The sequence below is a fragment of the Sphingomonas sp. Leaf28 genome (assembly GCF_001421685.1).
Classification (GTDB): domain Bacteria; phylum Pseudomonadota; class Alphaproteobacteria; order Sphingomonadales; family Sphingomonadaceae; genus Sphingomonas; species Sphingomonas aurantiaca.
Map to the genome: position 1 here is coordinate 676,249 of NZ_LMKX01000001.1, position 57,671 is coordinate 733,919.

Consider the following 57,671-nt stretch of genomic DNA (forward strand, 5'->3'; position numbering starts at 1 on the left):
GAGCGCAATCGCATCGCCGAGCGCGCGCGTGCCGAGGCGGAAGCCAAGGCAGCCCCCGCGCCGAAGCCGGTCGAGGCTCCGAAGCCCGCACCCGCGCCCGTCGTCGACGCTGCTCCGGCACCTGTCGCGGCACCGACGCCTGCGCCCGCACCGGTCGAGGCGCCCGTTGCGGCAGCCCCTGCCCCGGCGCCGGTCGCTGCACCCAAGCCTGCACCGGCCCCCGCGCCGGTCGCGGCTGCGGCGCCCAAGCCAGCGCCGGCCCCGGTCGCACCGCCGGCACCGCCACCCATCCTCGAACTGACTCGCGATCCGGCATTCCCGGCGCCGCGCCGGTTCTCGCCGGTGGCACGTCCAGAGCGTCCTCCGCCGCCGCCAAAGCCTGTTGCAGCACCCGCTGCCGCCGCAGCGCCGACCACGGCTGCAAACGCCGGCACGACCGCAGCGCGCCCCGGCGCGGGCGGTGTGAACGCACCCGCCGGCGGTATCCGTCGCGATGCACCACCGGCGCGTCCGCAGCAGCGTGACCGCAAGGGCGACGATCGTCGCACTTCGGGCAAGCTCACCGTCAACCGCGCACTCGGCGACGGTGATGGCGCCCGCGCCCGCAGCCTCGCCGCGCTGAAGCGTGCGCGCGAGAAGGAGCGTCGCGGCACCGGTGGTCCGCGCGAGGCGCAGGCCAAGCAGATCCGCGACGTGGTCGTCCCAGAGGCGATCACCGTCCAGGAACTCGCCATCCGTATGGCCGAGAAGGGTGCAGACCTCGTCAAGGCGCTGTTCAAGATGGGCATGCCCGTCACGATGACGCAGACGATCGACCAGGATACGGCCGAGCTGCTCGTCACCGAATTCGGTCACAACCTGACTCGCGTCAGCGACGTCGACCAGGATCTGGCCAACGACACGATCGACGATGCCGAGGAGACGCTCAAGCCGCGTGCCCCCGTCGTCACGATCATGGGTCACGTCGATCACGGCAAGACGTCGCTGCTCGATGCCCTGCGCGGCACCGACGTGGTGCGCGGCGAAGCGGGTGGCATCACCCAGCATATCGGCGCGTATCAGGTCACGCTGAAGGACAAGTCGAAGATCACCTTCCTCGACACGCCGGGCCATGAGGCGTTCACGCAGATGCGTGCGCGCGGTGCGGACGTCACCGACATCGTCATCCTGGTGGTGGCGGCGGACGACGGCCTGATGCCGCAGACGGTGGAGGCGATCGCCCACACCAAGGCGGCAGGCGTCCCGATGATCGTCGCGATCAACAAGATCGACAAGGAAGGCGCTAATGCCCAGAAGGTGCGCGAGCGTCTGCTGAGCGAGGAGATCGTGGTCGAGGACATGGGCGGCGACGTCCAGGACGTCGAAGTCTCCGCGACCAAGAAGATCGGTCTCGATGCGCTGATCGAGAAGATCCAGCTCCAGGCCGAACTGCTCGAACTGCGCGCCAATCCGGATCGCGCGGCCGAGGGTACGGTGATCGAGGCCAAGCTCGACAAGGGTCGTGGCCCGGTCGCGACGATCCTCGTCAACCGCGGCACGCTCAAGGTCGGCGACATCTTCGTCGTCGGCGGCGAGAGCGGCAAGGTCCGCGCGCTGGTCGACGACAAGGGCAAGCAGATCAAGGAAGCGGGTCCGGCGATGCCGGTCGAGGTCCTGGGGCTCTCGGGTGTCCCGTCGGCGGGCGATCCGTTCCAGGTCGTCGAGAACGAGGCACGCGCCCGCGAAGTCGCGGAATATCGTCGCAGCGTGAAGACCGACAAGCGGACCGCATCGGTTCCTGCCAGCCTCGAGAGCATGTTCTCGGCGCTGAAGGAAAAGCAGGCGATCGAATATCCGCTGGTCGTGAAGGCCGATACGCAGGGTACCGTCGAGGCGATTGTCGGGGCGATCAACAAGATCTCCACCGACCTGATCAAGGCACGCGTGCTCAACTCGGGCGTCGGTGGCATCACCGAGTCGGACGTCACGTTGGCAGCGGCATCGGGTGCACCGATCATCGGCTTCAACGTTCGCCCGAACGCCAAGGCGCGCGAGATCGCTGAGCGCCAGAAGGTCGCGTTCAAATATTATGACGTGATCTACGACCTGATCGACGAGATCCGGGCGGGAATGGCAGGTGAGCTTGGGCCGGAAGCGTTCGAGACGGTCGTCGGTCGTGCCGATATCCGCGAGGTCTTCTCGGCGGGCAAGCATGGCAAGGCGGCGGGTCTGCTCGTCACCGAAGGCAATATCCGCAAGGCGCTCAAGGCGCGCATCACGCGCAACGACGTCATCATCTACCAGGGCGAAATCGCATCGCTGCGTCGCTTCAAGGATGATGTCGCCGAAGTCCGCGCCGGGCTGGAATGTGGTGTGACGTTCACGTCGAACTTCGTCGACATCAAGGCCGGCGACGTCCTCGAGACGTTCGAAGTCGAGATGCGCGAACGCACGCTTTGAGGCCGAGAGCCCTCTCCCCATCGGGGAGAGGGTTGGGTGAGGGGCAGTTCCAGGCGCAAGCGCGCGTGGCCTCCCCTCACCCCCACCCTCTCCCCGGAGGGGCGAGGGAGTTAGAAGAATGAAGACCGATACCCCCGAAATCAAAACCGTCCGCGCACTCCGCGTGGGCGAGCAAGCGCGTCATGCGCTCAGCGACATTCTCGCGCGCGGCGACGTCCACGATCCGGTGCTCGAAAAGCATCTCGTGACGATCACCGAGGTGCGCATGTCCCCCGACCTGCGCCACGCCACCGTCTTCGTGAAGCCGCTGCTCGGCAAGGACGAGGAGAAGGTGCTGAAGGCGCTGCGGACCAACACCGCCTATCTTCAGCGCGAAGTCGCGACTCGCGTGCAGACGCGCTACGCCGCCAAGCTGAAGTTCCTCGCCGACGAGAGCTTCGACGAGGGCACGCATATCGACACGCTGCTGCGCGATCCGCATATCGCGCGCGATCTGGCCGAGGATTGACGCCGCCGCGCGACGCGTCTTTGGGTTGAGCCGATGGCCAAGCTGTATTTCTATTATGCGTCGATGAACGCAGGCAAGTCGACGAACCTGCTCCAGGCGGACTTCAACTATCGCGAGCGGGGGATGCGGACGATGCTGTTCACCGCCGCGATCGACGACCGGTTCGCCGCCGGCACGATCACCTCGCGGATCGGGCTGGAGGCGCCGGCGATCGCGTTCGACGCGACGACGGATATCGGCGCGTGCGTCGCGCGGCAGCACGGCAAGGACGCGATCTCGTGCGTGCTGGTCGACGAGGCGCAGTTCCTGACGCCCGCCCAGGTCGACCAGCTTGCGCGTGTCTGCGACGTGGTCGGGATCCCTGTGCTGGCTTACGGATTACGGACCGATTTCCAGGGCGCGCTTTTCCCCGGGTCGGCGCGATTGCTGGCGCTGGCGGACTCGCTGGTCGAGATCAAGTCGGTGTGCATGTGCGGGCGCAAGGCGACGATGAACCTGCGGGTCGATGCGGCCGGGCGGGCGATCGCCGAGGGGCAGCAGACCGAGATCGGCGGTAACGACCGCTATGTCGCTTTGTGTCGACGGCATTTTACCGAGGCTCTGGGCTAGCTCCCTGCCCTTCGGCTTGCCATGTCCCCGTCATCCTGACGAACGTCGGGCCCCGGGGGCAACGAACACCGGCATACGTGGATCTGGGTCCTGATTTTTGTCAGGATGACCGGATGGATGGACTCGCTCGTGTCTCACGTGGAAATTTAGGACCTCGAACATGCATGGCTGGATCATTCTCGACAAGCCACTGGGGCTGGGCTCGACGCAGGGCGTGTCCGCGGTAAAGCGCGTGCTGCGTCAGGGCGGCTATGGCAAGTTCAAGGTCGGCCATGGCGGTACGCTCGATCCGCTGGCGACGGGCGTGTTGCCGATTGCGGTCGGCGAGGCGACCAAGCTCGCCGGGCGGATGCTCGACAGCGACAAGATCTATGACTTCACGATCCTGTTCGGGGTCGAGACCGACACGCTCGACGCCGAGGGGGTGAGCATCGCCACCTCCGACGTGCGACCGACGATGGCCGCGGTCGAGGCCGTCCTCGCGCAGTTCACCGGTCCGATCGCGCAGGTGCCGCCGTCCTATTCCGCGCTCAAGGTCGACGGCGAGCGCGCCTACGACCTCGCGCGCGCCGGGCATGAGGTGCTGTTGGCCAGCCGGAACGTGACAATTTATTCGCTCGCCGCCCACCCGACCCGTCATTCCAGCGGAAGCTGGAATCTCACCGCGGAACAGCAGCCCGCGCCCCATGGAGATCCCAGCGTTCGCTGGGATGACGAGGGTGGGGAGGAGTCGACGACGTCGTCGGAGGCGCCGTTAGAGGAGGTCACGCTCACCGCGCACGTCTCGAAGGGCACCTATATCCGCAGCCTCGCGCGCGACATCGCGCTGGCGCTCGGGACGGTCGGCCACGTCACCATGCTACGCCGTACCAAGGCGGGTCCGTTCGGGCTGCAAAGCGCGATATCGCTGGACAAACTCGACGAACTCGGGCAGGCGCGCGCCCTTGAAGATGTACTTCTGCCCTTGAGGGTGGCGCTGGACGACATCCCGGCTCTCTCCCTCACCCCCGACCAGGCAGGGGCGCTCCGACAGGGGCGTATCTTGGCCGGGATTGCCGCAGACGATGGCCAATACTTTGCCGAGCTGGACGCCGTCCCGGTCGCGCTGGTCGAGGTCGAGGACGGAGACGTCCGGGTCGTTCGCGGTTTCAATATGTGATGTCGTAGGACGAAATTCATGACGATTACCGCTGAACGCAAGACCGAGCTCGTCAAGGAGCATTCGCGCGCCGAGGGCGATACCGGTTCGCCGGAAGTCCAGGTCGCGATCCTGACCGAGCGCATCAAGAACCTGACCGAGCACTTCAAGGGCCACAAGAAGGACAACCACTCGCGTCGTGGTCTTCTCATGATGGTCAACAAGCGCCGGACGCTGCTGGATTATCTCCGTCACAAGGACGGCCAGCGCTACCTGGATCTGATCGCGAAGCTCGGCCTTCGCAAGTAACACGAACGGCTCCCTTCGGGGGGCCGTTTTCGTATATAGGGTTTTGATTCCGCGCATTTCGCGCGGAGGCAAACGCCAGGGCACAATTCGGTGCACTGGCAAGGAGCGACAACTCGCTCCACACCGCCGCGGGCCGGCTAAGCCCGCACATAGGCCCCAAACGCATCTGGCGTTTGGAGTGAAGGAAACGAAATGTTCGATACCAAGACCGTAAGCGCCCAGTGGGGCGGCAAGACGCTGACGCTCGAGACCGGCCGCGTGGCCCGTCAGGCAAACGGCGCCGTGCTCGCCACGCTCGGCGAGACCGTCGTTCTGTGCGCCGTGACGGCTGCACGGACCGTCAAGGAAGGGCAGGATTTCTTCCCGCTCACCGTCCATTACCAGGAGAAGTTCTCCGCGAGCGGCCGCATCCCCGGCGGCTTCTTCAAGCGTGAGCGCGGCGCGACCGAAAAGGAGACGCTGACCAGCCGTCTCATCGATCGCCCGATCCGCCCCCTCTTCCCAGAGGGTTTCTACAACGAGATCAACGTGATCTGCCAGGTTCTGTCGTATGACGGCGAGAACGAGCCGGACATCCTCGCGATGGTCGCGGCGTCGGCAGCGCTGACGATCTCGGGCGTGCCGTTCATGGGCCCGATCGGCGCAGCACGCGTCGGCTATGTCGATGGCGCCTACATCCTCAACCCGACGCTCGACGAAGCCAAGGCTGGCGATCTCGACCTCGTCGTCGCCGCCACCGGCCAGGCCGTGATGATGGTCGAATCGGAAGCCAAGGAGCTTTCGGAAGAGATCATGCTCGGTGCCGTCCAGTTCGCGCACAAGGCCTGCCGCGAAGCCGCCAACCTGATCATCGATCTGGCCGAGCAGGCTGCCAAGGATCCGTGGGAAATGGCCGAGCAGGCCGACCTGTCGACCGCCAAGGACAAGCTGAAGAAGCTGATCGGCAAGGACATTGCGGCTGCCTACAAGGTGACCGACAAGTCCAAGCGTTCGGACCTGCTGAACGCCGCACGCGCCAAGGGCAAGACCGCCTTTGCCGATGCGACCCCGCAGGACCAGATGGCCGCCGGCAAGCTGATGAAGAAGCTGGAGGCGGAGATCGTCCGCGGCGCCATCCTCAAGGACGGCACCCGCATCGACGGCCGCACCACCACGCAGATCCGTCCGATCGAGGCTATGGTGCACTTCCTCCCGCGCACGCACGGCTCGGCCCTGTTCACGCGCGGCGAGACGCAGTCGATCTGCACCACCACGCTCGGCACGCGCGACGCAGAGCAGATGATCGACGGGCTGAACGGTCTGTCGTACGAAAACTTCATGCTGCACTACAACTTCCCGCCCTACTCGGTCGGTGAAGTCGGTCGCTTCGGTGCGCCGGGTCGTCGCGAAGTCGGCCACGGCAAGCTCGCCTGGCGCGCGCTGCACCCGGTGCTGCCGTCGAAGGAAGAGTTCCCGTACACGATCCGCGTTCTGTCGGACATCACCGAGTCGAACGGCTCGTCGTCGATGGCAACGGTCTGCGGCGGGTCGCTGTCGATGATGGATGCGGGCGTTCCGCTGAAGCGTCCGGTGTCGGGCATCGCGATGGGCCTGATCCTCGAGGGCAAGAACTTCGCGGTTCTGTCGGACATCCTCGGCGACGAGGATCACCTCGGCGACATGGACTTCAAGGTGGCTGGCACGTCCGAGGGCATCACCACGATGCAGATGGACATCAAGATCGCCGGCATCACCGAAGAGATCATGGGCAAGGCGCTGGCACAGGCCAAGGAAGGCCGCGCGCACATCCTGGGCGAGATGGCCAAGGCGCTCGACCACACGCGTGAGGAACTGTCGGCGCACGCACCGCGTATCGAGACCTTCACGATCGAGAAGTCCAAGATCCGTGAAGTCATCGGCACCGGCGGCAAGGTGATCCGCGAGATCGTCGCGCAGACCGGCGCCAAGGTCGACATCGACGACGAGGGCGTGATCAAGGTGTCGTCGTCCGATCCCGCGCAGATCGACGCTGCAATCAAGTGGATCAAGGGCCTCGTCGAGGAAGCCGAAGTCGGCAAGGTCTATGACGGCAAGGTCGTCAACCTGGTGGACTTCGGTGCGTTCGTGAACTTCATGGGTGGCAAGGACGGTCTCGTCCACGTGTCCGAAATCAAGAACGAGCGCGTCGAGAAGGTTTCGGATGCCCTGAGCGAAGGCCAGGAAGTCAAGGTCAAGGTCCTCGAGATCGATCCGCGCGGCAAGGTTCGCCTGTCGATGCGCGTCGTCGACCAGACGACCGGCGAAGAGCTGGAAGATACCCGCCCGGCGCGTGAGCCCCGTGAGGGTGGCGATCGTGGTTCGCGCGGTCCGCGTCGTGATGGCGATGGTGGCCGTGATGCCGGTAACGGCGGCGGCGGTCGTGGTCCGCGCGGCGAAGGCGGCGGCGGTGATCGTGGCTCGCGCGGCCCGCGTCGTGATGGCGATGGCGGTCGCGATGCAGGCGGCAACGGCGGTGGCCGTGGCCCGCGTCGTGACGGCGGTGGCCAGGGTGGGGAGCGCGCTCCCCGCGCCGAGCGTTCGGACGGCGACAAGGCCCCCGAATTCGCACCGGCGTTCCTGACGGGCGATCGCGACTAAGCCCTTACGGCCTAACGCGAATTGATGGAGGGGCTCGGGAAACCGGGCCCCTTTCTCATGGGTGACTCGCTTTGCCGGATTTTAGGTCACGGGGATGATTAATAGCGGAACGCGAGCGCCATGCCGGATGTTCGAACCGATATGAACGTTATCTCGAAGTCCGTTATTCTCGTCGTCGATGACGACGCCCTTGTCCGGGTCCATTCCAACCTCGCACTCGAAGATGCGGGGTATGAAGTCGTCGAAGCCAGCAACGCCGCCGACGCACTGGCAAAGCTCGAGGAGCGGCCCGATATCGGCGCGCTGTTCACCGACGTTCGCATGCCGGGTGACCTCAACGGCATCGATCTCGCCAACGCGGTCCATGCGCAGCGTCCCGACATCGCGATCCTGGTCACGTCGGGGACCGACAACGGCAAGATGGCCCTCCCTGCGGCTGCGCGGTTCATCCGGAAGCCCTATACCGGCGCGCAACTCAGCAAGCTGCTACAGCGCTGATCCGGTCGACCATCGGCACCGTCATCGTTCGCAATGACGGATGTTGGTCGACACGAAGTGCAACGATTATGGCTGCTGCGATACGAGATGCCCGTCACTGCTCCCAGCGCCGACGTTACAAGTAACCCGTTCGGAGCGCAGCCAGCCGGACCGTGCGACGAAAAGTCAATCGTGTAGCGATATGATGGAGAAGAGTGGGGAGCTTCTGTTGCTCGGTGCCCCCCGTACCGCCGGTTTCCACTTCTGTTGCCCGGTGTGGCCCGAACCGCGCTTTCGTCCGTATAACTTAGGTCGTTAGACCGTCAGTTATGCGGCAATTGCGAGTGCTTCGTTATCGTTGGCACTTGTGTATGGGCCGTTGCGGTGGTCCCATTCCGAGCGAAACATAGCGTCGTTGAACACACGTCGATCCTAGTTCGACCCCGTCATCGTCCCCCTCTTGCGAAGAGGGCGGTGGTGGAGTCGCCGGGTACTGCCCCCGGGTCCGCTGTGTCTATGACACGCCACGGTTTATCGCCATAGCCGCCAAGAGAGAATTCCCCCGACGGCAAGCCCGATATAGGGAAGCCGCAGCGCGTTGAAAAGCCCGGCCGGCGCTGCTTTTTTGTCGCGATCCGCGATGTCGTAGCACGCAACGTGCCAAACCGCCTTCCGCTCGCCACAAACCGCGTGCATAGCAATTTGCATTATGTTGACGCAGCGCTCCCGCTACGCGCTTCGCGCGATGATCTTTCTTGGCGGGGCCCCCGTCGGCGGCCCTCCGATCCCGATGACGCGGATCGCCGCCGAGGCGAACGTCCCGCGCAAGTTCCTCGAGCTGATCCTCGCCGATCTGCGCGAGTCCGGCCTGCTCCACAGCCATCGCGGCAAGATGGGCGGGTATCGCCTGTCGCGCCCCAGCCACCTGATCTCGCTCGGCGAAATCATCCGGATCATCGAGGGGCCGCTCGCGCTGGTGCCGTGCGTTAGCCGGACGGCCTACCGGCCCTGCCTCGACTGCAAGAGCGAGGCGGACTGCGCGATCCGCTATGCGATGATGCGAGTCCGCGACGAAACCGCGCGGATCCTCGACGGCACGAGCCTGGCGGACGCAAACGCCGAGGATCTCGCCGCAGCGTGAAGTTTTCCTTCTCCCCATCGGGGAGAAGGTGGCGCGGTAGCGTCGGATGAGGGGGCGTTGGGATCCCGCCCGGAAGCCTCAGGCCCCTCACCCTGCCGTCGCCTCACGGCTCCTCCCTCCCTCCCCGCAGGGGAGAGGGAAAAGGCGGTCACCCCCTGGCTTTCAACTCGTCGCGGATCTCGCGCAGCAACGCGATCTCGACCGGCTCGGGTGCGGGCGCGACCGGAGTCGCCTCCTCCTCGCGCTTCAGCCGCGCGGTCTCGCGCTCGATCAGCGCTGCGGTGCGGTTCACCACGCGCAGGATCATGAAGATGATGCCGGCGACGATCACGAAATTGACGAGCTGCGTCGCAAACGCGCCATAGCCGAGCAGCGGCACGCCCGCCTTCTTCAGCGCCGCATAGTCGCTGAGCGAGCCCGCGTAATTCGCCGGCACCGGCCCCATCCGCCAGAAATAGCTCGAGAAATCGAGCCCGCCGAAGATCTTGCCGATCACCGGCATCAGCACGTCGTCGGTCAGCGACGTGACGATCTTGCCGAACGCGGCGCCGATAATCACCGCGATGGCGAGATCGAGCACGTTGCCGCGCATGATGAACGCCTTGAATTCCTTGAGCATCCCCGCCCCCTTCTTAAGTCTCGCATAAAGTTAACCGCCGATTTCGGTTTCGCCAACCCTGCGGACTGTCCTATGAGGGCGACACAGCTATTCTGGAGACCCCCGATGTCACGTGCCCCAATCGCCCGCGGCGCCGCCGCGATCCTCCTCGCATCCGCGCTCGCAGGCTGCGGGATCAACAGCATCCCGACCGCCGAGGAAAATGTGAAGGCGCGCTGGGCCGACGTTCAGAACGACTATCAGCGCCGCGCCGACCTGATCCCCAACCTCGTCGCCACGGTGAAGGCGGCGGGCGCGCAGGAGAAGGATATCCTCGTCCAGGTGACGCAGGCGCGTGCCGCGGCGAACTCGGTCCAGGTGTCGGCGGACGATCTCTCCGATCCGGCCAAGATGGCGCAGTATCAGCGCGTCCAGGGCGCGGTCGGCGTCTCGTTGCAGCGCCTGCAGGAGGCGTATCCCGAGCTGAAGAGCCAGGGCAACTACACCACGCTGATGAGCCAGCTCGAGGGTACCGAGAACCGCATCACGATCGCGCGCCGCGACTATAATGGCGCGGTGCAGGCGTATAACACCAAGATCCGCACCTTCCCCGACGCGGTCGGCGCGAAGATCTTCTACGGCGCCAAGCCGATGGTGCCGTTCGCGGCGACCACGCCCGGCGCGGAGACCGCGCCGACGGTGAACTTCGGCAACGCGAGCTGATGACGGGGTCTGCGCGATGATCCGCTACCTTGCCACGCTGGCCTGCGCGCTGCTGCTGGGAAGCGGCACCGTCACCGGGGCCGCCACCGCGCAGACCTTGCCCAAGTTCACCGGCTTCGTCGTCGATGCGGCCAATGTCATCCCTCCCGACCAGGAAGCGGCGCTGACCAAGCGGCTCGACGACCTGCAGAAATCGTCAGGCAACCAGCTCGTCGTCGCGACCGTGCCGAGCCTCGACGGCTATCCGATCGAGGATTACGGCAATCGCCTGATCCGAAGCTGGGGCGTCGGGTTGAAGGATGCGAACAACGGCGCGATCCTGTTGGTGGCGCCGAACGACCGCAAGGTGCGGATCGAGGTCGGCTACGGGCTCGAACCCGTACTGACCGACGCGTTCTCGAGCGTCGTCATCAACCAGCAGATCCTGCCGCGCTTCAAGGCAGGCGATATTCCCGGCGGCATCGTCGCGGGGGCCAATGCGGTCGCGGACCAGCTCGCGCTCCCCGATGCCGAGGCGCGCGCGAAGGTGACGGCGGCGGCGGCCGAATATGACAAGACGCATCGCCGGTCGGGTTCGGGCGGCGGCGGCGTGCCGATCGGGCTGATCTTCTTCGGGATCGTGCTCGCTGCGATCGTCATCCCGATGCTGTCGCGGCGTGCCGGCGGCAGGCGCTATACCGATGGCGGTAGCGGCGGTGGCAGCGGCGCCCTGCCGATTGTGCTGTGGAGCATCGCCGACGCGATGACGCGCGGCGGCGGTGGCGGCGGCGGCGGCGGCGATAGTGGGGGCGGCTGGGGCGGCGGCGGTTTCGGCGGTGGCGGCGGTGGATCCGGCGGCGGCGGCGGCGCATCGGGGAGTTGGTGACATGCGGTTGAGCGAAACCGATCACGACCGCGTAACCGCGGCGGTGACGCAGGCGGAGACCGCGACGACCGGCGAGATCGTCACGATCGTCGCGCGGCAGTCCGACTCCTACCATGACGTATCGATGCACTGGGCCGTGCTCGGCATGCTGCTGACGCTGGCGCTGCTCGCGTTCCGGCCGGTTGCGGCGGACCATATCTATGCGCGTCTCGTCGATCCCTGGGCGCAATCCGCCCCGCAGGGCGCGCTCTATGCGATCGCGCTCGTGCTGGTGACGCTGGTGTTCCTCGGCGTGCGGCTCGTTCTGGCAGCGACCGCGGTGCGCGTCGCACTGACCCCCGGTGCGACCAAGGCGCGTCGCGTGCGGCGGCGCGCGCTGCTGCTGTTCCGCGCGGGCGCCGAGAAGCGCACCAAGGGCGCCACCGGCGTGCTGCTGTATCTGTCGCTTGCCGAGCACCGTGCCGAGATCATCGCCGACGATGCGATCCACTCGCGCGTGCAGAACGAGACCTGGGGCGCGGCGATGGCGGCGGTGCTGGCCGGCGTCCGCGACGATCGCCCCGCCGACGGCATGGCCGATGCGGTCGCGCAGATCGGCCGCGTGCTCGCCGAGCATTTCCCGCGTACCGGTGCGCCGGTCAACGAACTTCCCGACAGGCTGATCGAACTATGAGCAAGACCGTATGGGCGGGCAAATTCCTGACCGTCCAGACCGAGGGCACGTGGGAATTCGCCGCGCGTCAGGGCCAGATCGCCGCCGCGGTGATCGTCGCGATCGACGATGGCGACGTGATCCTGGTCGAACAGTTCCGCGTGCCGCTGGGCCGTGCCTGCCTCGAACTGCCCGCGGGGCTGGTCGGCGACGAGACCGCGGGCGAGAGCGTCGCGGTGGCGGCGGGGCGCGAGCTTGAGGAAGAGACGGGGTATCGCGCCGACTCGATCGAGGATCTGGGCGTGTTCTACTCGTCGCCCGGGATGACGTCGGAATGCTTCACGCTGGTGCGTGCGACCGGGCTGAACAAGGTGGGCGACGGCGGCGGCGACAGCGACGAGAACATCACCGTGCACCGGGTTCCGCTGGCCGAGGTGCCCGCATTCGTCGCGGCGAAGCGCAAGGCCGGCGTCGCGATCGACACCAAGATGCTGCTCATCCTGGCGGGGTCCATACTCTAGCCCGATGAACTTTCGTCATCCTGGGCTCGACCCAGGATCCAGAGCCACGAGCACGGACGCTCGCGGCTCTGGATCCCAGCCTCCGCTGGGATGACGGTAAGAAAGCCGCCGCGCAGCGAGCGCGCCTCGCTTACTTGAAGTTGTCGGCGTAGCTCTGGAGCTTCAGCGTCTTCTGCGGCGCGGGCACGACGGTGTACCCGAAGCCCTCGCGCTCGCAGTGCGCGATCGCCGCCTCCGCAGTGGGAAACAGCAGCCGCAGCTGATCGCGCGTGTCGCCGCTGCCGGCCCAGCCGGTCAGCGGGTCGGGGCGCTTGGCCTCCGAGGGTTCGAATTCGAGCTGCCAGGCGTCGGTCCGGTGCTTGCCGGACTGCATGGCGTTCTTGGGGCGCTGGAAGATACGGGCGGTAGGCATGGATGCTCCCTTATCGCGAACCGGCGGTCCTTGCATCCGCCTTTTTCGTGCGCAGCGTGGCGGACGCCGCAGCGGGGTCGTCGGGCCAGGGATGCTTGGGGTAGCGCCCGCGCATTTCCTTCGCCACCGCGGTCCAGCTCCCTGCCCAGAATCCCGGCAGGTCGCGCGTGGTCTGGATCGGTCGGCCGGCGGGGGATGTCAGGCTCAGCACCAAGGGCACGCGCGCCTCGCCGATCACCGGATGCAGGCCGAGCCCAAACAGCGCCTGGACGCGGAGTTCGACGCGCGGGCCGCCCTCCGCCGCGTAATCGATCGCATGCGTGCTGCCCGCGGGGCTGGTGAAATCGGGTGGGGCGAGCCGGTTGATCGTCTGCATCACGTCCCAGCCGAGCAGGTTACGCAGCGCCTCGGCCAGCGCACCGGGCGCGATCGCATCGAGCCGGCGCTTGCCCGTCAGCAACGGGGCGAGCCATTCGTCCACCCGGTCGAGCAGCGTCGCGTCGTCGAGCGGCACGCCCGCATAGGCGGCACGGTCGCGCAACGCCTGCGCGCCGTCGCTCCACGCCAGCAGGCCGAGGCCGTGTTCGCGGACACCGGCGAGCAGGGCGGCGAGGATCGCGTCGGGGTCGGCGCCGCTGTCGGGGCCGCTCGACAGGCGGATCGCGCCGAGCCGGCGTTCGCGGAGCGCCTGGATGCCGCCGGTCGTGGAATCGAACACTACCGTGCGGCGCGATTCGATCCGGTCCGCGAACAGCGTTTCGACCGTGGTCTGGTCGATCGCCACCGCCGACAGGATCCGCGCACCCGCCGCCGAGCCCTGCGTATCGGCCACCGCGAGCCATTCCGACCGCGCCAGCGGTGAGGTCGGGTCGAGCCGGAACCCCCGCCCGCCGACCGAAGCCCAGGTCTCCCCGGACGCATCGCGCCGCCGCGCGACACGGTCGGGAAACCCAAGCGCGACGCACAGCTCTGCTCCCCCGCCCGCTTGCGGGAGGGGGTTGGGGGGTGGGCGCCCGGTTTCGACGTTGCGCCCCGCGGGTGGCGCGAGCCCACCCCCCAGCCCCCTCCCGCTTGCGGGAGGGGGGGCAAGTTTCGCCCAGCGATCGGCCATCCCCCGCGCAGCCTGCGCCTTCGGCCCGCGTTCGGTCTTCCACCGGCGAAGACGCGTTTCGAGATCGACGTCCTGCCCGCCAATCCCGCGCTCGCCGAGCAGCACCGCAACCTGCGCCGCGACCTGTGCCAGCCCGCGCTCCCCCGCCCGCAGCAGCATGTGCGCAAGCCTCGGCGGCATTGGCAGCTTCGCGATCGCGCGTCCGTGCGCCGTCGGGCGACCGTCCTCGATCGCCTCCAGCGTCGTCAGTCGCGCCATCGCCTCGTCGATCGCAGCAGCCGGGGGCGGATCGATCCAGCGCAACTCACGCGGATCGCCGACGCCCCACAGCGCGCAGGCGAGCACCAGCGCCGACAGGTCCGCTTCCAGGATTTCAGGCGGGTCGTAGCGCGGCAGGCCTGCGGTCGCCGCCTCCTCCCACAAGCGATACGCGACGCCCGGCCCAAGGCGGGCAGCGCGGCCGGCGCGTTGCGTCACGGCGGCCTGACTTGCGCGCTCGGTCACCAACCGCGTCATCCCCGCGGCGCGATCATAGCGTGGGCGCCGGGCGAGCCCTGAATCGACGACGATGCGGATGCCGTCGAGCGTCAGGCTGGTCTCGGCAATGCTGGTGGCGAGCACGACCTTGCGGCGGCCATCGGGTTCGGGAAGGATCGCGGCACGCTGCGCGGCGGGGTCGAGGCTGCCGTGAAGCTCGTGCAGGACGATAGCGTCGGGGAGATTGGCGAGCCGGTCGGCGGTGCGTTCGATCTCCGCGACGCCGGGAAGGAAGGCGAGCACGCCGCCCTCCGCTTCGCCGAGCGCGCGACGGATCGCCGACGCGACCGAATCCTCGATCCGCAATTCCGCCTGCCGGCCGACGTGGCGCAGCGTCAGCGGATAGCTACGCCCTTCGCTCTCGATCACCGGAGCGCCGTCCATGAGCGCGGCAAATCGCGCGCCATCGAGCGTTGCCGACATCGCGACGATACGCAGGTCGGGCCGGAACGCCGCCTGCACGTCGAGCGCGAGCGCCAGCCCGAAATCGCCGTCGAGACTGCGCTCATGCACCTCGTCGAACAGCACCGCGGAGACGCCCGCAAGTTCGGGATCGCCCTGGATCCGCGCGACGAAGATGCCCTCCGTGATCACCGTGACCCGGGTCGCGGCGGACCGCTTGCTGTCCATGCGGGTCGCGTAGCCGAAGGTCTGGCCGACGGGTTCGCCCGCGGTCGACGCCATCCGTTCGGCGGCAGCGCGGGCGGCAAGACGGCGTGGCGAGAGCAGCAGGATCTCGCCGGCGCACCATGGCTCGGCGAGCAAGGCCGGCGCAACCGCGGTGGTCTTGCCCGCACCCGGCGGCGCGACGAGCACCGCCGATGATCGCGCGCGCAAAGCGGCGAGCAGGTCGGGCAGCACGGCAAGGATCGGCAGAGCAGGCGGAGTCATCGGCGCCTGCTGCCACAAGCAAAGCCGCGGCGACAGCGTTCGGGCTGCAAAACGTCGCATGCCGCGGTTCAATCCTCCCCCGCCAGGGGGAGGTGGCGCCGAAGGCGACGGAGGGGGAGGACACGGAACAGGCGTTTCTCCTTCCTCCCCCTCCGTCAGGCTGATGCCTGCCACCTCCCCCTGGCGGGGGAGGATCGCTTGCGATCGGCTTCGGCGACGGCAACTGCCCCACCCCTGCACCACCGAAGGCTGGCAAGCGCCCGGGAACCTGCTAGATGCGACGCCAATATTTATGGCGTCCGACCCCTCCCCCAATCCGACGACGGCGACCCGCCGCACCACCGACAGGTTGCGGGGCGGGTTCTCGCGCGCCTGGGCGAGCCGCTGGACCAAGGCCGCGCTGGCGCTGGTCGTGCTCGGTTTCGTCGCGATCTTCGCCTTCTGGTTCGCGGTCATCCGCGACCTGCCCTCGGTCGATACGCTGCGCACCTACGAGCCGCCGCTGCCGACCAACGTCCGCGGCATCGATGGCGCGCCGATCCACAGCTACGCGCGCGAACGCCGCGTCGAGCTGAGCTATGCCGAATATCCGCCGCTGCTGGTCAAGGCGTTCCTCGCCGCGGAGGACAAGTCGTTCTTCGAGCATCACGGCGTCGATTATCCCGGCCTCGCCGGCGCGGTGTATGATTATGCGACCAAGCTCGGCAGCGGGAAGCGCGCCAAGGGCGGATCGACGATCACGCAGCAGGTCGCGAAGAACCTGCTGATCGGCAACGCCTATTCGCCATCGCGCAAACTGCGCGAGGCGGTGCTGGCGTACAAGATCGAGGATACGCTGACCAAGCAGCAGATCCTCGAGCTGTACCTCAACCAGATCGCGCTGGGGCGCAACGCGTTCGGCGTCGAGGCGGCGAGCCATGCCTATTTCGACAAGGAGCTCGACCAGCTCGATCTCGCGCAGATGGCGTATCTCGCGATCCTGCCCAAGGGTCCGTCTAACTATGATCCGGTGCGCAATGCCGAGCGCGCGATGATCCGCCGCAACTACGTGCTGAACCGGATGCTCGACAACGGCTTCATCACGCGCGCGCAGCATGACCAGGCGAATGCCGAGCCGCTGGGCGCGGTGATGCGGCGGACGCCCAAGTTCGAGAGCGTCGGCGGCTATTTCGTCGAGGAAGTCCGCCGCCAGCTGATGGCCAAGTTCGGCGAGAGCGCGAAGGACGGCCCGTACAGCGTCTATTCGGGCGGTCTGTGGGTGCGCACCTCGTTCGATACGCGGTTGCAGGACCTGGCGCAGCAGGCGCTGCGCGATGGCCTGGTGCGCTTCGACAGCGGCCGCGGCTGGAACGGGCCGATCCGCCATGTCGAGATCGAGGACGACAACTGGCTGCAGCCGTTGCTCAACAGCAATATCGCGCTCGATTACCGCGACTGGGTCGCGGCGATCGTCACGGGCAAGGACGGCAACGCCTGGAGCCTCGGCTTCCGCACGGGCAAGACCGGCACGCTCCCGCGCTATGCCGCGCAGATGGCGGTCCGCGGCAAGGGCGGCAACGCGTTCGGCGCGATCAAGACGGGCGACATTATCGCGGTCGCGCCCGACGGTGGCGAATTCTCGCTGCGGGCGATCCCCAAGGTCTCGGGCGCGTTCGTCGTCGAGGAGCCGTCGTCGGGTCGCGTGCTGGCGATGCAGGGCGGGTTCGACGACCGGCTGCAGGCGTTCAACCGCGCGACGCAGGCGATGCGGCAGCCGGGGTCGACGATCAAGCCGATCGTCTATTCCGCCGCGCTCGACAACGGCATGACGCCCGCGTCGATCATCGTCGACGGCCCGTTCTGCGTCTATCAGGGCGCGCGGCTCGGGCAGAAATGCTTCCGCAACTTCGGCAATTCGCGCGGCGCGGGGCCGCACACGATGCGCTGGGGCATCGAACAGTCGCGCAACCTGATGACCGTGCGCACCGCCGCGCAGACCGGCATGCCCAAGGTCGTCGCCACCATCAAGAAGATGGGCGTCGGCGATTACGCGCCGTATCTCTCCTATGCGCTCGGCGCCGGCGAGACGACGGTCGGGCGGATGGTCAACGCGTATTCGATCCTCGCGAACAACGGCAAGGGCGGGCCGCCGTCGCTGATCGACTTCGTCCAGGATCGTCACGGCAAGGTGATCTGGCCCGAGAACTGGCGCGCCTGCGATCGCTGCAACGCGCCCGACTGGGACGGCAAGCCGATGCCGCGGCCGATCACGCGCCAGCGCCAGGTGCTCGACGCGATGACCGCGTACCAGATGGTCCACATCACCGAGGGCGTCGTCCAGCGCGGCACCGCGGTGACGCTGCGCGATCTCGATCGGCCGATGTTCGGCAAGACGGGCACGAACAACGGCCCGACCGACGTGTGGTTCGTGGGCGGCACGCCGCAGTTCGTCGGCGGGCTGTATATCGGGTTCGACACGCCGAAGAACCTCGGCGGGGCGGCGCAGGGCGGCACGCTCGCCGCGCCGATCTTCAAGCAGTTCGCGGTCAAGGCGTATGAGGATCTGCCCAAGCTGCCGTTCCGTGCGCCGGCCGGCATCCGCATGGTCCGGATCGATCGCGCGAGCGGGCGTCCGGTCTACGGCACGTGGCCCAACACCGACGACCCGAAGCCCGCGGTGATCTGGGAAGCGTTCAAGCCCGAAAGCGAACCACGCCGTGCCGCACGCCGCGCAGGCCCCGCCCCGGCGGCCGCCGCCACGGTCGCGGTGAAGAAGGCCGAAGCCCCGCGCGACAGCGATTTCTTGCAAAGACAAGGCGGAATCTACTAGCGCAGTTCCTACATCGTCATCCCGGCGCACGCCGGGATCCCCGTCCGCACCCGCGCGCTCGCGGACGGAGGTTCCGGCGTCCGCCGGGATGACGGACATTTTGGAGAATACCCATGCGCGCCGAAGCGCAGGCTCACGTAGACACCATCAAAGACGCGCTGGCCTTGCTGCGCCGCTTCCTCGACTGGGACCGCGCGCTGCGTCGTCTCGACGAGCTGAACGCGCGCGTCGAGGATCAGGCGCTCTGGTCCGATCCCAAGGCCGCGCAGGAAGTGATGCGCGAGCGTCGCCGTCTCGACGAGGCGATCGGCGCGACCCGCGCGATCGAGAGCGAGCTGGCGGACACGTCCGAGCTGATCGAGATGGCCGAGGCCGAGGGCGACACCGCGATGGAAGCCGACGGCGTCGCCGCGCTCGCCGAACTCGCCGCGCGTGCCGACAAGGACAAGATCAAGGCGCTGCTCGCGGGCGAGGCCGATGGCAACGACACCTATATCGAGGTCAATGCCGGCGCCGGCGGCACCGAGAGCCAGGACTGGGCGGGCATGCTCAGCCGGATGTATTCGCGCTGGGGCGAGCGCCACGGCCTGAAGGTCGAGCTGATCGACCAGCATTCGGGCGAGCAGGCGGGGATCAAGTCCGCCACGCTGCTGCTGAAAGGCGAGAACGCATACGGCTATGCCAAGACCGAGAGCGGCGTCCACCGCCTCGTCCGGATCAGCCCCTACGACTCGGCCGCGCGTCGCCACACCTCGTTCGCCAGCGTCTGGGTCTATCCGGTCGTCGACGACAATATCGAGGTCGAATATAACGAAAGCGACCTGCGCATCGACACGTACCGCGCGAGCGGCGCCGGCGGTCAGCACATTAACACGACCGATTCGGCGGTGCGTATCACGCACGTGCCGACCGGCATCGTCGTCCAGTGCCAGAACCAGCGATCGCAGCACAAGAACAAGGCCGAGGCCTACAACCAGCTCCGCGCGCGTCTGTACGAGCGCGAACTGGCGATCCGCGAAGCCGCCGCCAATGCCGAGAATGCGGGCAAGACCGATATCGGCTGGGGCCACCAGATCCGCAGCTACGTGCTCCAGCCATACCAGATGGTGAAGGACCTGCGCACCGGCGTCGTCTCGACCAGCCCGTCGGACGTGCTCGACGGCGACCTCGAAGCGTTCATGGCCGCGGCGCTGTCGCAGCGCGTGACCGGCGAGGCTGTCGAGGTGGAGGACGTCGATTGAGGCTGAGGGGTGCCCTTGCCCTGATGCTGTCGCCGGTCTTCCTGCTCGCGGCCTGCGATGGCAGCAAGCCGCTGATCAAGCGCGAGCAGAAGGAACCTGCCTTCCCCGCCGCCGACCGCCCGGTCGCGTCGATCGTCTCGGCGCGCTGGTCGAACGAGGAGGCGCGCGACCGGCTGAACGAAGCCGGCGAGGTCATGAACAAGGGCGAGATCCGCAAGGGCATGACCGTCGCCGATATCGGCGCGGGCGAGGGCTATTACACGATCCGCATGGCCGCGCGCGTCGGCAAGGAGGGCCGCGTGCTGGCCGAGGACATCGTCGCGAGCGTCCGCGACCAGCTCGCGGAACGCGTCGCGCGCGAGGATCTGGCGAACGTCAGCGTCAAGCTCGGCGAGGCGAACGACCCGAAACTGCCCGAGGCCAGCTTCGACCGCGTGCTGATGGTGCACATGTACCACGAGATCGAGCAGCCCTATGAATTCCTCTGGCGGCTGCGACCGTCGCTCAAGCCCGACGGGCTGGTCATCGTGGTCGATGCCGATCGCCAGACGCAGAACCACGGCACGCCGCCGGCGCTGCTGAAGTGCGAGTTCGCCGCGGTCGGCTATACGCAGGTCGCGATGGAGGACATGCCGTCCGCCGGCGGCTATCTCGCCGCGTTCAAGGCAACCGGCCCGCGCCCCGCGCCGGAGGCGATCCGGGCGTGCCGGCTGGGGTGAGTTTCGACTTTGGCTTCGGTCCGAGGCGCTGACCCAGCCACCCGCCCCACCCCGGCGAAGGCCGGGGCCCAGTTGGAAAGGTCGCATTGACGGCGTCCTGCAAGTCGTTGGCGCCGTCACTCGCACGCTTGCGCTCTCCCGTCATCCTGGCGCCGTCATCCCCCTTTCCGTCATCCTGGCGCCGTCATCCCCCTTTCCGTCATCCTGGCGCCGTCATCCCCCTTTCCGTCATCCTGACGAAAGTCAGGACCCAGGGTCACGAACGGCGCAGTCTGTGGCTCTGGGTCCTGACTTTCGTCAGGATGACGGTGGGGGCGCGCGATGTCGCAGTTCCAACGCCCAAGCTCCAACGTCTCATGACGGCGTATGCGTCCTACCCGTCAGACCACCCCCATCGCGCGCAGGCTCGCAACGCGCTCCCCCGCGATTACCAGATGATCCACCAGCACCACCTCCAGCGTCCGCAACGCCGCCGCCAGCGCGCGCGTGAAGGCGAGATCGCGGTCGCTCGGCGTCGCATCGCCGCTCGGATGGTTATGCGCCATCACCACGCCCCACGCATCGAACGCCAGTGCGTCCGCCGCGATTCGCCGGATCGACACCACGACATGATCCCGCCCACCAGCGACATGCCGCATCCCGAGAAGCCTCCGATTCGGATCAAGATAGGCGACCGCCACCGTCTCGCTCGCCGCATCGCGCAATCCTGCGAACAGCAGAAACGCCGCCGACAGGTCGACGATATGCGGGGAAGGCACGGACGACGGCGACACACGCACGACTGCCGCGCGCCATCTCCGACTGCACGCGCAACTACATCCACTTGAGCCCGCCCGCGCACCCGACTAGGCGAACCCGATGCGCCAATATCTAGACCTCATGGACCGCGTGCTCTCGACCGGCGTCGAGACGATGGACCGCACCGGCACCGGCACGCTCAGCGTGTTCGGCGCGCAGATGCGGTTCGATCTCGCGGCGGGCTTCCCCGTCCTCACCACCAAGAAGCTCCACCTCCGCTCGATCATCGTCGAGCTTTTGTGGTTCCTGCGCGGCGACACCAATGTCCGCTGGCTGCAGGAACGGAAAGTCGCGATCTGGGACGAATGGGCGGACGAAAACGGCGATCTCGGCCCGGTCTACGGCAAGCAATGGCGCGACTGGGCGACCGCCGACGGCCGCCATATCGACCAGATCGCCGAGCTGATCGACCAGATCAAGACCAACCCCGCCTCGCGCCGCCAGATCGTCAGCGCGTGGAATCCGGGCGACCTGCACGCGATGGCGCTCGCGCCGTGCCACTGCCTGTTCCAGACTCACGTCGCGAACGGCAAGCTGTCGCTGCAACTCTACCAGCGCTCGGGCGACATCTTCCTCGGCGTGCCGTTCAACATCGCCAGCTATGCGCTGCTCACGCACATCCTCGCGCAGCAATGCGGGCTCGAGGTCGGCGAGTTCATCTGGACCGGCGGCGACTGCCACCTCTATTCGAACCATCTCGAGCAGGCGCGGCTGCAGCTGGGCCGCGACCCCGGCCCGCTCCCGCGGCTCGAGATCGTGCGCAAGCCGGACTCGATCGACGCGTACGAGTATGAGGATTTCGTGCTCCACGACTATGTCGCGCAGGCGCATATCAAGGCGCCCGTCGCCGTCTGAACACAGAGAGCGAATCGCAATAGGAACTCGCAGCGTCACGCCCGGTTGACCGTCCGAACCCATTCGGAAGGCCTATCATGGACATCACCCAGCTCATCCTCGACGAACACGCACAGCAGCGGGCGCTGTTCGCGCAGATCGATTCGATCGACGCCAAGGACACCGAGGCGCTGTCGGCGCTGTGGACCCGCCTCAAGAACCTGCTCGACGCGCATGCCGAGGCCGAGGAACGCTTCTTCTACCCGCGGCTCATGAAGATCGGCACCGGCGGCAACGACGCCGACTCGGCCGCCGAGGAGACCGAGGATGCGATCGAGGATCACAACGACATCCGCGAAACCGGCGAAGCGGTCGACAAGCACCCGGTCGGCTCGGACGCGTGGTTCGAGGCGGTCGGTGAATGCAACAAGGCGAACAGCGATCACCTCGCCGAGGAAGAGCGCCAGGGCCTGACCGACTTCCGAAAGCATGCGACGCTGGAAGAGCGGCACGAACTGGGCGTCCGGTTCGCGGCGTTCGAGGCGAACCACCTGAACGGCGTGAAGGTCGTCGAGAAGGATCCCGAGGCGTACGTCAAGGAACACGCGCCGAGCTGATCCCCTTACCACCACCCCGGCGAAGGCCGGGGCCCAATTGGGAAACGGTGCTGATGCGCGCCGCGCTCCGTTACCCCAACCTTTCCAATTGGGCCCCGGCCTCCGCCGGGGAGGAGTGAGAGGTCGGGGTGCCGCCCCATACGGGGGAGTAGCCCCCCGCCCCCCTATCCGGCATGATACCCGCATGATCACCTTCTACCTCGCCCGCGCCAGCAACGGCGTCATCGGCCGCGACGGCCAGCTTCCCTGGCGCCTCCCCGCAGACCTCAAGCGCTTCAAGGCGCTGACGATGGGCAAGCCGATGGTGATGGGGCGCAAGACATTCGAGAGCTTCCCGAGCCCCCTCCCCGGTCGCCGCCACATCGTCCTCACGCGCGGCCACTGGCACGCCGACGGCGCGGAAGTGGCGCACTCGATCGACGAGGCGCTCGCGATGGCTGGCGACGACGTCGCGGTGATTGGCGGCGCGCAGATCTATGCGCAGCTGCTCTCCCATGCAGACCGGATCGAACTCACCGAAGTCCATGATGAACCCGAAGGTGACGCCATCGTCCCCGCGTTCGACGGCTGGCACGAGATCGCCCGCGAAGACCACCCGGGTGAAAAGCAGCGCCCCGCCTTCAGTTTCGTCACCCTCACCCGCCGCTGAAGACTGTTCTCCCGCAAAGGCGGCGCGGGAGACAACCGCACGGAAGGACTATCGTCATCCGCGGCGTCTGGGTACTGACCCGTGCATGCAACGGCTCGACGGTGGCGCACCCATCCCTTCGCATCTGGCGGACGGGATCGTGGCGCTGGGTAATTTCGACGGATTCCATCTCGGTCACCAGGCGGTGGTCGCGCGCGCGATCGCGTGGGCCAAGGCGGAGGGTCGCCCCGCGCTGGTGGCGACGTTCGATCCGCATCCGGTGCGCCATTTCCGCCCAGACACGCCCCCCTTCCGCCTCACCACGCTCGACCAGCGCGAGCGGCTGTTCGCCGCGGCGGGCGCCGATGCGATGGTGGTGTTCCATTTCGACGGCGATCTCGCCGCACTGACCGCCGAGCAGTTCGTCGCCGACCGGCTCGAGCGCGCTCTGCGGATCGGCGGCGTGGTGACGGGCGAGGACTTCACCTTCGGCCATGCCAAGAGCGGCACGGTCCACACGCTCGCCGCGCGCGGCCCGGTCCACGGCTTCCGCGCGGAAACCGTCGGCGCGGTCGCGCTGGATGGCGAGACGGTGTCCTCGACCCGCATCCGCGAGGCGCTGCGCGCTGGCGACATGGCGACCGCGACTCGGCTGCTCACGCGTCCGTTCGCGATCGAGGGCGTGGTGCAACATGGCGACAAGCTCGGCCGGACGATCGGCTATCCGACCGCCAATCTCGACATGGGCAACTATCTGCGCCCCGCCTACGGGATCTACGCGGTGACCGGGCGGCTGGAGGACGGTCGCGTGCTGAAGGGCGCGGCGAACCTCGGCATCCGCCCCAGCTTCGATCCGCCGAAGGAACTGCTCGAGCCGCATTTCTTCGATTTCGCCGAGGACCTGTACGGCCGCCGCATCGAAGTCTCGCTGATCGACTATCTCCGCCCCGAAGCGAAGTTCGATGGCCTCGACCCGCTGATCGCGCAGATGGACGCCGACTGCGCGCGGGCGCGCGCGATCCTGGCGCGATAGACCCGCCAGCGTCCGTCACCCCAGCGAAAGCTGGGGTATCTCGGTCATGAATCGGCCCCCTGCCGCACGAGACCCCAGCGTTCGCTGGGGTGACGAAGGTAGTGCTTGTGTCCCCGAGGGAGAGGGGATGGCAACGTGAGCCGCGACCCGCTACAGCCCGGCCCACTTATGACCGATACTCCTGCGCCCGCCCGCGATTACCGCGACACCGTCTTCCTGCCGAAGACCGACTTCCCGATGAAGGCGGGCCTCGCCGCCAAGGAGCCGGCGATCCTCGAGCGCTGGGCGAAACTCGGCATTTACGACCGGCTGCGCGAACAGCGGCTCGGGCGCGAGCGGTTCATCCTGCACGATGGCCCCCCTTACGCGAACGGCGACATCCACATGGGTCACGCCATGAACAAGGTGCTCAAGGACATCATCGTCCGCTCGCAATCCTTGATGGGCAAGGACGCGCCCTATGTCCCCGGCTGGGACTGCCACGGCCTGCCGATCGAGTGGAAGGTCGAGGAAGCGTATCGCGCCAAGAAGCTCAACAAGGACGACGTCCCCGTCGACCAGTTCCGCGCCGAATGCCGTGCCTATGCCGAAAAATGGGTCGCCGTGCAGAAGGGCGAGTTCGAGCGGCTCGGCGTGATGGGCGACTGGGCCGATCCGTACCTCACGATGAAGTACGAGGCGGAAGCGACGATCGTCGGCGAACTGCTGAAGTTCGCCGAGAGCGGCCAGCTGTACCGCGGTGCGAAGCCCGTGATGTGGTCGCCGGTCGAGAAGACCGCGCTCGCCGAGGCGGAGGTCGAGTATGAGGATATCGTCTCGACGCAGATCGACGTCGCGTTCGAGATCGTCGACGCGCCGAACGCGCCCGAACTGGTCGGCGCGCATGCGGTGATCTGGACGACGACGCCGTGGACGATCCCGGTGAACCAGGCACTGAGCTATGGGCCTGAGATCGAGTATCGGCTCTGTCGGAAGCGCAACGATGATGGCCGCCAGTATTTGATCGCTTTGGAGCTGATCGGATCCGCCGGCGCACGGTGGGCAGACGAGCTTGTACCGCTCGCGCAGTTCAAAGGTTCGCAACTCGAAGGCGCGACCGCACGCCACCCGATGCACGCGCTCGGCGGCTTCTTCGCAAAGCCCCGCCCGTTCCTCCCCGGCGACTTCGTCACGACCGACGCAGGCACCGGGCTCGTTCATATGTCGCCGGACCACGGCGAGGACGATTTCGAGCTCTGCAAGCAATACGGCATCGACCCGGTCTTCGCGGTCGACGGCGCGGGGATGTACCGCGCGGATTGGGCCTGGCTCGGCGGGCAAGGGTCGGTCATCAACAAGAAGTTCGTTGCCGCTGACGGCCCGATCTGCACCGACCTGCGCGCGACCGGCGCGCTGCTCGCGGCGAGCGACGACTTCAAGCACAGCTACCCGCATTCGTGGCGCTCCAAGGCCAAGGTGATCTTCCGCGCGACCCCGCAATGGTTCATCCCGATGGATGCGGCCACGCCTCCCTCTCCCATCCGGGGAGAGGGTCGGGGTGAGGGGCAGCCAAGCAGTGCTGCGCCCGGAACAGCCCCTCACCCCAGCCCTCTCCCCGACGGGGAGAGGGAGCCGGACGGCAACGGCGCAACGCTGCGCGAGATCGCGCTCGACGCGATCGCCGCGACCACCTGGATCCCCGCGCGCGCGGAAAACCGGATCACGTCGATGGTGCAGGGCCGCCCCGACTGGGTCATCTCGCGCCAGCGCGCCTGGGGCGTGCCCATCGCGCTGTTCGTCAACCGCGCCACCGGCCAGTATCTCAACGACCCCGCGGTCAACGCGCGCATCGTCGAAGCCTTCCGCGCAAACGGCGCGGATGCGTGGTACGCCGACGGCCATCAGGCGCTGCTCGGCCCCGACTACGACCTCGCCGACTATGAGGTCGTGAAGGACATCCTCGACGTCTGGTTCGATTCGGGCTGCACGCACGTCTTCACCGTCGAGGCGCGCTACGGCGAAGGAACGCGAGCCAATCTCTACCTTGAGGGCTCGGACCAGCATCGCGGCTGGTTCCAGTCGAGCTTGCTCGAAAGCTGCGGCACGCGCGGTCGCGCGCCGTACGACGCGGTCCTCACGCACGGCTTCGCGCTCGACGGCCAGGGCAGGAAGATGTCGAAGAGCCTCGGCAACGTCGTCGATCCCTTGAAGATCATCGTCGAGAGCGGCGCGGACATCCTGCGCATGTGGGTCGCCTCGACCGACTATTTCGACGACGTGAAGATCGGCAAGGAGGTGCTCGGCACCGCCTCCGACGCGTACCGGAAACTGCGCAACACGTTCCGCTACATGCTCGGCGCACTCGAAGGCTTCGACGATTCGGAGCGCGTCGCGGTCTCCGACATGCCCGAGCTCGAGCGCTACGTGCTCCACCGCCTCGGCATGATCGACACCGAACTGCGCCAGGCCGCCGAAGCGTATGAGTTCAACCGCTACACGCGCCTGCTGACCGAATTCGCGAACGAGGACCTGTCCGCGTTCTTCTTCGATATCCGCAAGGATTCGCTCTATTGCGACGCGCCCGGCGACGTGAAGCGCCGCGCGTACCGCACCGTCCTCGACGTGCTGTTCCACGCGTTGGTCCGCTATGCTGCGCCGGTGCTGTGCTTCACGGCAGAAGAGGTCTGGCAGGCGCGCTTCCCGAGCGACGACAGCTCGGTCCACTATCTCGAATGGCCGTCGCTCCCGTCGCTCGACGCGGACGACGTGGTCGGCAGCAAGTGGCGCGAGATCCGCGAGCTGCGCGTCGCCGTCACCGAGGCGATCGAGCCCCTGCGCCGCGAGAAGACGGTCCGCTCCAGCCTCGAGGCCGAAGTCACCGTGCCTTCGATGCTGCTCGACGCCGACGCGCTGGCCGAGGCGTTCATCGTCGCCAAGGTCACGCAGGGCGACGCGGTCACCGTGACGCGCACCGACTTCCACAAATGCGGCCGCTGCTGGCGTCACCTCCCCGAGGTGAGCGTCGACGGCGAACTGTGCGATCGGTGCGAAGGGGTCGTGGCGCATGCGTAACCTGCCCAAGGCCGGGTTCGGCGCGGCGATCGCCCTCTTCCTCGCCGATCAGCTGAGCAAATGGGCGGTGACGAAGCCGCTCGGGATCGATTCGCTTGGCGATGCGCGGACGATCACCTCGTTCTTCGACCTGCGGTTCGTGCCCAATATCGGCATCTCCCTCGGACTGCTCCCCGCCGACGGCCACCTGACTCGCTGGGCGCTGGTGCTGCTGACCGGCGCGATCGCGGTCGGCGTCGCGGTGTGGATGACGCGCGAGAAGAACCCCGCAGATCAGGTCGCGCTTGGCTTCGTGCTCGGTGGCGCGATCGGCAATATCCTCGACCGGATCCGCCTCGGGTACGTCGTCGATTTCGCTGACTTGCATATCGGCGAGTGGCGTCCGTTTTTGGTCTTCAATGTCGCCGATGCAGCGATTACTGTCGGCGTGCTCGTCCTGCTTGTCCGGGCGCTTCTCGTGCGCGAAAAGCCCCCTGTGGAGAATTCCCATGCGTAAGTTCGTACCCCTGGCTGCCGGTCTGGCGAGCGTCGCCCTTCTGTCCGGTTGTGGCGCAGGCCGAAGCCTCGATCGTGCGCGCCCGGACGAGTTCGCCGTCGCGCGCCAGGCGCCGCTCGTGATCCCGCCCGACTTCGCGCTCGTGCCGCCGCAGCCGGGTGCCGCCCGCCCGCAGGATACCGCCGCCAACGCACAGACGCTCGACGCGCTGTTCGGTGGCGCCGCTGCCCGCAGCCCGGCGGAATCGGGCGTCGTCGCCGATGCCGGCGCGGACAGCGACGATCCCGGCATCCGCTCCAGCGCGGGCGATCCGGGCACGACGGTAGTCGACAAGGGCTCGACCACGCGCGACATCGTCGCCGCGCCAGAGGGCGACGGCCAGGACGCGCGCACGACCGCGAACTGATCGGGACGAACGAAAAAGGGCGGCCCCCGCGCGGGAGCCGCCCTTTTTTTGTGCCCGTAAGACTTGGCCCGTCGTCCGAGAAGCCCCACCCCGTCACCCGTCGTCGGGGATGCCCCCGCCCCACCCGTCATCCCAGCGAAAGCTGGGATCTCCCCGTGTGGCAGGCGTCATCTGCCTCGAGAGATACCCCAGCGTTCGCTGGGGTGACGGAGTTGGGAAGTCTCGGCGCGCGCCTTGTTCTCCCGCGACGAAGTCGGCAAGTTTCATCTCGCGCCCCTGTTCTCCTGCGAAGGCGGGAGCCCAGTCTGGGTCCCCGCCTTCGCGGGGACACATGGGTCAGGCGCGCCGTCTGCCGAGACGGTTCAGAACGCCGCGGTGAGCGAGACGAGCACCTTGCCGTTGGCAATCGAGCCATTGCCGTCCTGCCCACGGCTGAAGCTAGGCTGGAGATACGCCGACTCACCCTTGCCGATATCGGTATCGACATACGCGACACCCAGCGTCAGCGGAGTCGACGGGATCACATAGTCGGCGCCGAGCAACCAGTCGAAATACTCGCCGGTCGGCGATACGCTGGTCGCGAACGGTCCGAGCCCCTTGTTGCCGTTCGAATAGCCGACATGCCCCTTCACGGTCAGCCCGGTGTTGGGGATGCCGCTGCTGACGTCGCCCCACAGGTACAGGTTGCTGTCCTTGGCATTGACCCGGTCATAGACGCCATTCGCCGCCGACGTGCCATTGGCGTACCACGGACCCAGCGCCTGCTGCTTGGGGGCATAGGCGACACCCGCGGTCAGCGCGACCGGCCCGGCCGTGCCCGACAGCTTGGCATAGGGTTCGATGAAGTCGGTGTTGTCGAAGCCGCCCGGGTACATGTACCAGGTCGCACCGACGTCGAGCGTCCCGCCGCCGCCGACCGGCAGCTTGTAGCCCGCGATCAGATCGAGCTCCATGTTCGCGCCGCCGAACGTGCCCCAGCCCGCGAGGTTCGATCCCCAGGTGCCGATATACAGCCCGCTCTTGTGCGCGATCGTGATGCCACCCTGGACGGCAAGATTCTCGTCCGACTGCGACACGCCGCGAAAGCGATAATCGCTGACGAGCCCGACCGAGCCGGAGACCGTGACCTCCTTGGGTGGCGCGGTCGCCTCGTCCTGCGCGAACGCGGGGGTAGCAGCGGCCAGTGCGACGCCGCCGAGAAGAATAGTGGTGAAGCGCATCGTTTCCCTTTCGATACTGGAAATGCGATGTCCCCGCCTGCAACCGCGGACGCCGCATCTATCAAGGGCGTGCCCTCCGAGTGCGGTCTTTCCTGCGATGACTGATGTGTGACAGTGCGGACCCGGCCATACAAGCGAATCTTGCGTATGACCGGGGGTTGACGCCACACATGTTGCGCCAGAGCCACACCGCGCCCGCCTAGCGGCAGAGGGGCCGCGCGATCGCGTCCAGCGCGCGGTCGTAGCTCGCGCGTTCGGCCGCGCTCAGAAACCCCTGCTTGCGAACGAGCCCGTCCGCCGCCTTGCGGACCCCGTCGACCTGCCGCCACGACCGGGCGGCCTCGGACGCCGTCAGCCGCCCTGCCTTGCGCGCCGTGCCGATATCGGCCTGCAAGATGTTGGCGCGCACCGAGACATGCGCCTGTCGCGGGTCGCGGATCGACCCGCCAAGGCTGCCCGTCACGCTATGCTGCCGCGCGGTGTCGCAACTCGGATAGTCCTGTTGCGGGGTACGCGCGACGGCCCCGCTTGCCGCGAGGGCCAGAACGATGAACGGCGTATAGAGCACACGAACCTCCCGAATATCCCGGACTTCGGGTCCCTACGCGACGCGTCCTGAACCGCAGCTAACTGCCGCGCCTAGCCGCGCAAGGCCGCGAACGCAGCGAGCCCGGCTTCGAGGTCCGCGATCAGGTCGGCGGGGTCTTCGAGGCCGATCTGGAGGCGGACCATCGGCCCTGCCGCGTCGCGCCTGGTCACGCTGCGGTATCGGTGCGGATCGGCGGGGATGGCGAGGCTCTCGAACCCGCCCCAGCTATAGCCGATCCCGAACAGCTCGAGCGTGTCGATCAGCGCGGCGCGCGCCGCGTCATCACCACCGTTCAGCACGAACGAGAACAGCCCGCTCGATCCCTTGAAGTCGCGGACGAACAGGTCGTGGCCGGGGCAATCGGGAAGCGCCGGATGGAGCACTTGCGCGACTTCGGGGCGCGACTGCAGCCACTTGGCGATGGTCAGCGCGCTCGACTGGTGCTGCGCGAGGCGGACCGCCATCGTGCGCAGACCGCGACTGCCGAGCCAGCAATCGTCGGGGCTCGCGACCTGGCCGAGCTGGAAACTCGTCTCGCGCAGTTTCTTGAAGTGGCCGGGGCCGGCAGTGACCGATCCGAGCATCACGTCCGAATGGCCGACGACGTATTTCGTGCCGGCGAGGATCGTCAGGTCGACGCCGCGTTCGATCGCGGGGAAGAACAGCGGGGTGGCCCAGGTGTTGTCGAGCAACGTCGTCACCCCCCGCGCCTTCGCGGCGGCGACGATCGCGGGGACGTCCTGCACCTCGAAGCTGAGCGAGCCGGGGCTCTCCATGAAGATCGCGCGCGTGTTCTCGCCGATCAGGTCGGCAATGCCCGCGCCGATCATCGGGTCGTAATAGCGCGTCGTGATCCCGAACCGCTTGAGCAGCCCGCCCGCCATCCCGCGCGTCGGATCATAGGCGCTGTCGACCAGCAGCAGCTCGTCGCCGGGCGACAGCACCGACAGCAACGCCGCCGCGATCGCCGCGACGCCCGAGCAATAGAGGAACGTCCCCTCCGCACCGGGCTCGAGCGAGGTCAGCGCATCGGCAAGGCTCCACTGCGTCGGCGTGCCCTTGCGGCCGTAGAACAGCCGGTGATGCGTATCGCGCGTCGCGCTCTCGCGAAGATGGCCGACCGAATCGTAGAGGATCGTCGACGCACGCCAGACCGGCGGGCTGACGATGCCCTGCGTCCATTCAGGGCGACGACCGGCGAGAACGACTTTGGTCGCATCGCCGACCGGCTTGTTCGTATCGCTCATGCCGTTCCTGTCGCCTTGGGAGTCGTGGGATCGCCGCCCCATTCGGACCAGCTGCCGTCGTATAGCGCCGCCTCGTTGCCGAGCAGATGCGCGCCGAAGGCGAGCACCGCCGCGGTGATGCCCGAGCCGCAGGTCATCACGATCGGCTTCGACAAGTCGACGCCCGCCTTGTCGAACTCGGCCTTCAAGGCGTCGCCGGTCTTCCACGTCCCGTCCGCGTTGAACACCGCGCCCTGCGGCAGATTCTTCGAGCCCGGAATATGCCCCGGCGCCGTGCCCGCTCGCGGGTCTTCCTCCGCCCCCGTGAAGCGCGCCGCAGAGCGTGCGTCGAGCACCTGCTCCGCGCCGCTGTCAACGTTCGCCTTCATCTGATCGAGGTCGCGCACGCCCTTGAGGTCCGCCCAGGTCGTGAAGTGGCGATGCCGCAGCGTCTCCTTGCCCGACGCCGTCTCGCGCCCCTCGGCCTGCCATTTGGCCAGCCCGCCGTCGAGGATCGCCACGTTGTGCGCGCCGAACAGCCGCAGCATCCACCACGCGCGCGCCGCGGTGTGCCAGGGCGAGCTGTCGTACAGTATGATCCGGCTGCCGTCGCCCAGGCCCAGCGTCTGCATCCGGCTCGCGAACTTCTCCGCGGACGGCAGCATGTTCGGCAGGTCGCTGTCGGTATCGCGCAGCTCGGCAAGGTTCATGAACACCGCGCCGGGAATGTGCGCCGCCTCATACTCCGCGGCCGCGTCGCGTCCCTCGGCATAGGTCGCGTCGACGATCCTGAGATCATTCGCGCCCAGTTCGCTCGCCAGCCATTCGGTGGTCACCAACGCGTCCATATCCGGCTCCTTTTGCTGCCCTGTCAGTAGCCAGCGGGGCCGCCCGCGTCGAGGGAGGCGAGAAACTGCGCGGCCTGCGCACGCGTCGCGTCGCGGTCCGCCTCGGTCTGTTTGTGCCAGTTGCGATACGGCATCGCCAGCCGGTTGTTGCGCCCGAGCTTGTCCTCGTGCCGCGCGAGGAAATCCCAGTAGAGCGCGTTGAACGGGCACGCATCGGGCCCGATCCGCTGCTTCACCTTGTACCGGCATGTCCCGCAATAATCGGACATCCGGTCGATATACGCACCCGACGAGATATACGGCTTCGAACCCAGCAGCCCGCCATCGCCGAACTGGCTCATCCCCAGCGTATTGGGCAGCTCGACCCATTCATACGCGTCGACATAGACCTCGAGATACCATTGGTGGACCTTGGCAGGATCGGCGCCGATCAGCAGCGCGAAATTGCCCGTGACCATCAGCCGCTGGATGTGGTGCGCATGCGCGGTCTCGAGCGTCTGGCCGATCGCCTCGCGCAGGCAATGCATGTCGGTCTCACCCGTCCAATACCAGCCGGGGAGTTCGCGGTGGTGGTCGAGGAAGTTGCGCGCGACGTAATCGGGCCCCTCGCGCCAATAGATCCCGCGCATATATTCGCGCCAGCCGATGATCTGGCGGATATAGCCCTCGACCGCGTTGAGCGGCGCGCGCCCGGCGCGATATTCCGCCTCCGCCCGCCTGCACAAATCGAGCGGATCGAGCAGCCCCGAATTGATGTAGGGCGACAGGATCGAGTGCCACAGATGCCGCTCGCCGGTGAGCATCGCATCCTCGTAATCGCCGAACTGCGGCAGCGCGTGTCTGAAGAAATTCGCCGCCTGCCGCTCGGCATCGGCGGCGGTCACCGCATAGTCGAACCCGTCGAGACTCCCCGGATGCTCGGCGAACCGCTCCGCCACCAGCACGAGCACCTCGGCCGTGATCGCATCCGGCTTGAACACCAGCGGGCGCGGCATCAGCAGGTCGTTCTTGGCGGGCTTGCGGTTCTCCTTGTCGAAGTTCCAGCGATCGCCCTCGGGCTTGCCGTCGGTCATCAACAGCCCGGTGCGCGTCCGCATCTGCCGGTAGAACCATTCCATCGTCAGCGACTTGCGCTCCGCCGCCCAGGTCTCGAAATCGGCATGGCTGGCGATGAAGCGGTCGTCGCTGCGGATCGCGACCGGGATGCCGAACAGCGTCTCCCAGCTTTCGAGCATCGCCATCACGCGCCATTCGCCGCCTTCGGTGACGACGATCCGCTCGGGGTCGTGCCGCGCGACCGCGCGCGCGATCTCGCCGGTGAAGCTGCCCGCATTGTCCGGGTCGTCGAGCCTGGTGTACTCCACCGTCCAGCCCGCCGCACGCAACGCCTCGGCATGATGCCGCATCGCCGACAGGATATAGGCGATCTTGCGCTTGTGATGCCGGACATAGGTCGTCTCGTCGTCGACCTCCATCATCAGCACGATCGTCGTCGCGGGATCCTGCCCGCGCAGCGCAGCGAGGTCGATCGTGAGCTGGTCGCCGAGGATCGGTACGAGTGTGGTTTTCTTGCGCGTCATCGCATCCTACATGGCGGCGTATGACCGCTCCCCAGAACCCATTGCATCTTGGCCAGAACAGCGCCCTTCCCGCCTCTCCAGAAGAGGCCGTGCTCGATTATGTTCCGAACCCGCGGCCCGGAAGGACCTATCTCGTGCGGTTTGCGGCGCCCGAGTTCACGTCACTGTGCCCCGTCACCGGCCAACCTGACTTCGCGCACCTCGTGATCGACTATGTCCCGGGCGAGACGATCGTTGAGTCGAAGTCGCTGAAACTGTTTCTCAGCAGCTTCCGCAACCATGCCGGTTTCCACGAGGATTGCACCGTCGGCATCGGCGAGCGGCTGTTCGACGAGATGAAGCCCGTGTGGCTGCGGATCGGCGGCTATTGGTATCCGCGCGGCGGGATCCCGATCGACGTGTTCTGGCAGTCGAGCGCACCGCCGCAAGATCTTTGGCTGCCCGACCAGGGTGTCGCCTCCTATCGCGGACGCGGCTGACCTATGGTCGATCCATACTAATCCATGTTGGCAAGTTTACTATGCTGCACTGCAGTATGTGATGAAACTTTATGCTAGCTGAACCGTTTAATTGAACGCGCGACCGGGTTTTCCCAGAAGTGCGCGCTCAAACGAGGGACAGGGTATGGTGAAACCGGCGGACGGTGGGAATATCGCGCGACTGGCGCTGATCGGCAATTTTCTGCCGAGACAGTGCGGGCTCGCCACCTTCACGACCGACGTTTTCACGGCCATGCGTGCGCGCTATCCCGAGATCGCCGTCGACGTCTACGCGATGGACGATCACCCCGGCAAATATGACTACCCCGCCGAAGTGACCGGCACGATCCCCGAGCCAGAGCTGTCGGCCTATATCGACACGGCGCGGAAGATCGAGGCGAGCGGCGCGCAGGCGATCTGGCTCCAGCACGAATATGGTATCTTCGGCGGCCCCGCCGGCGAGCATATCCTCGCGCTCCTCGATCGCACGACGCTGCCCGTGATCGTCACGCTGCACACGATCCTCGAAAAGCCCAACGCCGACCAGCGTCGCGTACTCGAAGGCCTGCTCCGCCGCGCCGCGCGCGTGGTGGTCATGGCCGAGCGTGGCCGCGACATCCTGCAGCGCGTCTACGGCGCCAACCCGCGCCAGGTCGTCATGATCCCGCACGGCGTGCCCGATCGCGACCTGCTCGATCCCGCGACGCTCAAGGACAAGTTCGGCTGGGATGGCCGCAAGGTCATGCTGACGTTCGGCCTGCTCGCCCCCAACAAGGGGATCGAGACGGTCATCAACGCACTGCCCGCGGTGATCGCGAAGCACCCGGACCTGCTGTACGTCGTGCTCGGCGCCACGCATCCGAACCTCGTCGCGCATGAGGGCGAGAAGTATCGCGACAAGCTGAAGGCGCTCGCCGCCGACAAGGGCGTTGCCGACAATGTCACGTTCGTCGACGCGTTCCTCGAACATGGCGAACTGCTCGACTATCTTCAGGCGGCCGACGTCTATGTGACGCCGTACACAAACCCCGCGCAGATCACGTCGGGCACGCTCAGCTACGCGATCGGCGTCGGCAAGCCCGTCATTTCGACGCCCTACGTGCACGCGACCGAGATTCTCGCGGACGGCCACGGCGTTCTCGTACCGTTCGGCGATGTCGATGCGTTCGCACGCGAGATCGACGTGCTGATGTCGAACGACCGCGATCGCAACCGGCTGGCCGAGCGTGCGTATGCGCGCGGCCGCACGATGATCTGGCCCAAGCTCGCCGAGGCGATGATGGCGGAGATTCGTGCGATCGTCGCGGCGCGCCCGTTTCGCCTCGCCAAGGTGCCGGCACCGCTTAAGATGCTGACGCCCGACTTTGCCGCGGTCGAGCGAATGAGCGATTCGACTGGCATGCTCCAGCATTCGATCTACTCGGTCCCCGATCGCCGCCACGGCTACTGCATCGACGACAATTGCCGCGCGCTGATGCTGATGAGCGCGATACCCGGTCTCGACGACGTGGCGCGCGACAAATGGATGACGATCTACGCGTCGTTCGTGCAATATGCCTGGAACCCGGACACGCGCCGTTTCCGCAACTTCATGAACTTCGACCGCACCTGGTGCGAGGATGCGGGGTCGGAGGACTCGAACGGTCGTACGCTCTGGTCGCTCGGCGTCACCGCGCGCGATGCGCAGGCCGCCAAGCACCGCGACTGGGCGACCGCGATGTTCGATTCGACCGCGTCGATGGCGCTCGAACTCGGCAGCCTTCGCGCGCAGGCGTTCGCGATGCTCGGCGCGGCGGCGATGCTCGAGGCCAAGCCCGGCCACCAGCTGTCGCTGTCGATCCTCGAGGCGTTCCCCAAGGTCCATCTCGATCTGCTCGCCAAGGCACGCCGCCCCGAATGGCAGTGGTTCGAGATCGTGCTCGCCTATGACAATACCCGTCTCCCGCAGGCGCTGATCCGTGCGGGCCAGGCGCTCAAGCGTCAGGATTTGATCGAGTGCGGCCTCGCCACGCTCGACTGGATCGTCGCCAAGCAGACCTCGCCCGAGGGCCGCTTCCGCGCGGTCGGGTCGGAGAGCTTCAACCGGCCCTATGCCGAGCCGTTGCAGTTCGACCAGCAGCCGCTTGAGGCGCAGGCGACCGTCGACGCGTGCGCGGCCGCCTATGACGCGACCGGCGACGTTCGCTGGCGGGACGAGGCGTTGCGTGCCTATGGCTGGTTCCTCGGCGTCAACGACCTCGATTTACCGCTGGCGAGCGTCGCGGATGGCGGCTGCTATGACGGCCTGATGCCGACCGGGCTCAACCGAAACCAGGGTGCCGAGTCGATTTTGGCACTGCAACTCGCAAGTTGCGCCATTTCAGGGGTATCTAAAGCAGCGCAAAGCGTGGCAGGAGCCACCCGCGTCGTCGCTTAGCCGGACCTGAGCGGGTCCCGGTCTTGACGGCGCGTTGAGTGGAACGACGCGGGGCACTGCTACGATGGATCTGTTCAACCACCAGCTGCGGCTGCACGCGGACCCTTCGCGTGTCGTCGTCCGGCCGTTCCATATCGCATGGGCCGGTCATGGCGGCGCGCCGAGCCGCACCGAGCGGCTCGTCGGCGAAGTGCTGGAAATGTCGCCTGCGCAGGCGCGCGCGCAGCTTGAGGTCGTGCTGAAGGATTTCGAGGCACGCCACTGGCAGACGCGCCGCGTCTTCATGACTCGCTACGACCAGATCGAGGATATGCTCGGTCTGAACGGCGCCGAGATCGGCGACGAGAAGCGCCAGCTGATCGGCGCCTATTTCTGTCACGAATACAGCTATGCCGCAGCCGCGCTGATGAACCCGAGCGCGGTGCCGCATTTCGACCAGTCGGGGATGCCGCCGGGCTCGATGCGCATCCTGATGAGCCTGCGGGCGGTCGGCGAGGGTCACATCTCCTCCGTCGCGTTCCGCGAAGGCATCATCACCTGCGAAAACCAGATGAAGCTGGCGCCCGAACCGCCGTTCGCAACCGCGACCGACGCGGTCGGCAGCGGCGAGGACGAGATGCCGATCGGCCCCGTCACCGTCTATCGCCACCGCGACAGCACGCTGAGCGGCACGGTGATCTTCCCGATCACGCAGGCGCAATCGAAGGGCCTTGAGGATCTGCGCATCGTCCGCTTCCAGCACGAGAACGGCGATTACGAATGGATCGGCACCTACACCGCGTATAACGGCTCGGTGATCCAGTCCGAGCTGATGCGCACGCGCGATTTCCGCGCGTTCGATCTCGTCCCGATGACCGGCCCCGCCGCGCGCAACAAGGGCATGGCCTTGTTCCCGCGGAAGGTGAACGGCCAGTATATGATGATCGGCCGGCAGGACGGCGAGAATCTGTTCCTGCTCAAGTCCGATACGCTGACCGACTGGGACGACGGCGAGAAGATCCTGACGCCCGAATATCCGTGGGAGCTGGTGCAGATCGGCAATTGCGGACCGCCAATCGAGCTCGACGAGGGCTGGCTGCTGCTGACCCACGGCGTCGGCGCGATGCGCAAATATTCGATCGGCGCGGTGCTGCTCGACAAGGATGATCCGTCGAAGGTGATCGGCCGCACCAAGCAGCCGATCCTCGCCGCGAAGGACCAGGATCGCGAGGGCTATGTCCCCAACGTCGTCTATAGCTGCGGCGCGTTGAAGCATGGCGACACGATCTTCATGCCGTACGGCATCGCGGACAGCTCGGTGGGCTTCGCGTTCGTGCCGATCAAGGACATGCTCGCCGCGATGCTGTGAACTATTGCCGTTCGTCCTGAGTAGCCATCGAGTAGCTCCGAAGGAGCGTATCGAGACGGCGTATCGAAGGACAGGGTGGCGCGCGGCACACATGCTTCGATACGAGCCCTCGATACGCTGCTGACGCAGCTACTCGGTCTCTACTCAGCACGGGGTGCGGGCGGTGTTCTCCCGCGAAGGCGGGAGCCCAGTCTGGGTCCCCGCCTTCGCGGGGAAACATCCTCCTAGCGCGACGCCGCCATCGTCCGCCGGTACATCACCCAGGTCAGCACGCCGAACAACAGCGTCCCGCCCACCAGCGCCACGCTAGCAAATCCGTCGCCGACCAGCGCCAACGGCGTCTCCTTGTTGGTGAGATACACAATCCCCGCAAACCCGACGCCCCACAGCGACTCCCCGACGATCATCCCCGTCGCGGTCAGCACACCCATCCGCTTCGCCAGCTCGGGATCGCGCGCCCGGTCCGCCCAGCGATCGTACATATAGCCGACGACCGCACCGATCGTGACCGGCAGCGTCACCGACATCGGCAGATACACGCCCAGCCCGACGCCGAGCGGCGGCAAGCGCAGCTTGCCCGCCTTGCCCAGCAGCTCGTCGACCGCGATCACGACAACGCCGGTCAGCGCGCCATAGCCGATCATCGCCCAGTTGAGATTCCCCCCCAGCACACCCTTCGCGAGCGCAGAGATCAGCGCCGCCTGCGGTGCCGCCAGCGCATTGGGCCCCGCCCCCGGCGCGCCCGCAAACCCCAAAGTGCTGCCGAGCAAATTGAGCACCGGCGGCACGACGATCGATCCGAACACCACGCCGATCAGCAACGCGACCTGCTGCTTCCACGGCGTCGCCCCGACGAGCTGCCCGGTCTTCAGATCCTGAAGATTGTCGTTCGAGATGGTCGCAATCCCGAACACGATCCCCGTCACGATCAGCCCGTAGGCGACCAAAGCCTGCGTCGTCCCCGGCTCGACCGCGCGGCCGAACCACGACACCAGCAGGATCGAGGCGGCGAGAATGGCGAGGATGCCGATCCCCGATACCGGTGAGTTCGACGCACCGATCAGCCCGGCCATGTACCCGCACACCGCCGCGATCACGAGCCCGATGACCAGGATGAACACCAGGCTCCCCGCGATCAACCCGATCGCCGACGCCTCCAGCGGGCCGCCCTGCAACACGGTCCAGAGCAGGATGCCGATCGGCACCAGCATCGCGAGCGAGCCGATCCCGACGATCCCGATCGGAATGTCGCGCTCCTCCAGCGCCAGCACTTCGCCGCCCCGCTTGGCCGCCGATGCCGCTAGCGCCGAGCGCACGCCGCCGACCACGGGGCCGGCGATCTTGAGCAACGTCCAGATCGCCGCGACGCCGATCACGCCCGCGCCGAAGAAGCGCACGTCCGAGCGGAAGACCGTGGTCGCGATCACCTCCGCGGTGCCGGTGATGCTCCCGCCAGAGGTCAGGATCGGCAGCAGAATCCACCAGCCGATGATGACGCCCGCAAACATCGCCATGCCGACCGAGATGCCGACCAGATGCCCGGCGCCCAGCAGCGCGAACGAGAGCCCGCCCGAAATCCCGGTCGCACCCGCGCCGACGCGGAACCACGTCGCGGCCTCGGCGGCGACCAGCTTGGTCTGAGTCAGGATCGCGAAGCCCGCCGAGACGATGGCGTTGGCGACGATGATGCCGAGTCCCCGCGCACTCTCCTCGCCGCCCTCGCGACTACCCGCGCCGACCTTGAGCACCTCGGCCGCCGCGCGCCCCTCGGGGTAGGGCAGCACGGTGTCGACCACGAGCGCGCGGCGCAACGGGACCGAGAACAGCACGCCGAGCACGCCGCCGAACATCGTGATCGCCGCGGTGGTGAAGAACGGAAAGCCCTGCCACCAGCCGATCATGACGAGGCCGGGCAGCACGAAGATGATCGCCGCCAGCGTGCCCGCGGCGGACGCGATCGTCTGGACGATGTTGTTCTCGAGGATCGTCGAATCCTTGAACAGCCGCAGCACCGCCATCGAGATCACCGCGGCGGGGATCGACGTCGCGAACGTCAGCCCGATCTTGAGCCCCAGATAGACGTTCGCGGCCGTGAACAGCAGCGTGATGATCCCGCCGAGCACGATCCCGCGAAAGGTAAGCTCGCGCATGCTCGTTTCGGGCGCCGTTTTGGGTACGCCCCGCGTCGCGTCGGTCATCTCGTCAGCCTCAAAGCAATTTGGGCGACTTGTGCCATGATGTGCGGTCAGAGGAAACCGTATCGACCGTAACCCGTATGTTCTCCCGCGAAGGCGGGAGTCCAGACTGGGCTCCCGCCTTCGCGGGAGAACAAGAAGGGGCTGCCCCCCTCCCCAAATCCTACCGCACCGCCATGCGCCGCGCGAAATTCACCTCGACCGCGCGCGTCACGCTCTCGGCGATCCGGTGCCGTCCCTCGGCGCTGTCGAGGAACGCCGCGTCCTGCGGGTTCGAGATATAGCCCGTCTCGAACAGGATCGACGGCATGTCGGGCGCCTTCAGCACCATCAGCGACGCCATCCGGTGGAAGTTCGCTTTCAGCGGCATCAGCGGCTTGGCCTCGCGCCCGAGCAACCGCGCAAACGTCGCCGACGCGTTCATCGTCTCGCGCTGGGTCAGGTCGATCAGGATCGACGACACGTCCGCGGGCGCCTCGCCCAGGTTCACGCCCGAGATCACGTCCGCCTTGTTCTCGCGCGCCGCCAGCCGGGCTGCCTCCTTGTCCGACGCCACCTCGGACAGCGTGTACGCGGTCGCGCCGCTCGCCGTCTCGGTGCCGGTGCTGTCGCAGTGGATCGAGATGAACAGATCGCCCTTCAGCCGCCGCGCGACGCCGTACCGCTCGCGGAGGATCAGATAGCGGTCGTCGCTGCGCGTCAGCGCCACGCGCACGCGCCCCGATGCCAGCAATTCATCGCGGATGGCCTTGGCGACCTTGAGCGTCACGTCCTTCTCGCGCAGCCCGTTCGGCCCGATCGCACCCGGATCGACACCGCCATGCCCCGCATCGATCACCACCAGCGGCCGCGTGTCGTCGCCGTCCACGCGCGGCAGCCGGACCCCGCGCGCCTTGGGCGGCACCGCGACCGACACCTTGTATCTGGGCCGCGAGGCCGCGCCGAAATTGAACGGAAAGAAGTTGAGCGGCCCGGCAATTCCCGCTTCCGCGAACTGGTCGTCGTCGACCGTGCGCAGCGCCAGCGTGAGTTCGCGGCCGTCGGAATCGAACCCGCCATCGGTGACGATCGCCGGCTCGGCAAGATCGAACACCATCCGCATCCCCGAGCGCCCGCTGCGCATTTGCGTCACGCCCGTCACCAGCCCGCGCGCCGCGACCTCGCGACCCGGAGTCGCGCCGGTCACGTCGACCGCGATCTGCCGCGGCCCGGTCAGCACGCGGCTGGCGGCATCGCCGACCGCCTCGTCGAACCGGATCACGATCCGCCCGTCCCGGATCGCGACGCTCTGCACGGTCGCCGCCCAGGCGGGCACGCTCGTCAGCCAGCCGGCCATGAGGGCGATCACGGTAAACACCCCGCGTCCTTGCCGTGCGGACGTACCGCCGGTCCAGCGAAAACCCATGCTACACCCCTTTGATCGATACATCCGATCGCTGCACGGACAGGTAAGCCCCGGTGTCCCAAGAGCGCGTTGCGGTGTGCGGTTAATTTGCCGTTTGCCACGAATTTGCCGGCAACGCGCTGCCGCCCCGGCAATTCTGCGCCTTGCTGCCCCAGTTCCGCGGTGAAGCGCGCGTGTCCGCGGGCGGTTTGCCGACATTATGTGGCGCATTGCGGGATCGGGTATGCAGTGCTAGTCCTGTCGTACAGCCGTGTGTCGCCTGGTTTGACCAGCGACGCGCTGGTCTCGACGCCCGCCTGCGGATCCTCGCCGGCGCGGCAATTCAGGTTGACGCTCGAATGACGCATTCCCCCCGCCCCGCTCTCCGACCGGCCTTCGCCGACGGGATCGCGGTCGTGCGGGCGCCGCAGGGAGAGTTCCCGCGGCATGCAAACCGAGCAGAGGCAGTTTCGCATACCTTCCGCGGCTCAGGACGTCCGTGTCCGACCGCCCCACCATCAAGCGCGCGACGGCTGCCGACAGGCCCGGCGCGCGCGCGGAGATTCTATAATGACAACGCGCATGCTGATCGACGCACGCCACCGGGAAGAAACCCGGATCGCCGTCGTCAAAGGTAACCGGATCGAGGAATTCGATTTCGAGAGTGCCGAACGCAAGCAGCTGAAAGGCAATATCTACCTCGCCAAGGTCACGCGGGTCGAACCGTCGCTCCAGGCGGCGTTCATCGATTACGGCGGCAATCGCCACGGCTTCCTCGCGTTCAGCGAGATTCACCCCGATTACTACCAGATCCCCAAGGAAGACCGCGACGCGCTGCTCCGCGAAGAAGCCGAGCATGCCGCCGAGGAGGCAGCCCTGCGCGCCGACTATGATGCGGACGACGAAGAGGGTGACGACGAGGACGATATCGAGCGCTTCGAAGACGATGGCGGGGTAGATCCCGACGTCGCCGAGGAACTCGAAGGCGGCGAAACGGGCGATGCTCCGCGCCGCAAGCGCAAGTCGAGCAGCGACGATGCCGCGGTCGAGGACCTGCGCGAGCGTCGCATGAACCTGCGCCGCCGCTACAAGATCCAGGACGTGATCCATCGCCGCCAGGTGCTGCTCGTCCAGGTCGTCAAGGAAGAGCGCGGCAACAAGGGTGCGGCGCTGACGACGTATCTGTCGCTCGCCGGCCGCTACTGCGTGCTGATGCCGAACACGAGCCACGGTGGCGGCATCTCGCGCAAGATCAGCAACGCGGGCGATCGCAAGCGCCTGAAGTCGATCATGGCCGACATGCAGCTGCCGCCGTCGATGGGCTGCATCGTCCGCACCGCCGGGCTCCAGCGTTCGAAGGTCGAGATCAAGCGCGACTTCGATTACCTCGCACGTCTCTGGGACGGAATCCGCGAAGCCACGCTCCAGGCGTCGGCGCCCGCGCTCGTTTACGGCGACAGCGACCTGATCAAGCGCGCGATCCGCGACATCTACAACAAGGAAATCGAAGAGGTCATCGTCGAGGGCGAGGACGGCTATCGCCAGGCGCGCGAGTTCATGCGCCTGCTGATGCCCACGCACGCCCGTCGCATCAAGCACTACGCCGATCCGGTTCCGCTGTTCCAGCGCGCTGGCGTCGAGGATCAGCTGTCGGCGATGTACCATCCCGTCGTCCAGCTGAAGTCGGGCGGCTATCTGGTCATCAACCCGACCGAGGCGCTCGTCTCGATCGACATCAACTCGGGCCGCTCGACGCGCGAGCACAGCATCGAGCAGACCGCGACCGCGACCAACCTCGAGGCAGCCCAGGAAATCGGCCGCCAGCTCCGTCTGCGCGACATGGCCGGGCTCGTCGTCATCGACTTCATCGACATGGATAACAATTCCAACGTCCGTAAGGTCGAGAAGGCGATGAAGGAGGCGCTCAAGAACGATCGCGCGCGCATCCAGATCGGCCGCATCTCGTCGTTCGGCCTCATGGAAATGAGCCGCCAGCGACTGCGCACCGGCGTGCTCGAGGCCTCGACGCGCGCCTGCCCGCATTGCGAGGGCACCGGGCTGGTGCGCACCGCATCGTCGTCGGGTATCTCCGCGCTCCGCCTCATCGAGGACGAGGCCGCCCGCGGTCGCGGCTCGCTGCTGACGCTGCGCGCGAGCCAGGAGGCGGCGGTCTACATCCTGAACCGCAAGCGTGCCGACATCGCCGAGATCGAGGATCGCTACGGCGTGATCGTCGAGATCATCCCCGGGCAGGACGAGGAAGGCGCGCACATGACGGTCGAGGCCAGTGGCCCGCCGCCCGCGCACGCCCCCAAGTTCGTCCAGATCATCGAGGAAGACGAGGACGACCTCCCCGAGGAGATCGAGGACGAGATCGAGGAGGACGAGGTCGAGGAGGCCGAGGCCGAGCAGCCGCGCCGTCGTGAAGGCGGTCGCGAGGGCAATGGCGAGCAGCGCGCGCCGCGCGAAGCTCGCGATGCGGACGGTGAAGGCGGCAAGAAGCGTCGTCGTCGGCGTGGTCGTCGCGGTCGTGCGCGTCCCGGTGAGGACGGCGCGGTCGAAGGCACCAACGGCGAGGGTTCGTTCGACGAGGCCGACACCAACGTCGAGGAAATCGACGCGGTCGAGGGCGACATCGTCGAAGTCGGCGGTGGCGAGGAGGCCGAGACCATCATGTCGGCCGAACAGGCCAACGGTGTCGAGGGCGAAGGCCGTCGTCGTCGCGGTCGTCGCGGTCGTCGTGGCGGTCGCCGCAACGAGCAGGGGTCGGACAACGGCCAGTCGGTCGCCGTCAGCAGCATCGACGATGCCCAGCTGATCGCCGAGGCCCCCGAGCCCGAGGCGTATGAGCCGGTCGAGTCGACCTATGCCGAGCCGCCTTACGAGCCGGCGCAGGCGCCGATCGTGCAAGAGGCGCCGGTCGCCGAGGTCGCCGACGGTCCGAAGATGCGCCGTCGTCCGCGCGCCCGCGCGGCAGCCGCTGCGGCGAACATCGCCGAGCCGGTTGCAGAGGCGGCCCCCAAGGCCCGCCGTGGTCGCAAGCCGCGCGCGGTCGAGGCGGACGTCGAGACGGTCGCACCCGAACCGGTCGCGCCCGAGCCCGTCGTGGCCGAACCGGCTGCGCCGAAGCCGAGCCGCCGCCGTCGTGAGGCGGTCGCCGAAGCGACGATGGGCGAGGTGAGCGCAACGCCCGCCGAGACCATCGAGGCTGCGGCGCCGAAGCCCAAGCGTGCGCGGCGCAAGGCGTCGGACGCGGCGGCCGAGACGCCCGTCGTCGAGGAAGCGCCTGCGAAGGCCGCCAAGCCCCGCGGTCGCCCGCGCAAGGCTGCCGTGGTCGACGCCGGCGATGCCGCGCCGACCAGCGAGCCGCTCGACACGCCGATCGCGACCACCCCGCCCAAGGCTGAAGTCCAGCCGCAGGACGTCGCGACCGACCGCACCGACGATGGCACCAACGACGGCCCCGACGGCGCCCCCCGCCGCGGCTGGTGGCAGCGCACCTTCGGCTAACGCCGGACGCTGTGACCGAAGGACGGGCGCGACCGAAAGGCCGCGCCCGTTTTCGTTTATGGGGCGGGCGACTACCGGTGAAGCGTTCCCCGCCCCCAAAGCCTGTGTCCCCGCGAAGGCGGGGACCCAGACTGGGCTCCCGCCTTCGCAGGAGCACAAGAAACGAAAGCAAGGCGCAGTTGGGACGTTCAGCGTTTTCAGGAACGCCCCCGCCCCCCCTCACGCCACAACCCCGGCGAAGGCCGGGGCCCAATTGGAAAGGTGGCAATAACGAAGCGCCACCCTCCGTCAGCAACGTCCCCCAACTGGACCCCGGCCTCCGCCGGGGGGGGGGCTAGGAGGCAATCGCGGGCTGCCGTGCCGAACCAATGCCAACGCCAAACCAAAACCCGTCACCCCAGCGAAAGCTGGGGTCTCCCCCGAGGCTCGCGACGCCCGCCAAACTGGGAGATCCCAGCTTCCGCTGGGATGACGGAGTTTCGGCCGTGCCCACGCTCCCCAAACGAAACCTCTGTCCTACACAAGCAAACCCTGCTCCCCTCCCCTCATGCAAACCCCGCCCTCCACCACCCCGACAAAACCCGCCCGAGCGTCTGCACTTTCTATACTTCACTCTGTCGCAGCCCTCTCCACGCCCCCACCGCACAACGGTTGCCCCCCCGCCCCCAATCGACGATAACCCCCGGCATGAAGCGCTTCGTAGCCGCCGCAGCCACCGCCCTCCTCCTCTGGACGCAACCCCTTCAGGCGCAGTCGATTCTTCGCGACGCCGAGACCGAGACGATGTTCGCCGAGATGTCGAACCCGCTCATCAAGGCCGCCGGCCTGTCGACGCGCGACGTGAAGGTCGTCCTCATCAACGACGACTCGATCAACGCGTTCGTCGCGGGCGGGCAGACCGTCTACGTCCACTCAGGCCTCATCCAAGCCGCCGACAACGCCAACGAAGTCCAGGGCGTCATCGCGCACGAGCTCGGCCACATCGCCGACGGCCATGTCGTCCTCGCCGACCGCGGCACGAAACCGGCGATGGGCATGTACCTGCTATCGATGGTCCTCGGCCTCGCCGCGATGGCCGCGGGCAGCGGCGAAGCCGGCGCGGGCATCATGGCGGCGGGCCAGCAGGCGGCGATGGGCAGCTATCTCTCGTTCAGCCGGGTCCAGGAATCGACCGCCGACGCGACCGGCGCGAAGTTCCTGCGCGAGGCCAACGTTTCGGGCCGCGGCATGCTCAGCTTCTTCAAGAAACTGCAGCAGCAGGAATATCGCTTCGGCACCGCGAACATCGATCCGTTCATGCAGTCGCATCCGCTCTCGGGCGAACGCGTCGCGACGCTCACCGCCGATCTGCAGGCCTCGCCCGCCTGGGCCAACAAGCCCGATGCTGCGCTGGAGGAACGCTTCCGCCGCGTGAAGGCGAAACTCGCGGGCTACGTCCTGCCCGCCGACCAGACGCTGCAGGCCTTCCCGCCCAGCAACCAGTCGATCTACGCGCACTACGCCCGCGCCTATGCGTATCACAAAGCCGGCTATCCCGAGAAAGCCGATGCCGAGGCGAACGCGCTGGTGAGGGCCGAGCCGACCGACCCCTATTTCCTCGAGATCAAGGGCCAGATCCTGCTCGAGGCGGGCAAGCCGGTCGAGTCGCTGGTCCCCTTGCGCGAGGCGACCGAGGGCTCGCGCAACAACCCGCTGATCGCAACCACCTTCGGCCACGCGCTGATCGCGACCGAGAACAAGGCGAACTATCCCGAGGCGACCCGCGTCCTGCGCACCGCGGTCGGCCGCGACGACCAGAACCCGTTCGCGTGGATGCAGCTCGGCACGGTGTACGAACTGACCGGCGACACCGCGCGCGCCGCGCTGGCGACCGCCGAACGCGCGAGCATGGGCGGCGACATGCGGACCGCGTCTGCCAGCGCGCAATATGCGCTCGCCAACATCCCCGCGAACACGACCGACTGGATTCGCGCGCAGGATATCGCGATGGCCGCGCAGAACGAGATGGACGACAACCCCAAGCAGTATAAGCGCCGCAAATGAGCAAACTCACTTTCCCGGCTATTGCAGTTGCCGGCGCCCTCATCGGAGGCCTCGCGGTCTGGGGTTTCGATCGCCAGGGCGGCGGCGTCGAGCGCGCGCAGGTCGAATCGATCGTCCACGATTACGTGCTGGCGCACCCCGAAATCCTCCCCGAGGCGATGGAGAAGCTGCGCGACCGCGAGTCGGGCAAGACCGTGACCGCGAACCGCGAAGCGATCGTCACGCCGTTCGGCAGCGCATGGGCCGGGAATCCCAAGGGCGACGTCACGCTGGTCGAGTATTTCGACTATAATTGCGGTTATTGCCGCGCGAGCCTGCCGATGATCGCCAAGCTGATCGCCGCCGATCCCAAGGTGCGCGTCGTCTTCCGCGAACTCCCGATCCTCAGCGCGGAAAGCCGCATCGCCGCACGCGCCAGCCTGGCGGCAGCACAGCAGGGCAAGTTCGCCACCTTCCACGACTCGCTCTACGCCGGCGGCCCGGTCAGCGACGCCTCGATCGCCGCCGCGGCGGGCAAGGCCGGGGTCGATCTCTCGCAAGCTAGCTTCACCAAGACCGCCGACGCCGAGATCGCCAAGAACATGGAAACCGCCGCCAAGCTTGGGCTGACCGGCACCCCAAGCTGGGTCGTCGGCGACCGAGTCCTGTCCGGCGCGCTCCCGCTGGAGGACCTGCAAAAGGCGGTAGCGGCAGCACGGGCGGGCTAACCCCACCCACCCCCGTCATCCTGACGAAAGTCAGGACCCAGAGCCACAACCGGACCGCATGCGGCTCTGGATCCTGGGTCGAGCCCAGGATGACGGAATGGCGGTCGGAGTGGGCGCGGCGGGCCGCATCCCACCAACTCCGTCATCCTGACGAAAGTCAGGATCCAGAGCCAATACCGGAGCGCTTGCGGCTCTGGATCCTGGATCAAGCCCAGGATGACGGAATAGCGGTCGGAGTGGGCGCGGCGGACCGCAACCCACCAACTCCGTCATCCTGACGAAAGTCAGGATCCAGAGCCACAAGCGGACCGCATGCGGCTCTGGATCCTGGGTCGAGCCCAGGATGACGGGATTTGGGCGGCCCGCCCCCTATCAATAGGCGGGCAACACCCCCATCTTCCCCTCACGAAAAAGGGGTGCCAATGACCGAACCGATCCTGTCCGTCGCGGGCGTCACCAAGACCTACAAGAGCGGTACCACCGCGCTCCACCCCGTCGATCTCGACATCCGCAAGGGTGAGATCTTCGCGCTGCTCGGCCCCAACGGCGCTGGCAAGACGACGCTGATCAGCATCATCTGCGGCATCGTCACGCCGACCGCCGGCACGATCAAGGTCGCGGGCTACGATGCGATCCACGATTACAAGCAGGCGCGCAGCCGCATCGGGCTGGTGCCGCAGGAACTCAACGTCGACATGTTCGAGACGGTGCTCGCCACCGTCACCTTCAGCCGCCGGCTGTTCGGCCGCTCGGGCCACAGCGCGTATATCGAGCAGGTGCTCCGCGACCTGTCGCTGTGGGACAAGCGCCACGCCAAGATCATGGAATTGTCGGGCGGGATGAAGCGCCGCGTCCTGATCGCCAAGGCGCTCAGCCACGAGCCCGAGATCCTGTTCCTCGACGAACCCACCGCGGGCGTCGACGTGGCGCTGCGCCGCGACATGTGGAAGCTCGTCCACCGCCTGCGCGAAGGCGGCACGACGATCATCCTGACGACGCATTATATCGAGGAGGCCGAGGAGATGGCCGACCGGGTCGGGGTCATCAACAAGGGCAAGCTGCTGCTGGTCGACGACAAGGCGGCGCTGATGAAGCAGCTCGGCAAGCGCGAACTCGACGTGTCGCTCCAGGATCCGATGACCGCGATCCCCGCCGAACTGGCGGACTGGGACGTGTCGCTGCAGGACGACGGCAAGCGCCTGCGCTACGTGTTCGACGCGCAGGCCGATCACACCGGCATTCCCTCGTTGCTCCGCAAGCTCGCCGAACTCGGCATCGGCTTCAAGGATCTCGAAACCAGCAAATCGAGCCTCGAAGACATCTTCGTCGATCTCGTCGGAGAGCGCGCATGAATATCCCCCTCATGAACTGGCACGGCATATGGGCGATCTATCGCTTCGAAATGGCGCGCGCGCTGCGCACCTTGTGGCAGAGCCTCGTCACCCCCGTCCTCACCACGTCGCTCTATTTCATCGTCTTCGGCGGCGCGATCGGCAGCCGGATGCAACAGGTCGGCGGCGTCGGCTATGGCAGCTTCATCGTCCCCGGCCTGATCATGCTGTCGCTGCTCACGCAGAGCATCTCGAACGCGTCGATCGGCATCTACTTCCCCAAATTCACCGGCACGATCTACGAGCTCCTGTCCGCGCCCGTGTCGGCGATGGAGATGGTGATCGGCTATGTCGGCGCGGCGACCACCAAGTCGGTGATCCTCGGGCTGATCATCCTCGCGACCGCATCGTTCTTCGTGGATCTGCGCATCGAACACCCGCTCGCGATGATCGCGTTCCTGGTCCTCACCGCGGTCGCGTTCAGCCTGTTCGGGTTCATCATCGGCGTCTGGGCCAACGGGTTCGAACAGCTGAACTTCGTGCCTGCGCTGCTGATCACGCCGCTCACCTTCCTCGGCGGCGCGTTCTACTCAATCGACATGCTGCCTGAGCCTTGGCGCACCGTCAGCCTGTTCAACCCGGTCGTCTATCTGATCAGCGGCTTCCGCTGGAGCTTCTTCGGGCAGGGCGATGTCGCGGTGGGGATCAGCCTCGCGGTCACGGCGGGCTTCCTCGCCGCATGCCTCATCGTCATCGCGCTGATCTTCAAGACCGGCTGGCGGATGAAGAACTGACCTGCCCCCCCCAGGGCACCACCCCGGCGGAGGCCGGGGTCCAGTTGGGGGACGTCGCTATCGAAGGACGGCGCTTCGTTACCTCGACCTTCCCAACTGGGCCCCGGCCCCCGCCGGGGAGGTGCAAGCAGCTACAAACCTTACCGCATCACCGGCAACGTAACCCGCGATCCCGCACAGACCCTCTGCGTCGCCTTCACATAATCGCCCGGCTTCGCCCGCGCGATGTTCGCCACGAACGATTGCGGGTTGCGGTCGATCATCGGGAACCAGCTCGACTGGATCTGCACCATGATCCGGTGCCCCGCCTTGAACACATGGTCATGGTCGCGCAGCGGCACGTCCCACGTCACGACCTTGCCCGGCACCAGCGGCTGCGGCGCGGTATCGCTGGCGAGGAACCGCCCGCGCCGCACCTCCATCGCGATCGGCAGCTGATAGCCGTTGAGCGTCCTGGCATAGTCCCCCGGCTGCGCGGTCTGGCCGTCGAACGGCGCGGTATCGTCGGGCAGCACGTCGATCAGCTTCACCACGAAATCGCTGTCCGTCCCACTCGTCGATGCCTGCAACGTCGCCGACAGCGCGCCCGTCACCGTCAGGTCCGCGTCGAGCGGTTCGGAGACATAGCCAAGCACGTCGGGGCGATGATCGACGAAGCGCTGGTCGTCGGCCTCCCACCACGACCAGTCAGGGCTGGCATAGGTCGCCGACATCGGCCGCCGGCGGAACGGCACCGGGTTGGCGGGATCGGACACATAGTCGCGGCACCCCTCGCCTGCCGCGGGCGCGGTGAAGGACAGGCTGCCATCGGCATGCAGATACAGGTTCGTCGGTTTCGCCCCCGCCGGCGGCCACGCGGCATAGGTCTTCCACGCGTTCGATCCCGACTGGAACATCTTGGCGGCAAAGTCGGGCCGCGGCCCCTTGCCGTGCAGCCAATAGGCGAAGAACGGCGCCTGGATCTGCTCCTGGAACTGCGTGCCGCTGGGCGCCCCGATCGGGATCGGCCCCAGATGATCCGCCACCCCCTGCCAGCCGCCATGCCGCCACGGCCCCGCCACCATCTGCGCCAGATGGTGCGGGTCGTTGCGCTTCTGCCTGGCGTAGATCTGCCAGGAGCCCCACGGATCCTCCTGGTCCCAGAATCCCGCGACGTTCAGCGTCGGCACGGTCGTCTCGCCGAGCGAATCCGTCCAGCGCTGCCCGGTATAGAAGGCGTCGTGGTTGGGGTGATCGAGCAGCGCGGTGAACATCGGCACCCGCCCCTTGAAGACGGTCCGGTCGATCGCCTCCGCCGACCCCTGTTTCAGGAAATAGTCATAGGTGTCGCTGGGATAGGCGAAATCCGAATTCTTCGTTTTGTCGAGCTGCAGCGACGACACCCAGTCGGTCGCATAGCTCAGCCGCAACGCGCCGTTGCGGTGCAGGTCGTCCGACTGCCAGTAATCGATCCACGCCGCCTGCGGGCTGACCGCCTTCAGCGCAGGATGCGGCTTGGCCAGCGCCACCGCCGCCGCGAAGCCGGGATAGGAGACGCCCCACATACCGACCTTGCCGGAATTCGCAGGCAGCGTCTTCACCAGCCAGTCGACCGTGTCATACGCATCAGTCGCCTCGTCGACCGCCTTGGGATCGTTCGGATGCACCGCGGTCGACAGCGTGAAGACGCCGTCCGACTTGAACCGCCCGCGCATCGACTGGAACACGAAGATATAGCCGTCCTTCATCAGCGGCCCGAAGCGGCTGGCGCTGGCGAACGGCGCGTCGGGCACCCCGTAGGGCGTGCGCTGGAGCAGGATCGGCAGCGGGCCCGTCACCCCGCGCGGCCGCATGACGACGGTCTGCAACCGCGCGCCGTCGCGCATCGGCACCATGACCTCCTGGTAGGTGAAGGGCGATGGCTGCGGGGCCTGCGCACCCGCCTGCCCCGCCCCCGCTTGCGCGACAGTGGCGCCGGGTACCGCGGCGGTGATCGCCAAGGCGAGCAGGAGGGCGTGGCGTGACATCGGTGTCCCCTTGATGAAACCAGCCGCGATTGGACGAACCCGCGCCGGCGAAGTCAAGCCGCGCGCCACGCGCCGGTCAGCGCCGGGCGCAGGACCAGCGAATTGAGATCGATCAGCGCGTGCAACAGCATCGCCAGCCACAACGACCCGGTCATGAGGTAGACCGCCGCCATCAGCGCACCGACGATCGTCGTGGCGATCACGCCCGCCCACCCCTGATAGCGATGCATCGCCCCGAACAGCGCGACCGCGACCCCGAACGCGGCGATCGCGCTGCCGGTGACGATCGCGAGCAGCAATGGCAGGAACAGCCGGAACGCGAGTTCTTCGGAGATACCCGCCGCGATCGCCATGACCGCGGCATGCGCGAGTTCGGGGCGATTACGCGGGAGAAGCGACCCGACATTGCCGATCGGCTTCAGACCCCGCCCGCCGCGCCACATCGCGAAGAGCGCGCCGAGCACCAGCCCGCCCAGCGCGCCGCCACCCATCAGCCCCAGCAGCGCGGCACGATCCTCCCCCTCGAACTGCGGCAGCCAGAGGCGCAGGGCATCGAATTCGACGGGAATGGTAACGAGCGTGTCGAGCCGACCAAGCAGCGCGAGCCCGACAAGCGCCGGCAGCACGAAGCCGATCCCCGCCTTGCCGATCCACAATCGATAGGTCCGCTGGCGCGATGCAGTATCGGGCCGCCGCTTGATCCGCCGATACCCGCGCAGATCACCCTTGAGAAACCAGCGCAGCGCGCCGAGCGTGAGGAGCAGGAGAGCCATCGGAACGATCATGCCGGCACTCCCACCGCCCATACGCCCCACTGCTACCGCCCTTGTTCTCTACAGAGGCCGAAGCCAGTGCGGCCTTGTTCTCCCGCGAAGGCGGGAGCCCAGTCTGGATCCCCGCCTTCGCGGGGAAACAGGATGGTAGTCCGCAACCCCAACCCCATACTCCACCCCGGCGGAGGCCGGGGCCCAAATGGAACGTCCGGAGTAACGAAGCGCATCGCTACGTTAGCAACGGTCCCCAATTGGACCCCGGCCTCCGCCGGGGCGGTGCTCACCTATCGACGAGGCCAGCACCGGGGCGGTGCTCAAATGCCAATGAGGCGAAGCCCCCAGATCAGTCCGTCCGATGCTCGCCCTTGACCCAACGCACCGTCCCCGACGACGCGCGCATCACGACGCTCTCGGTCGTCATCTTGCCCTTCTTCCGCTTGACGCCAGCCAGCAGCGAGCCATCCGTCACGCCGGTCGCCGCGAAGATGCAGTCGCCCTTGGCCAGCTCGGACAGGTCATACTGCTTGTCGAGATCGGTGATCCCCCACTTCGCCGCACGGCCGCGCTCGTCGTCGTTGCGGAACAGCAACCGGCCCTTGAACTGCCCGCCGACGCAGCGCAGCGCCGCGCATGCCAGCACGCCCTCGGGCGCGCCGCCGGAGCCCATATACACGTCGACCGTCGTCTCGGGATCGGACGTTGCGATCACGCCCGCCACGTCGCCGTCGCCGATCAGCATCACGCCGCAGCCGACCGAACGCAGCTCGGCGATCAGTTTTTCATGACGCGGGCGATCGAGCACGCACACGATCAGGTCGCGCGCGGGCACGCCCTTGGCGGCCGCAACCGCCATGATGTTCTCGGTCGGCGTCTTGTCGAGATCGATGATGCCCTCGGGATAGCCCGGGCCGACCGCGATCTTGTCCATATAGACGTCGGGGGCGTTGAGCAGCCCGCCCTCTTCGGCGATCGCCAGCACGGCGAGGCTGTTCGGCCCCGCGGTCGCGCAGATCGTGGTGCCTTCGAGCGGATCCAGCGCGATGTCGATTTTCGGGCCCTTGCCGATCGCCGAGCCGACCTTCTCGCCGATGAACAGCATCGGTGCCTCGTCGCGCTCGCCCTCGCCGATGACGACGGTGCCGTCCATGTACAGCGAATTGAGCGCCTCGCGCATCGCCTCGACCGCGGCGGCATCCGCCGCCTTCTCGTCACCGCGCCCGACGAGCGTGGAGGCGGCGATCGCCGCCGCCTCGGTCACGCGGACCATTTCGAGGACGAGTACGCGGTCGAGAACCTGGCTGGCAGCAGCGGTCAAAGTCTATCTCCTCGGTATGTTTCGTACCGGATAGGCAGCCCCCGCCACGTTGTCGACCCGATCAGTCCCTCAGCAGGTCGTTGATCGAGGTCTTCGAGCGGGTTTGCGCGTCGACCCGTTTGACAATCACGGCGCAGTACAGCGCGGGCTTGCCGTCTCCGCCGCCGATCGAGCCGGGCACGACCACCGCGTACGGCGGCACCTCGCCCTTGAAGACCTCGCCGGTCGCGCGATCGATGATCTTGGTCGATGCGCCGAGATACACGCCCATCGAAAGCACCGCGCCCTCGCCGACGCGAACGCCCTCGGCGACTTCGGCGCGCGCACCGATGAACGCACCGTCGCCGATGATGACCGGATCCGCCTGAAGCGGCTCGAGTACGCCGCCGATGCCGGCGCCGCCCGACAGATGGACATTCTTGCCGATCTGCGCGCAGCTACCCACGGTCGCCCAGGCGTCGACCATCGTGCCCTCGCCGACATAGGCGCCGATATTGACGAAGCTCGGCATCAGGATCGCACCCTTGGCGATGAAGCTGCCCCGACGCGCGACCGCGCCCGGCACGACACGGATCCCCGCCGCGCGGAACTCGGCGTCGCCCCAGCCGGCGAACTTCGACGGCACCTTGTCGAACGCTGGTGCGCCCGCCGACCCGCCGTCGATCACGACGTTATCGTTCAGCCGGAACGACAGCAGCACTGCCTTCTTCAGCCACTGGTTGACCTGCCAGCCATCTGCCGTCGGCTCGGCAACACGCGCGGTCCCGGCGTCCAGCATCTCCAGCGCGGACTCGACGGCATCGCGGATCTCGCCCTTCGTTTCCAGCCCGAGGTTCGCGCGATCGTCCCAGGCGGCGTCGATGATGGTCTGCAAGGTCATGATGTCTCCAGGATGGTTTCGAGCCAGGGTGCGAGCACCGGCACGGTAAAATCGATATGATCGCGCGCCGCTTCGGGCGACTGTTCGGAGCCGTTGTCGATCCACACGGTCGTCATCCCGATCGCCTTGGCCGGCGTCAGGTTGCGCGCCATGTCGTCGGCGAACAGCGATTGCGCCGGATCGATATCGAACGCCGCGCAGAACCCGGCATAGGCCGACGCATGCGGCTTGGGCATCAGGTTCATCGCGTGAATATCGTGGATCGCCTCGAAACTCTCGCTCAAGCCCAGCCGGTCGAGGATCCGCGTCGCATAGGGCGTATCGCCGTTGGTGAAGACGAGCTTGCGCCCCGGCAGCTTCGCGATCGCGGCGACCAGCGGCGCGTCGTGCTCGATCACGTCCATCTCGATATCGTGGACATGCGCGAGGAACGCGTGCGGATCGACGTGATGCTCGGTCATCAGTCCCGACAGCGTCGTGCCGTGATTGTGGAAATACCCCTTCTGCACGCGCCGCGCCTCGTCGTGATCGAGCCCGAGCAGGTCCTGGATGAACCCGGTCATCCGCGCGTCGACCTGCGAGAACAGGTTCGCGCTCGCCGGGTACAGCGTGTTGTCGAGATCGAAGATCCAGTTGCGGACATGGTCGAGGCTGGCAAGCATGGCGCGAACCTCTAGGCACCGCAAACCGAGCGGGCAAGCCGGCTCCGGCAGCAGCGGTCTTTACCCCCACCGAGTTTACGTTCGCGTAACACTTTGTAATCCAGTAGCCTTACGGGGCAAAACGGGTACGACTCATGCGACGCTTCAAGGCCGGCCTGCTGCGATCGGCGCCAATCGCGACAGGGCTTCTCCTCGCCGGCTGTGGCGGCGGCGGCGGCGGCATCAACAGTACGCCGACTCCGCCCGCCGCGACGATTCCAGCACCGACGCCCACGCCCACTCCGACTCCGACGCCCGCCCCCGCGCCTACGCCAACCCCGACCGCCAGCTACGACACCGCCGAATATCGCGCGACCGTCGGCGCGGTCTCGATGAACGCGCTCGCCGCCTATCGCGTCGGCGCGACGGGCAAGGGTATCGGCGTCGGCGTGATCGACAGCGGCATCGACCTGCAGAGCCAGGAGTTCGGCACCCGCGTCTCGTCCGCGTCGCAGGCCGTCGCCGGCAACAGCTCGATCGACGACGAGGGCGGCCACGGCACCGCGGTCGCCTTCACGCTCGCCGGACGCCGCAACGACGCGGGCACGCACGGCGTCGCGTTCGACTCGACGTTGATCGTGTTGCGCGCCGACCGCCCCGGCACCTGCGCCACCGCGAGCAAGGACGACGAGGATTCGGGCTGCAAGTTCGGCACCGACGCGATCACGCGCGGACTCGACGCCGCGCGCACCGCCGGCGCAAAAGTCGTCAACATCTCGCTCGGCGGCTCCGACATGCCGCAGAGCCTCAAGGACGCGGTCGGCCGCGCCACCGCCGCGGGGCTCGTCGTCGTGATCGCCGCGGGCAATGACGGCTCGACCAATCCAGATCCGTTCACCACCGTCGCCAGCGAGGCGCAAGGCCGCAACCAGGTCATCATCGCCGGCTCGGTCGGCGCCGGCGACGGCATTTCGAGCTTCAGCGACCGGGCCGGCACCGGCGCCGCGCATTTTCTGACCGCGGTCGGCGAAAGCGTCCGCGCGCCCGACCAGACCGACACCGCCGCTCTCTGGTCAGGCACGTCGTTCGCCGCCCCGCAGATCTCTGGCGCGGTTGCGTTGCTGGCACAGGCCTTCCCCAACCTCACCGGCGCGCAGATCGTCGACATCCTGTTCAGGAGCGCGCGCGATGCCGGCGCGCCCGGCGTCGACTCGGTCTATGGCAACGGCGTGCTCGACCTCACGCGCGCGTTCCAGCCGCTCGGGACGACGTCGGTTGCGGGATCCAAGGCGGTCGTCTCGACCACCAGCAACGCTACGCTCTCCGCACCGATGGGCGACGCGACGCAAGGCGAACTCGGCGCGGTGATCCTCGACGGCTACAGCCGCGCCTTCGCGATCGACCTCGCCAAGACGATCGCGCGCCGCAGCCCAGACCGTTCGCTCGGATCCGCGCTCCAGTCGCGGTTCCGCAACGTCGCGCTCGCGCAGGGCGGCATGACGGTATCGATGACGCTCGCCCCGCGCAGCAACGGCGACGTCGCGCTCGACCGGACGACGCTCTCCACCGCCGACGCGACCAGCGCGCGCGCGATCGCGGGGATGGTAACGCAGAAGCTCGGCAGCACCCTCTCGTTCGGCTTCGGCTTCGCACAAGGATCGGGCACGCTCGGCGCACAGCTCTCCGGCCAGTCCGAACCCGCCTTCCTGATCGCCAGTACCGGGAACATGGGCTTCGACAGCACCACGCGCGCCTCGAGCGCGATCCGACAAAGCGTCGGCGGGTTCGGCTTCACCGCGGGACTCGAAAATGGCGACGTCCTGACGCAGCGCGACAGCACGCTGCAACTGCGCGATCGCTGGCAGCGTTCCGGCTACACCCGCGCCTCGCTCGCGGTCGACCGGCGCTTCGGTGCGCTCGCGACGATGATCTCGGCCACGCGGATGGACGAGCGCGACACCGTGCTCGGCGCGCGCTTCGACGCGGCGCTCGGTGCGACGCGCGCGGCGACGTGGTTCGTCGATACGAAGGCCCGCTTCAATGCGGGCGGCGGCTGGAGCCTCGGCGGATCGATGCGCCAGGGCTGGACGCAGGCGGCGGTGCGCGGCGGTCTCGACGGCGACGGCCTCGTCCGCACCACCGCATTTGCCGCGGACATCGGCAAGGACGGCGTGTTCGGCCATGACAGCCTCGGCCTCCGCATCGCC

The 57,671-nt window shown here is 67.3% G+C and carries 47 protein-coding genes and 1 other RNA gene (2 of these 48 only partly in view); 31 read left to right on the forward strand and 17 right to left on the reverse strand.

Features of this window, described 5'->3' with window-relative positions:
- The 7 genes from infB to ASE79_RS03255 form a co-directional block, all read left to right on the forward strand.
- A protein-coding gene (gene infB / locus ASE79_RS03225) for a translation initiation factor IF-2 (RefSeq protein WP_056411672.1) crosses the window boundary here: on the forward strand, window positions 1-2,439 show its 3' portion. 411 nt of this gene lie to the left of the window's left edge; the window shows 2,439 of its 2,850 coding nt (coding positions 412-2,850); its start codon lies off the left edge, out of view; its stop codon occupies window positions 2,437-2,439.
- 118 nt (window positions 2,440-2,557) lie between these two features.
- Window positions 2,558-2,947 carry a 30S ribosome-binding factor RbfA gene (rbfA, locus tag ASE79_RS03230; RefSeq protein WP_056411674.1) on the forward strand — a complete coding sequence of 130 codons (390 nt, stop codon included), beginning with the start codon at window positions 2,558-2,560 and terminating at the stop codon, window positions 2,945-2,947.
- A 33-nt stretch (window positions 2,948-2,980) separates the two neighbouring features.
- Window positions 2,981-3,556, forward strand: a complete 576-nt coding sequence (locus tag ASE79_RS03235; RefSeq protein ID WP_056411676.1) for a thymidine kinase — start codon at window positions 2,981-2,983, stop codon at window positions 3,554-3,556.
- Window positions 3,557-3,716: 160 nt separating this feature from the next.
- Entirely contained in the window at window positions 3,717-4,715 is a 999-nt protein-coding gene (truB, locus tag ASE79_RS03240; protein WP_056411677.1) for a tRNA pseudouridine(55) synthase TruB, read from the forward strand.
- Window positions 4,716-4,733: 18 nt separating this feature from the next.
- Window positions 4,734-5,003 carry a 30S ribosomal protein S15 gene (gene rpsO / locus ASE79_RS03245; protein WP_055881152.1) on the forward strand — a complete coding sequence of 90 codons (270 nt, stop codon included), beginning with the start codon at window positions 4,734-4,736 and terminating at the stop codon, window positions 5,001-5,003.
- Between the two features lie 192 nt (window positions 5,004-5,195).
- On the forward strand, window positions 5,196-7,619 hold the full coding sequence (gene pnp, locus ASE79_RS03250; RefSeq protein ID WP_056411680.1) for a polyribonucleotide nucleotidyltransferase: 2,424 nt from the start codon (window positions 5,196-5,198) through the stop codon (window positions 7,617-7,619).
- A 141-nt stretch (window positions 7,620-7,760) separates the two neighbouring features.
- Window positions 7,761-8,117, forward strand: a complete 357-nt coding sequence (locus tag ASE79_RS03255; RefSeq protein WP_056411683.1) for a response regulator — start codon at window positions 7,761-7,763, stop codon at window positions 8,115-8,117.
- 232 nt (window positions 8,118-8,349) lie between these two features.
- Here ASE79_RS03255 and ssrA read toward each other — a convergent pair.
- Window positions 8,350-8,705, reverse strand: a transfer-messenger RNA (tmRNA) gene (gene ssrA, locus ASE79_RS20155).
- Between the two features lie 100 nt (window positions 8,706-8,805).
- Between ssrA and ASE79_RS03260 the strand changes: the two genes are divergently transcribed.
- Window positions 8,806-9,237 carry an RrF2 family transcriptional regulator gene (locus tag ASE79_RS03260; RefSeq protein WP_055881164.1) on the forward strand — a complete coding sequence of 144 codons (432 nt, stop codon included), beginning with the start codon at window positions 8,806-8,808 and terminating at the stop codon, window positions 9,235-9,237.
- 148 nt (window positions 9,238-9,385) lie between these two features.
- Here ASE79_RS03260 and mscL read toward each other — a convergent pair whose 3' ends face one another.
- The gene (mscL, locus tag ASE79_RS03265; RefSeq protein WP_056411685.1) at window positions 9,386-9,856 is read right to left on the reverse strand and encodes a large conductance mechanosensitive channel protein MscL; all 471 of its coding nucleotides are present in this window, start codon (window positions 9,854-9,856) and stop codon (window positions 9,386-9,388) included.
- A gap of 105 nt (window positions 9,857-9,961) precedes the next feature.
- On the opposite strand from mscL, the gene ASE79_RS03270 reads away from it, so the two are divergent.
- The 4 genes from ASE79_RS03270 to ASE79_RS03285 are packed head-to-tail and all read left to right on the forward strand — an operon-like array spanning window position 9,962 to window position 12,596.
- Window positions 9,962-10,558, forward strand: a complete 597-nt coding sequence (locus ASE79_RS03270) for a LemA family protein (RefSeq protein WP_056411687.1) — start codon at window positions 9,962-9,964, stop codon at window positions 10,556-10,558.
- A 16-nt stretch (window positions 10,559-10,574) separates the two neighbouring features.
- Complete coding sequence (locus tag ASE79_RS21855) at window positions 10,575-11,423, forward strand: TPM domain-containing protein (RefSeq protein ID WP_056411689.1); 849 nt, start codon at window positions 10,575-10,577, stop codon at window positions 11,421-11,423.
- Between the two features lies 1 nt (window position 11,424).
- Window positions 11,425-12,096, forward strand: a complete 672-nt coding sequence (locus tag ASE79_RS03280; RefSeq protein WP_056413306.1) for a TPM domain-containing protein — start codon at window positions 11,425-11,427, stop codon at window positions 12,094-12,096.
- Entirely contained in the window at window positions 12,093-12,596 is a 504-nt protein-coding gene (locus ASE79_RS03285; RefSeq protein ID WP_056411691.1) for an NUDIX hydrolase, read from the forward strand. The genes ASE79_RS03280 and ASE79_RS03285 overlap by 4 nt, the downstream gene beginning before the upstream one ends.
- A 130-nt stretch (window positions 12,597-12,726) precedes the next feature.
- On the opposite strand, the gene ASE79_RS03290 is transcribed toward ASE79_RS03285, so the two are convergent.
- Window positions 12,727-13,008 carry an ETC complex I subunit gene (locus tag ASE79_RS03290; RefSeq protein WP_055881180.1) on the reverse strand — a complete coding sequence of 94 codons (282 nt, stop codon included), beginning with the start codon at window positions 13,006-13,008 and terminating at the stop codon, window positions 12,727-12,729.
- A gap of 10 nt (window positions 13,009-13,018) precedes the next feature.
- On the reverse strand, window positions 13,019-15,547 hold the full coding sequence (gene hrpB, locus ASE79_RS03295; RefSeq protein ID WP_056413309.1) for an ATP-dependent helicase HrpB: 2,529 nt from the start codon (window positions 15,545-15,547) through the stop codon (window positions 13,019-13,021).
- A 292-nt stretch (window positions 15,548-15,839) separates the two neighbouring features.
- Here hrpB and ASE79_RS03300 point away from each other — a divergent pair, with 292 nt between their 5' ends.
- The 3 genes from ASE79_RS03300 to ASE79_RS03310 all read left to right on the forward strand — a co-directional run bounded on the left by ASE79_RS03300 (window position 15,840) and on the right by ASE79_RS03310 (window position 20,316).
- Entirely contained in the window at window positions 15,840-18,356 is a 2,517-nt protein-coding gene (locus ASE79_RS03300; protein WP_056411692.1) for a penicillin-binding protein 1A, read from the forward strand.
- 113 nt (window positions 18,357-18,469) lie between these two features.
- Window positions 18,470-19,597, forward strand: a complete 1,128-nt coding sequence (prfB, locus tag ASE79_RS03305; RefSeq protein ID WP_056411695.1) for a peptide chain release factor 2 — start codon at window positions 18,470-18,472, stop codon at window positions 19,595-19,597.
- Window positions 19,598-19,620: 23 nt separating this feature from the next.
- Window positions 19,621-20,316 (forward strand): class I SAM-dependent methyltransferase, encoded by a 696-nt coding sequence (locus ASE79_RS03310; protein WP_056411697.1) that lies wholly within the window; start codon window positions 19,621-19,623, stop codon window positions 20,314-20,316.
- Window positions 20,317-20,696: 380 nt separating this feature from the next.
- On the opposite strand, the gene ASE79_RS03315 is transcribed toward ASE79_RS03310, so the two are convergent.
- Window positions 20,697-21,074 (reverse strand): JAB domain-containing protein, encoded by a 378-nt coding sequence (locus ASE79_RS03315; protein WP_235516728.1) that lies wholly within the window; start codon window positions 21,072-21,074, stop codon window positions 20,697-20,699.
- Window positions 21,075-21,174: 100 nt separating this feature from the next.
- Here ASE79_RS03315 and ASE79_RS03320 point away from each other — a divergent pair, with 100 nt between their 5' ends.
- The 7 genes from ASE79_RS03320 (at window position 21,175) to ASE79_RS03350 (ending at window position 28,179) form a co-directional block, all read left to right on the forward strand.
- On the forward strand, window positions 21,175-21,969 hold the full coding sequence (locus tag ASE79_RS03320; RefSeq protein ID WP_056411701.1) for a thymidylate synthase: 795 nt from the start codon (window positions 21,175-21,177) through the stop codon (window positions 21,967-21,969).
- Window positions 21,970-22,046: 77 nt separating this feature from the next.
- Complete coding sequence (locus tag ASE79_RS03325; protein WP_056411702.1) at window positions 22,047-22,565, forward strand: hemerythrin domain-containing protein; 519 nt, start codon at window positions 22,047-22,049, stop codon at window positions 22,563-22,565.
- A 184-nt stretch (window positions 22,566-22,749) separates the two neighbouring features.
- Window positions 22,750-23,214, forward strand: a complete 465-nt coding sequence (locus ASE79_RS03330) for a dihydrofolate reductase (RefSeq protein ID WP_056411704.1) — start codon at window positions 22,750-22,752, stop codon at window positions 23,212-23,214.
- A gap of 85 nt (window positions 23,215-23,299) precedes the next feature.
- Entirely contained in the window at window positions 23,300-24,226 is a 927-nt protein-coding gene (locus ASE79_RS03335) for a bifunctional riboflavin kinase/FAD synthetase (protein ID WP_056411706.1), read from the forward strand.
- A 168-nt stretch (window positions 24,227-24,394) separates the two neighbouring features.
- Window positions 24,395-27,277, forward strand: a complete 2,883-nt coding sequence (gene ileS, locus ASE79_RS03340; protein ID WP_056411708.1) for an isoleucine--tRNA ligase — start codon at window positions 24,395-24,397, stop codon at window positions 27,275-27,277.
- Window positions 27,270-27,773, forward strand: coding sequence for a signal peptidase II (lspA, locus tag ASE79_RS03345; protein WP_056411710.1), 504 nt, complete (start codon window positions 27,270-27,272; stop codon window positions 27,771-27,773). Before ileS ends, lspA begins: the two co-directional genes overlap by 8 nt.
- A complete protein-coding gene (locus ASE79_RS03350; RefSeq protein WP_056411713.1) occupies window positions 27,766-28,179 on the forward strand; it encodes a DUF3035 domain-containing protein in 414 nt (137 codons plus the stop codon). Before lspA ends, ASE79_RS03350 begins: the two co-directional genes overlap by 8 nt.
- A gap of 362 nt (window positions 28,180-28,541) precedes the next feature.
- Here the strand turns inward: ASE79_RS03350 and ASE79_RS03355 are convergent, their stop codons facing one another.
- From ASE79_RS03355 to ASE79_RS03375, 5 genes are all read right to left on the reverse strand, one after another.
- Complete coding sequence (locus ASE79_RS03355) at window positions 28,542-29,399, reverse strand: TorF family putative porin (protein WP_056411714.1); 858 nt, start codon at window positions 29,397-29,399, stop codon at window positions 28,542-28,544.
- A gap of 199 nt (window positions 29,400-29,598) precedes the next feature.
- Complete coding sequence (locus ASE79_RS03360) at window positions 29,599-29,967, reverse strand: hypothetical protein (protein WP_056411715.1); 369 nt, start codon at window positions 29,965-29,967, stop codon at window positions 29,599-29,601.
- 71 nt (window positions 29,968-30,038) lie between these two features.
- Window positions 30,039-31,235 carry a cystathionine beta-lyase gene (gene metC / locus ASE79_RS03365; protein ID WP_056411716.1) on the reverse strand — a complete coding sequence of 399 codons (1,197 nt, stop codon included), beginning with the start codon at window positions 31,233-31,235 and terminating at the stop codon, window positions 30,039-30,041.
- A complete protein-coding gene (locus tag ASE79_RS03370) occupies window positions 31,232-32,062 on the reverse strand; it encodes a sulfurtransferase (RefSeq protein ID WP_056411717.1) in 831 nt (276 codons plus the stop codon). Before ASE79_RS03370 ends, metC begins: the two co-directional genes overlap by 4 nt.
- A 23-nt stretch (window positions 32,063-32,085) precedes the next feature.
- A complete protein-coding gene (locus ASE79_RS03375; protein WP_056411719.1) occupies window positions 32,086-33,642 on the reverse strand; it encodes a cryptochrome/photolyase family protein in 1,557 nt (518 codons plus the stop codon).
- Window positions 33,643-33,662: 20 nt separating this feature from the next.
- On the opposite strand from ASE79_RS03375, the gene queF reads away from it, so the two are divergent.
- The 3 genes from queF to ASE79_RS03390 all read left to right on the forward strand — a co-directional run bounded on the left by queF (window position 33,663) and on the right by ASE79_RS03390 (window position 37,885).
- Complete coding sequence (queF, locus tag ASE79_RS03380) at window positions 33,663-34,121, forward strand: preQ(1) synthase (protein WP_056411723.1); 459 nt, start codon at window positions 33,663-33,665, stop codon at window positions 34,119-34,121.
- A 145-nt stretch (window positions 34,122-34,266) separates the two neighbouring features.
- Window positions 34,267-36,537 (forward strand): glycosyltransferase family 4 protein, encoded by a 2,271-nt coding sequence (locus tag ASE79_RS03385; protein WP_056411725.1) that lies wholly within the window; start codon window positions 34,267-34,269, stop codon window positions 36,535-36,537.
- A gap of 64 nt (window positions 36,538-36,601) precedes the next feature.
- Complete coding sequence (locus ASE79_RS03390; protein WP_056411727.1) at window positions 36,602-37,885, forward strand: glycoside hydrolase family 130 protein; 1,284 nt, start codon at window positions 36,602-36,604, stop codon at window positions 37,883-37,885.
- Window positions 37,886-38,109: 224 nt separating this feature from the next.
- On the opposite strand, the gene ASE79_RS03395 is transcribed toward ASE79_RS03390, so the two are convergent.
- Window positions 38,110-40,083 (reverse strand): OPT family oligopeptide transporter, encoded by a 1,974-nt coding sequence (locus tag ASE79_RS03395; RefSeq protein WP_056411729.1) that lies wholly within the window; start codon window positions 40,081-40,083, stop codon window positions 38,110-38,112.
- A gap of 160 nt (window positions 40,084-40,243) precedes the next feature.
- Window positions 40,244-41,485: an N-acetylmuramoyl-L-alanine amidase gene (locus ASE79_RS03400; RefSeq protein WP_056411731.1), complete on the reverse strand. Its 1,242-nt coding sequence runs from the start codon at window positions 41,483-41,485 to the stop codon at window positions 40,244-40,246.
- 549 nt (window positions 41,486-42,034) lie between these two features.
- Between ASE79_RS03400 and ASE79_RS03405 the strand changes: the two genes are divergently transcribed.
- From ASE79_RS03405 to ASE79_RS03425, 5 genes are all read left to right on the forward strand, one after another.
- The gene (locus tag ASE79_RS03405) at window positions 42,035-44,974 is read left to right on the forward strand and encodes a ribonuclease E/G (protein ID WP_235516730.1); all 2,940 of its coding nucleotides are present in this window, start codon (window positions 42,035-42,037) and stop codon (window positions 44,972-44,974) included.
- Between the two features lie 687 nt (window positions 44,975-45,661).
- Window positions 45,662-47,017 carry a M48 family metalloprotease gene (locus ASE79_RS03410; RefSeq protein ID WP_056411735.1) on the forward strand — a complete coding sequence of 452 codons (1,356 nt, stop codon included), beginning with the start codon at window positions 45,662-45,664 and terminating at the stop codon, window positions 47,015-47,017.
- Window positions 47,014-47,724, forward strand: a complete 711-nt coding sequence (locus ASE79_RS03415; RefSeq protein WP_056411737.1) for a DsbA family protein — start codon at window positions 47,014-47,016, stop codon at window positions 47,722-47,724. Before ASE79_RS03410 ends, ASE79_RS03415 begins: the two co-directional genes overlap by 4 nt.
- A 422-nt stretch (window positions 47,725-48,146) precedes the next feature.
- Window positions 48,147-49,076 carry an ABC transporter ATP-binding protein gene (locus ASE79_RS03420; RefSeq protein WP_056411738.1) on the forward strand — a complete coding sequence of 310 codons (930 nt, stop codon included), beginning with the start codon at window positions 48,147-48,149 and terminating at the stop codon, window positions 49,074-49,076.
- 11 nt (window positions 49,077-49,087) lie between these two features.
- Window positions 49,088-49,849 (forward strand): ABC transporter permease, encoded by a 762-nt coding sequence (locus tag ASE79_RS03425; protein ID WP_056411747.1) that lies wholly within the window; start codon window positions 49,088-49,090, stop codon window positions 49,847-49,849.
- 140 nt (window positions 49,850-49,989) lie between these two features.
- On the opposite strand, the gene ASE79_RS03430 is transcribed toward ASE79_RS03425, so the two are convergent.
- From ASE79_RS03430 to ASE79_RS03450, 5 genes are all read right to left on the reverse strand, one after another.
- Window positions 49,990-51,855 carry a CocE/NonD family hydrolase gene (locus tag ASE79_RS03430; RefSeq protein ID WP_056413311.1) on the reverse strand — a complete coding sequence of 622 codons (1,866 nt, stop codon included), beginning with the start codon at window positions 51,853-51,855 and terminating at the stop codon, window positions 49,990-49,992.
- Window positions 51,856-51,908: 53 nt separating this feature from the next.
- Entirely contained in the window at window positions 51,909-52,640 is a 732-nt protein-coding gene (locus ASE79_RS03435; RefSeq protein ID WP_056411755.1) for a CPBP family intramembrane glutamic endopeptidase, read from the reverse strand.
- Between the two features lie 331 nt (window positions 52,641-52,971).
- The gene (gene glpX / locus ASE79_RS03440; protein ID WP_082445030.1) at window positions 52,972-53,943 is read right to left on the reverse strand and encodes a class II fructose-bisphosphatase; all 972 of its coding nucleotides are present in this window, start codon (window positions 53,941-53,943) and stop codon (window positions 52,972-52,974) included.
- Between the two features lie 61 nt (window positions 53,944-54,004).
- Window positions 54,005-54,823, reverse strand: a complete 819-nt coding sequence (dapD, locus tag ASE79_RS03445) for a 2,3,4,5-tetrahydropyridine-2,6-dicarboxylate N-succinyltransferase (RefSeq protein ID WP_056411756.1) — start codon at window positions 54,821-54,823, stop codon at window positions 54,005-54,007.
- Entirely contained in the window at window positions 54,820-55,485 is a 666-nt protein-coding gene (locus ASE79_RS03450; protein ID WP_056411758.1) for a pyrimidine 5'-nucleotidase, read from the reverse strand. Before ASE79_RS03450 ends, dapD begins: the two co-directional genes overlap by 4 nt.
- Before the next feature lie 134 nt (window positions 55,486-55,619).
- Here ASE79_RS03450 and ASE79_RS03455 point away from each other — a divergent pair, with 134 nt between their 5' ends.
- Window positions 55,620-57,671, forward strand: partial view of a S8 family peptidase gene (locus ASE79_RS03455; RefSeq protein WP_082445031.1) — the 5' portion only. The gene runs 264 nt beyond the window's last position; 2,052 of the gene's 2,316 nt are visible here — the first part of the coding sequence; the start codon lies at window positions 55,620-55,622; its stop codon lies off the right edge, out of view.

What these genes read in the sequence shown, in the direction of transcription:
- ASE79_RS03320 (WP_056411701.1), top strand. Translation starts at nt 21,175, where the DNA reads ATGCGCCAATATCTAGACCTCATGGACCGCGTGCTCTCGACCGGCGTC.
- ileS (WP_056411708.1), top strand. Translation starts at nt 24,395, where the DNA reads ATGACCGATACTCCTGCGCCCGCCCGCGATTACCGCGACACCGTCTTC.
- ASE79_RS03290 (WP_055881180.1), bottom strand. Translation starts at nt 13,008, where the DNA reads ATGCCTACCGCCCGTATCTTCCAGCGCCCCAAGAACGCCATGCAGTCC.
- lspA (WP_056411710.1), top strand. Translation starts at nt 27,270, where the DNA reads ATGCGTAACCTGCCCAAGGCCGGGTTCGGCGCGGCGATCGCCCTCTTC.
- prfB (WP_056411695.1), top strand. Translation starts at nt 18,470, where the DNA reads ATGCGCGCCGAAGCGCAGGCTCACGTAGACACCATCAAAGACGCGCTG.
- ASE79_RS03325 (WP_056411702.1), top strand. Translation starts at nt 22,047, where the DNA reads ATGGACATCACCCAGCTCATCCTCGACGAACACGCACAGCAGCGGGCG.
- ASE79_RS03270 (WP_056411687.1), top strand. Translation starts at nt 9,962, where the DNA reads ATGTCACGTGCCCCAATCGCCCGCGGCGCCGCCGCGATCCTCCTCGCA.
- rbfA (WP_056411674.1), top strand. Translation starts at nt 2,558, where the DNA reads ATGAAGACCGATACCCCCGAAATCAAAACCGTCCGCGCACTCCGCGTG.
- ASE79_RS03415 (WP_056411737.1), top strand. Translation starts at nt 47,014, where the DNA reads ATGAGCAAACTCACTTTCCCGGCTATTGCAGTTGCCGGCGCCCTCATC.
- queF (WP_056411723.1), top strand. Translation starts at nt 33,663, where the DNA reads ATGACCGCTCCCCAGAACCCATTGCATCTTGGCCAGAACAGCGCCCTT.
- ASE79_RS03375 (WP_056411719.1), bottom strand. Translation starts at nt 33,642, where the DNA reads ATGACGCGCAAGAAAACCACACTCGTACCGATCCTCGGCGACCAGCTC.
- ASE79_RS03390 (WP_056411727.1), top strand. Translation starts at nt 36,602, where the DNA reads ATGGATCTGTTCAACCACCAGCTGCGGCTGCACGCGGACCCTTCGCGT.
- ASE79_RS03450 (WP_056411758.1), bottom strand. Translation starts at nt 55,485, where the DNA reads ATGCTTGCCAGCCTCGACCATGTCCGCAACTGGATCTTCGATCTCGAC.
- truB (WP_056411677.1), top strand. Translation starts at nt 3,717, where the DNA reads ATGCATGGCTGGATCATTCTCGACAAGCCACTGGGGCTGGGCTCGACG.
- ASE79_RS03385 (WP_056411725.1), top strand. Translation starts at nt 34,267, where the DNA reads ATGGTGAAACCGGCGGACGGTGGGAATATCGCGCGACTGGCGCTGATC.
- ASE79_RS03370 (WP_056411717.1), bottom strand. Translation starts at nt 32,062, where the DNA reads ATGGACGCGTTGGTGACCACCGAATGGCTGGCGAGCGAACTGGGCGCG.
- ASE79_RS03355 (WP_056411714.1), bottom strand. Translation starts at nt 29,399, where the DNA reads ATGCGCTTCACCACTATTCTTCTCGGCGGCGTCGCACTGGCCGCTGCT.
- dapD (WP_056411756.1), bottom strand. Translation starts at nt 54,823, where the DNA reads ATGACCTTGCAGACCATCATCGACGCCGCCTGGGACGATCGCGCGAAC.
- ASE79_RS21855 (WP_056411689.1), top strand. Translation starts at nt 10,575, where the DNA reads ATGATCCGCTACCTTGCCACGCTGGCCTGCGCGCTGCTGCTGGGAAGC.
- ASE79_RS03420 (WP_056411738.1), top strand. Translation starts at nt 48,147, where the DNA reads ATGACCGAACCGATCCTGTCCGTCGCGGGCGTCACCAAGACCTACAAG.
- ASE79_RS03395 (WP_056411729.1), bottom strand. Translation starts at nt 40,083, where the DNA reads ATGACCGACGCGACGCGGGGCGTACCCAAAACGGCGCCCGAAACGAGC.
- ASE79_RS03425 (WP_056411747.1), top strand. Translation starts at nt 49,088, where the DNA reads ATGAACTGGCACGGCATATGGGCGATCTATCGCTTCGAAATGGCGCGC.
- ASE79_RS03350 (WP_056411713.1), top strand. Translation starts at nt 27,766, where the DNA reads ATGCGTAAGTTCGTACCCCTGGCTGCCGGTCTGGCGAGCGTCGCCCTT.
- ASE79_RS03235 (WP_056411676.1), top strand. Translation starts at nt 2,981, where the DNA reads ATGGCCAAGCTGTATTTCTATTATGCGTCGATGAACGCAGGCAAGTCG.
- ASE79_RS03280 (WP_056413306.1), top strand. Translation starts at nt 11,425, where the DNA reads ATGCGGTTGAGCGAAACCGATCACGACCGCGTAACCGCGGCGGTGACG.
- rpsO (WP_055881152.1), top strand. Translation starts at nt 4,734, where the DNA reads ATGACGATTACCGCTGAACGCAAGACCGAGCTCGTCAAGGAGCATTCG.
- ASE79_RS03405 (WP_235516730.1), top strand. Translation starts at nt 42,035, where the DNA reads ATGACAACGCGCATGCTGATCGACGCACGCCACCGGGAAGAAACCCGG.
- ASE79_RS03435 (WP_056411755.1), bottom strand. Translation starts at nt 52,640, where the DNA reads ATGATCGTTCCGATGGCTCTCCTGCTCCTCACGCTCGGCGCGCTGCGC.
- ASE79_RS03255 (WP_056411683.1), top strand. Translation starts at nt 7,761, where the DNA reads ATGAACGTTATCTCGAAGTCCGTTATTCTCGTCGTCGATGACGACGCC.
- ASE79_RS03430 (WP_056413311.1), bottom strand. Translation starts at nt 51,855, where the DNA reads ATGTCACGCCACGCCCTCCTGCTCGCCTTGGCGATCACCGCCGCGGTA.
- ASE79_RS03410 (WP_056411735.1), top strand. Translation starts at nt 45,662, where the DNA reads ATGAAGCGCTTCGTAGCCGCCGCAGCCACCGCCCTCCTCCTCTGGACG.
- metC (WP_056411716.1), bottom strand. Translation starts at nt 31,235, where the DNA reads ATGAGCGATACGAACAAGCCGGTCGGCGATGCGACCAAAGTCGTTCTC.
- mscL (WP_056411685.1), bottom strand. Translation starts at nt 9,856, where the DNA reads ATGCTCAAGGAATTCAAGGCGTTCATCATGCGCGGCAACGTGCTCGAT.
- hrpB (WP_056413309.1), bottom strand. Translation starts at nt 15,547, where the DNA reads ATGACTCCGCCTGCTCTGCCGATCCTTGCCGTGCTGCCCGACCTGCTC.
- ASE79_RS03335 (WP_056411706.1), top strand. Translation starts at nt 23,300, where the DNA reads ATGCAACGGCTCGACGGTGGCGCACCCATCCCTTCGCATCTGGCGGAC.
- ASE79_RS03285 (WP_056411691.1), top strand. Translation starts at nt 12,093, where the DNA reads ATGAGCAAGACCGTATGGGCGGGCAAATTCCTGACCGTCCAGACCGAG.
- ASE79_RS03310 (WP_056411697.1), top strand. Translation starts at nt 19,621, where the DNA reads ATGCTGTCGCCGGTCTTCCTGCTCGCGGCCTGCGATGGCAGCAAGCCG.
- ASE79_RS03330 (WP_056411704.1), top strand. Translation starts at nt 22,750, where the DNA reads ATGATCACCTTCTACCTCGCCCGCGCCAGCAACGGCGTCATCGGCCGC.
- ASE79_RS03400 (WP_056411731.1), bottom strand. Translation starts at nt 41,485, where the DNA reads ATGGGTTTTCGCTGGACCGGCGGTACGTCCGCACGGCAAGGACGCGGG.
- ASE79_RS03260 (WP_055881164.1), top strand. Translation starts at nt 8,806, where the DNA reads ATGTTGACGCAGCGCTCCCGCTACGCGCTTCGCGCGATGATCTTTCTT.
- pnp (WP_056411680.1), top strand. Translation starts at nt 5,196, where the DNA reads ATGTTCGATACCAAGACCGTAAGCGCCCAGTGGGGCGGCAAGACGCTG.
- ASE79_RS03300 (WP_056411692.1), top strand. Translation starts at nt 15,840, where the DNA reads ATGGCGTCCGACCCCTCCCCCAATCCGACGACGGCGACCCGCCGCACC.